This window comes from Heliophilum fasciatum, from assembly GCF_004341395.1.
Lineage (GTDB): Bacteria > Bacillota > Desulfitobacteriia > Heliobacteriales > Heliobacteriaceae > Heliophilum > Heliophilum fasciatum.
This window is the reverse complement of sequence record NZ_SLXT01000010.1, coordinates 1-57,671: the sequence shown is the minus strand read 5'-3', so window position 1 is coordinate 57,671 and position 57,671 is coordinate 1. Positions and strand designations below refer to the sequence as shown.

General features: G+C 52.6%; 57 protein-coding genes, 1 tRNA gene and 1 rRNA gene (1 of these 59 running past the window's edge). 5 read left to right on the top strand and 54 right to left on the bottom strand.

The annotated features are described in order from the left end of the window. The 4 genes from hisD to EDD73_RS07100 all read right to left on the bottom strand — a co-directional run. A protein-coding gene (gene hisD / locus EDD73_RS07115) for a histidinol dehydrogenase (protein ID WP_131919096.1) crosses the window boundary here: on the bottom strand, positions 1 to 1,165 show its 5' portion. Its footprint begins 167 nt before the window's first position; the window shows 1,165 of its 1,332 coding nt (coding positions 1-1,165); its start codon is at positions 1,163 to 1,165; its stop codon lies off the left edge, out of view. A gap of 1 nt (position 1,166) precedes the next feature. Next, entirely contained in the window at positions 1,167 to 1,829 is a 663-nt protein-coding gene (hisG, locus tag EDD73_RS07110) for an ATP phosphoribosyltransferase (protein WP_131919145.1), read from the bottom strand. 2 nt (positions 1,830 to 1,831) lie between these two features. Next, complete coding sequence (gene hisZ / locus EDD73_RS07105) at positions 1,832 to 3,016, bottom strand: ATP phosphoribosyltransferase regulatory subunit (protein ID WP_131919095.1); 1,185 nt, start codon at positions 3,014 to 3,016, stop codon at positions 1,832 to 1,834. A 92-nt stretch (positions 3,017 to 3,108) separates the two neighbouring features. Further along, positions 3,109 to 3,441: a YerC/YecD family TrpR-related protein gene (locus tag EDD73_RS07100; RefSeq protein WP_131919094.1), complete on the bottom strand. Its 333-nt coding sequence runs from the start codon at positions 3,439 to 3,441 to the stop codon at positions 3,109 to 3,111. 119 nt (positions 3,442 to 3,560) lie between these two features. Here EDD73_RS07100 and EDD73_RS07095 point away from each other — a divergent pair, with 119 nt between their 5' ends. Further along, entirely contained in the window at positions 3,561 to 3,779 is a 219-nt protein-coding gene (locus EDD73_RS07095) for a twin-arginine translocase TatA/TatE family subunit (protein ID WP_207668831.1), read from the top strand. 56 nt (positions 3,780 to 3,835) lie between these two features. Here EDD73_RS07095 and EDD73_RS07090 read toward each other — a convergent pair whose 3' ends face one another. From EDD73_RS07090 to EDD73_RS07070, 5 genes are read right to left on the bottom strand one after another with little or no spacing between them, the layout of a single operon-like run. Beyond that, a complete protein-coding gene (locus tag EDD73_RS07090; RefSeq protein WP_131919093.1) occupies positions 3,836 to 5,671 on the bottom strand; it encodes a coiled-coil domain-containing protein in 1,836 nt (611 codons plus the stop codon). 24 nt (positions 5,672 to 5,695) lie between these two features. Continuing rightward, complete coding sequence (locus EDD73_RS07085; RefSeq protein ID WP_243116828.1) at positions 5,696 to 6,478, bottom strand: NYN domain-containing protein; 783 nt, start codon at positions 6,476 to 6,478, stop codon at positions 5,696 to 5,698. Then, positions 6,475 to 6,654, bottom strand: coding sequence for a hypothetical protein (locus EDD73_RS07080; RefSeq protein ID WP_131919092.1), 180 nt, complete (start codon positions 6,652 to 6,654; stop codon positions 6,475 to 6,477). Before EDD73_RS07080 ends, EDD73_RS07085 begins: the two co-directional genes overlap by 4 nt. Then, the gene (locus EDD73_RS07075) at positions 6,651 to 9,497 is read right to left on the bottom strand and encodes a DEAD/DEAH box helicase (protein ID WP_165876369.1); all 2,847 of its coding nucleotides are present in this window, start codon (positions 9,495 to 9,497) and stop codon (positions 6,651 to 6,653) included. The genes EDD73_RS07080 and EDD73_RS07075 overlap by 4 nt, the downstream gene beginning before the upstream one ends. Next, complete coding sequence (locus EDD73_RS07070; RefSeq protein ID WP_131919090.1) at positions 9,497 to 10,726, bottom strand: hypothetical protein; 1,230 nt, start codon at positions 10,724 to 10,726, stop codon at positions 9,497 to 9,499. Before EDD73_RS07070 ends, EDD73_RS07075 begins: the two co-directional genes overlap by 1 nt. Positions 10,727 to 10,923: 197 nt before the next feature. On the opposite strand from EDD73_RS07070, the gene EDD73_RS15445 reads away from it, so the two are divergent. Next, on the top strand, positions 10,924 to 11,778 hold the full coding sequence (locus EDD73_RS15445; protein ID WP_279222097.1) for a methyl-accepting chemotaxis protein: 855 nt from the start codon (positions 10,924 to 10,926) through the stop codon (positions 11,776 to 11,778). A gap of 27 nt (positions 11,779 to 11,805) precedes the next feature. Beyond that, positions 11,806 to 12,339, top strand: a complete 534-nt coding sequence (locus EDD73_RS07060; protein WP_131919088.1) for a nitroreductase family protein — start codon at positions 11,806 to 11,808, stop codon at positions 12,337 to 12,339. A 97-nt stretch (positions 12,340 to 12,436) separates the two neighbouring features. On the opposite strand, the gene EDD73_RS07055 is transcribed toward EDD73_RS07060, so the two are convergent. Beyond that, positions 12,437 to 12,865, bottom strand: a complete 429-nt coding sequence (locus tag EDD73_RS07055) for a CBS domain-containing protein (RefSeq protein ID WP_131919087.1) — start codon at positions 12,863 to 12,865, stop codon at positions 12,437 to 12,439. Between the two features lie 165 nt (positions 12,866 to 13,030). Further along, entirely contained in the window at positions 13,031 to 13,279 is a 249-nt protein-coding gene (locus EDD73_RS07050; protein ID WP_131919086.1) for an AbrB/MazE/SpoVT family DNA-binding domain-containing protein, read from the bottom strand. Positions 13,280 to 13,497: 218 nt separating this feature from the next. Between EDD73_RS07050 and EDD73_RS14855 the strand changes: the two genes are divergently transcribed. Continuing rightward, complete coding sequence (locus EDD73_RS14855) at positions 13,498 to 13,638, top strand: hypothetical protein (protein ID WP_165876362.1); 141 nt, start codon at positions 13,498 to 13,500, stop codon at positions 13,636 to 13,638. Between the two features lie 58 nt (positions 13,639 to 13,696). Here the strand turns inward: EDD73_RS14855 and EDD73_RS07045 are convergent, their stop codons facing one another. The 39 genes from EDD73_RS07045 to EDD73_RS06860 all read right to left on the bottom strand — a co-directional run bounded on the left by EDD73_RS07045 (position 13,697) and on the right by EDD73_RS06860 (position 55,212). Beyond that, positions 13,697 to 15,139 (bottom strand): U32 family peptidase C-terminal domain-containing protein, encoded by a 1,443-nt coding sequence (locus tag EDD73_RS07045; protein ID WP_131919085.1) that lies wholly within the window; start codon positions 15,137 to 15,139, stop codon positions 13,697 to 13,699. Next, positions 15,129 to 16,190, bottom strand: coding sequence for an endolytic transglycosylase MltG (mltG, locus tag EDD73_RS07040; RefSeq protein WP_165876368.1), 1,062 nt, complete (start codon positions 16,188 to 16,190; stop codon positions 15,129 to 15,131). Before mltG ends, EDD73_RS07045 begins: the two co-directional genes overlap by 11 nt. 75 nt (positions 16,191 to 16,265) lie before the next feature. Next, on the bottom strand, positions 16,266 to 16,544 hold the full coding sequence (locus EDD73_RS07035) for a DUF1292 domain-containing protein (RefSeq protein ID WP_131919083.1): 279 nt from the start codon (positions 16,542 to 16,544) through the stop codon (positions 16,266 to 16,268). A 107-nt stretch (positions 16,545 to 16,651) separates the two neighbouring features. Beyond that, the gene (gene ruvX, locus EDD73_RS07030; RefSeq protein WP_131919082.1) at positions 16,652 to 17,068 is read right to left on the bottom strand and encodes a Holliday junction resolvase RuvX; all 417 of its coding nucleotides are present in this window, start codon (positions 17,066 to 17,068) and stop codon (positions 16,652 to 16,654) included. Positions 17,069 to 17,141: 73 nt separating this feature from the next. Beyond that, the gene (locus EDD73_RS07025; RefSeq protein ID WP_406567186.1) at positions 17,142 to 17,411 is read right to left on the bottom strand and encodes an IreB family regulatory phosphoprotein; all 270 of its coding nucleotides are present in this window, start codon (positions 17,409 to 17,411) and stop codon (positions 17,142 to 17,144) included. A gap of 94 nt (positions 17,412 to 17,505) precedes the next feature. Continuing rightward, positions 17,506 to 20,130 carry an alanine--tRNA ligase gene (gene alaS, locus EDD73_RS07020; RefSeq protein WP_243116831.1) on the bottom strand — a complete coding sequence of 875 codons (2,625 nt, stop codon included), beginning with the start codon at positions 20,128 to 20,130 and terminating at the stop codon, positions 17,506 to 17,508. Between the two features lie 137 nt (positions 20,131 to 20,267). Beyond that, the gene (locus tag EDD73_RS07015; RefSeq protein ID WP_131919079.1) at positions 20,268 to 21,299 is read right to left on the bottom strand and encodes an AI-2E family transporter; all 1,032 of its coding nucleotides are present in this window, start codon (positions 21,297 to 21,299) and stop codon (positions 20,268 to 20,270) included. Further along, a complete protein-coding gene (locus EDD73_RS14850) occupies positions 21,287 to 21,454 on the bottom strand; it encodes a hypothetical protein (protein ID WP_165876367.1) in 168 nt (55 codons plus the stop codon). The genes EDD73_RS07015 and EDD73_RS14850 overlap by 13 nt, the downstream gene beginning before the upstream one ends. A 20-nt stretch (positions 21,455 to 21,474) precedes the next feature. After that, complete coding sequence (locus EDD73_RS07010) at positions 21,475 to 21,957, bottom strand: PRC-barrel domain-containing protein (protein WP_131919078.1); 483 nt, start codon at positions 21,955 to 21,957, stop codon at positions 21,475 to 21,477. Positions 21,958 to 22,047: 90 nt separating this feature from the next. Then, positions 22,048 to 23,130 carry a tRNA 2-thiouridine(34) synthase MnmA gene (mnmA, locus tag EDD73_RS07005; RefSeq protein ID WP_131919077.1) on the bottom strand — a complete coding sequence of 361 codons (1,083 nt, stop codon included), beginning with the start codon at positions 23,128 to 23,130 and terminating at the stop codon, positions 22,048 to 22,050. A 9-nt stretch (positions 23,131 to 23,139) separates the two neighbouring features. Continuing rightward, on the bottom strand, positions 23,140 to 23,514 hold the full coding sequence (nifU, locus tag EDD73_RS07000) for a Fe-S cluster assembly scaffold protein NifU (protein WP_131919076.1): 375 nt from the start codon (positions 23,512 to 23,514) through the stop codon (positions 23,140 to 23,142). A gap of 82 nt (positions 23,515 to 23,596) precedes the next feature. Further along, complete coding sequence (nifS, locus tag EDD73_RS06995) at positions 23,597 to 24,757, bottom strand: cysteine desulfurase NifS (RefSeq protein ID WP_131919075.1); 1,161 nt, start codon at positions 24,755 to 24,757, stop codon at positions 23,597 to 23,599. 39 nt (positions 24,758 to 24,796) lie between these two features. Continuing rightward, positions 24,797 to 25,249 carry an RrF2 family transcriptional regulator gene (locus tag EDD73_RS06990; protein ID WP_131919074.1) on the bottom strand — a complete coding sequence of 151 codons (453 nt, stop codon included), beginning with the start codon at positions 25,247 to 25,249 and terminating at the stop codon, positions 24,797 to 24,799. Between the two features lie 126 nt (positions 25,250 to 25,375). Next, the gene (locus tag EDD73_RS06985) at positions 25,376 to 26,614 is read right to left on the bottom strand and encodes a putative DNA modification/repair radical SAM protein (protein ID WP_131919073.1); all 1,239 of its coding nucleotides are present in this window, start codon (positions 26,612 to 26,614) and stop codon (positions 25,376 to 25,378) included. After that, positions 26,602 to 29,025, bottom strand: a complete 2,424-nt coding sequence (locus EDD73_RS06980) for a two-component system response regulator (RefSeq protein WP_131919072.1) — start codon at positions 29,023 to 29,025, stop codon at positions 26,602 to 26,604. The genes EDD73_RS06985 and EDD73_RS06980 overlap by 13 nt, the downstream gene beginning before the upstream one ends. A 6-nt stretch (positions 29,026 to 29,031) precedes the next feature. After that, positions 29,032 to 31,893 (bottom strand): PAS domain S-box protein, encoded by a 2,862-nt coding sequence (locus EDD73_RS06975; RefSeq protein ID WP_131919071.1) that lies wholly within the window; start codon positions 31,891 to 31,893, stop codon positions 29,032 to 29,034. 155 nt (positions 31,894 to 32,048) lie between these two features. Beyond that, positions 32,049 to 32,378, bottom strand: a complete 330-nt coding sequence (gene trxA / locus EDD73_RS06970) for a thioredoxin (RefSeq protein ID WP_131919070.1) — start codon at positions 32,376 to 32,378, stop codon at positions 32,049 to 32,051. Between the two features lie 29 nt (positions 32,379 to 32,407). Next, positions 32,408 to 32,677 carry a metal-sensitive transcriptional regulator gene (locus tag EDD73_RS06965; protein WP_131919069.1) on the bottom strand — a complete coding sequence of 90 codons (270 nt, stop codon included), beginning with the start codon at positions 32,675 to 32,677 and terminating at the stop codon, positions 32,408 to 32,410. Positions 32,678 to 32,758: 81 nt separating this feature from the next. After that, positions 32,759 to 33,523 carry a tRNA threonylcarbamoyladenosine dehydratase gene (locus EDD73_RS06960; protein WP_131919068.1) on the bottom strand — a complete coding sequence of 255 codons (765 nt, stop codon included), beginning with the start codon at positions 33,521 to 33,523 and terminating at the stop codon, positions 32,759 to 32,761. A 2-nt stretch (positions 33,524 to 33,525) separates the two neighbouring features. Beyond that, the gene (gene aspS, locus EDD73_RS06955; RefSeq protein WP_131919067.1) at positions 33,526 to 35,331 is read right to left on the bottom strand and encodes an aspartate--tRNA ligase; all 1,806 of its coding nucleotides are present in this window, start codon (positions 35,329 to 35,331) and stop codon (positions 33,526 to 33,528) included. Positions 35,332 to 35,444: 113 nt separating this feature from the next. Next, the gene (hisS, locus tag EDD73_RS06950) at positions 35,445 to 36,725 is read right to left on the bottom strand and encodes a histidine--tRNA ligase (RefSeq protein ID WP_131919066.1); all 1,281 of its coding nucleotides are present in this window, start codon (positions 36,723 to 36,725) and stop codon (positions 35,445 to 35,447) included. After that, positions 36,725 to 38,149 (bottom strand): coproporphyrinogen dehydrogenase HemZ, encoded by a 1,425-nt coding sequence (gene hemZ / locus EDD73_RS06945; protein ID WP_165876366.1) that lies wholly within the window; start codon positions 38,147 to 38,149, stop codon positions 36,725 to 36,727. The genes hisS and hemZ overlap by 1 nt, the downstream gene beginning before the upstream one ends. Before the next feature lie 44 nt (positions 38,150 to 38,193). Beyond that, on the bottom strand, positions 38,194 to 38,820 hold the full coding sequence (locus tag EDD73_RS06940) for an MBL fold metallo-hydrolase (RefSeq protein WP_131919064.1): 627 nt from the start codon (positions 38,818 to 38,820) through the stop codon (positions 38,194 to 38,196). 31 nt (positions 38,821 to 38,851) lie between these two features. Continuing rightward, positions 38,852 to 41,044, bottom strand: coding sequence for a RelA/SpoT family protein (locus tag EDD73_RS06935; RefSeq protein ID WP_131919063.1), 2,193 nt, complete (start codon positions 41,042 to 41,044; stop codon positions 38,852 to 38,854). A 25-nt stretch (positions 41,045 to 41,069) separates the two neighbouring features. Continuing rightward, positions 41,070 to 43,625, bottom strand: coding sequence for a single-stranded-DNA-specific exonuclease RecJ (recJ, locus tag EDD73_RS06930; protein ID WP_131919062.1), 2,556 nt, complete (start codon positions 43,623 to 43,625; stop codon positions 41,070 to 41,072). A 108-nt stretch (positions 43,626 to 43,733) separates the two neighbouring features. After that, positions 43,734 to 44,618, bottom strand: a complete 885-nt coding sequence (gene secF, locus EDD73_RS06925; RefSeq protein WP_131919061.1) for a protein translocase subunit SecF — start codon at positions 44,616 to 44,618, stop codon at positions 43,734 to 43,736. Between the two features lie 14 nt (positions 44,619 to 44,632). Further along, positions 44,633 to 45,844, bottom strand: coding sequence for a protein translocase subunit SecD (gene secD, locus EDD73_RS06920; RefSeq protein WP_243116827.1), 1,212 nt, complete (start codon positions 45,842 to 45,844; stop codon positions 44,633 to 44,635). A 137-nt stretch (positions 45,845 to 45,981) separates the two neighbouring features. Beyond that, positions 45,982 to 46,191, bottom strand: a complete 210-nt coding sequence (locus EDD73_RS06915; RefSeq protein ID WP_131919060.1) for an aspartyl-phosphate phosphatase Spo0E family protein — start codon at positions 46,189 to 46,191, stop codon at positions 45,982 to 45,984. 205 nt (positions 46,192 to 46,396) lie between these two features. Next, a complete protein-coding gene (gene yajC, locus EDD73_RS06910) occupies positions 46,397 to 46,663 on the bottom strand; it encodes a preprotein translocase subunit YajC (RefSeq protein WP_131919059.1) in 267 nt (88 codons plus the stop codon). 82 nt (positions 46,664 to 46,745) lie between these two features. Continuing rightward, a complete protein-coding gene (gene tgt / locus EDD73_RS06905) occupies positions 46,746 to 47,867 on the bottom strand; it encodes a tRNA guanosine(34) transglycosylase Tgt (RefSeq protein WP_131919058.1) in 1,122 nt (373 codons plus the stop codon). Between the two features lie 56 nt (positions 47,868 to 47,923). Continuing rightward, on the bottom strand, positions 47,924 to 48,958 hold the full coding sequence (gene queA, locus EDD73_RS06900; RefSeq protein WP_131919057.1) for a tRNA preQ1(34) S-adenosylmethionine ribosyltransferase-isomerase QueA: 1,035 nt from the start codon (positions 48,956 to 48,958) through the stop codon (positions 47,924 to 47,926). Beyond that, positions 48,949 to 50,409, bottom strand: coding sequence for a SpoIID/LytB domain-containing protein (locus tag EDD73_RS06895; protein WP_165876365.1), 1,461 nt, complete (start codon positions 50,407 to 50,409; stop codon positions 48,949 to 48,951). The genes queA and EDD73_RS06895 overlap by 10 nt, the downstream gene beginning before the upstream one ends. Before the next feature lie 99 nt (positions 50,410 to 50,508). Continuing rightward, a complete protein-coding gene (locus tag EDD73_RS06890) occupies positions 50,509 to 50,700 on the bottom strand; it encodes an anti-sigma factor domain-containing protein (RefSeq protein ID WP_165876364.1) in 192 nt (63 codons plus the stop codon). 24 nt (positions 50,701 to 50,724) lie between these two features. Continuing rightward, positions 50,725 to 51,480 (bottom strand): RNA polymerase sigma factor SigI, encoded by a 756-nt coding sequence (gene sigI, locus EDD73_RS06885; RefSeq protein ID WP_131919054.1) that lies wholly within the window; start codon positions 51,478 to 51,480, stop codon positions 50,725 to 50,727. A 38-nt stretch (positions 51,481 to 51,518) separates the two neighbouring features. After that, positions 51,519 to 52,097 carry an epoxyqueuosine reductase QueH gene (locus EDD73_RS06880; protein ID WP_131919053.1) on the bottom strand — a complete coding sequence of 193 codons (579 nt, stop codon included), beginning with the start codon at positions 52,095 to 52,097 and terminating at the stop codon, positions 51,519 to 51,521. 41 nt (positions 52,098 to 52,138) lie between these two features. Next, the gene (ruvB, locus tag EDD73_RS06875) at positions 52,139 to 53,233 is read right to left on the bottom strand and encodes a Holliday junction branch migration DNA helicase RuvB (RefSeq protein ID WP_131919052.1); all 1,095 of its coding nucleotides are present in this window, start codon (positions 53,231 to 53,233) and stop codon (positions 52,139 to 52,141) included. Between the two features lie 25 nt (positions 53,234 to 53,258). Next, positions 53,259 to 54,068 carry a Holliday junction branch migration protein RuvA gene (gene ruvA, locus EDD73_RS06870; RefSeq protein ID WP_131919051.1) on the bottom strand — a complete coding sequence of 270 codons (810 nt, stop codon included), beginning with the start codon at positions 54,066 to 54,068 and terminating at the stop codon, positions 53,259 to 53,261. Beyond that, positions 54,065 to 54,553, bottom strand: coding sequence for a crossover junction endodeoxyribonuclease RuvC (gene ruvC / locus EDD73_RS06865; RefSeq protein WP_131919050.1), 489 nt, complete (start codon positions 54,551 to 54,553; stop codon positions 54,065 to 54,067). Before ruvC ends, ruvA begins: the two co-directional genes overlap by 4 nt. 23 nt (positions 54,554 to 54,576) lie before the next feature. Then, on the bottom strand, positions 54,577 to 55,212 hold the full coding sequence (locus EDD73_RS06860) for a hypothetical protein (protein ID WP_131919049.1): 636 nt from the start codon (positions 55,210 to 55,212) through the stop codon (positions 54,577 to 54,579). Positions 55,213 to 55,400: 188 nt separating this feature from the next. On the opposite strand from EDD73_RS06860, the gene EDD73_RS06855 reads away from it, so the two are divergent. After that, a complete protein-coding gene (locus EDD73_RS06855; RefSeq protein ID WP_131919048.1) occupies positions 55,401 to 55,877 on the top strand; it encodes an Lrp/AsnC family transcriptional regulator in 477 nt (158 codons plus the stop codon). 104 nt (positions 55,878 to 55,981) lie between these two features. On the opposite strand, the gene EDD73_RS06850 is transcribed toward EDD73_RS06855, so the two are convergent. The 4 genes from EDD73_RS06850 to EDD73_RS06840 all read right to left on the bottom strand — a co-directional run. After that, on the bottom strand, positions 55,982 to 56,749 hold the full coding sequence (locus tag EDD73_RS06850; RefSeq protein ID WP_131919047.1) for a YebC/PmpR family DNA-binding transcriptional regulator: 768 nt from the start codon (positions 56,747 to 56,749) through the stop codon (positions 55,982 to 55,984). A gap of 117 nt (positions 56,750 to 56,866) precedes the next feature. Beyond that, entirely contained in the window at positions 56,867 to 57,031 is a 165-nt protein-coding gene (locus EDD73_RS14845) for a hypothetical protein (protein WP_165876363.1), read from the bottom strand. 306 nt (positions 57,032 to 57,337) lie between these two features. Continuing rightward, positions 57,338 to 57,413: transfer RNA gene (locus EDD73_RS06845), tRNA-Met, on the bottom strand. 162 nt (positions 57,414 to 57,575) lie between these two features. After that, positions 57,576 to 57,671 (bottom strand): 23S ribosomal RNA (locus EDD73_RS06840); the annotation flags it as partial.

Genomic DNA, 57,671 nt, shown 5'->3' with positions numbered 1-57,671 from the left:
TCAGCGGCGAATAAAAGCGCGCTGTGCCACCGGTCGGTAGAACATGGTTAGGGCCAGCGTAATAGTCACCGACTGGTTCCGGCGAATAGGGACCTAAGAAAATCGCACCGGCTTGTTGTAATGAGCCTAACCATTGGAAGGGCTCATCGGTCAGCACTTCCAGGTGTTCCGGTGCAAAACGGTTGGCCACTTCGCAAGCCGTGAGCAAACTGTCCACGATGATGATCGCACCGTTGTCGCGCAGCGCTTGTTCCATGATTTCCCGGCGTGGCAACCGGCTCATCTGCTCCAAGATCGCTTTTTTTACGGCTGTCGCCAAAGCCGCTGACGGTGTGACGAGCACGGCGGCAGCGCGCACATCATGCTCCACTTGGGAAAGAAAATCAGCCGCCACATAATCGGACGATGCGTTCTCATCGGCAATGACGAGGATCTCCGATGGTCCGGCGAGCATATCAATGTCGACGGTGCCATAGACTTGCTTTTTGGCCAAGGTCACATAAATGTTGCCGGGGCCGGTGATTTTATCGACTGCCGGCAAGCCCACACCGTGAGCCAAGGCGGCTACCGCTTGGGCGCCGCCCATGCGATAGATTTCGTCAACGCCGGCTTCGGCTGCTGCCACCAATGTATAGGGGTTAATGGAGCCGTCTTTCCCGGGTGGCGTAGCCATGACGATTTGCGGTACACCGGCCACCTTCGCCGGAATAGCGTTCATCAACACCGAGGAAGGATAGGAAGCGAGGCCGCCGGGCACGTAGATGCCGACCCGTTCCAGCGGGCGAATCAACTGACCGAGGATCGTACCGTCAGCTTCCGGTTCCAGCCAGGACGGGCGCATTTGTTTTTCATGAAAACGGCGGATGTTCTCAGCAGCCCGGCGCAGGGCCGCCAGCACCTCGGGATCAACTTGCTGATAGGCTTCGGCGATCGCTTCTGCAGAAACACGAAAATTCTCTTCGGTAATCCGGGCGCCGTCAAAGCGCTCCGTATAGGCAAAAAGCGCCGGGACACCTTCGGTACGCACACGTTCAATTACTTCCTGCACACGGGCAGCCACGTCCTGGTCGTCAAGACCTTTTTTGGCCAAAAAGGCTTCCGCTTCCGCCGACGGATAGGCGAAGGTGCGTACCAGCCGATCTTCCTGATCGTTGAGATTCCCCATCTCAGTAGCGCACCTCCTTGTCTTTGACAAGTTGGCGCACTTTCTCCACCAGCGGTTGGATACGCTGGTGTTTTAGTCGGTAAGACACGCGGTTGGCCACTAACCGGGCGGTGGCATTAAAGATCTCTTCCACGGCCACGAGATTGTTTTCGCGCAGCGTCCGTCCGGTCGAGACAATATCGACAATCATATCGGCCAAGCCGACCATCGGGGCCAGTTCGATATTGCCATGGAGCTTGATGATTTCCACTTGCATGCCCTTTTCCCGGAAAAAGGCATCGGCCACTTCCGGAAATTTGGTAGCCACACGGCGATGGTTAAATTGGCTCAAGTCGCGACCACGCGCTGCTTCTTCCGGCAAGGCCACGACAAAACGGCAAAAACCGAATTTGAGGTCTACCAGTTCCATAATGTCTTTGTCTTGCTCGACGATCGTATCTTTACCAACAACACCGATGTCGGCCGCGCCGTATTCCACAAAGGTGGGGATATCGGTAGGACGGCAGATGATATATTTGAGCCGCTCCGCTTCATGGTGGAACATGAGCTTGCGGCTGTCTTCTTTAAGCCCGTAGGTGGAAAGGCCGGCTTCGGCCAGCAAATCGATGGCTTCATCATAAAGTTTGCCTTTGGGCAAGGCAATGGTTAAGGTGTCTTTCATCAGGCTCAACCTCCTTGGCGGCAGTATTGCACTTGGGTGATGCCACGCGTTTGGGCATACGCTTGCAACGAAGCTTCATCGCGGCCAAGCACGTCAATCTCGACCGACAGACCCTGCGAGCGCAGTTGGGTTGCTTTATTCAGCATGGCTGCTGTATCATCGCCGCCAATCAAGTAAACGGCAGAAGTGGCCCGTGCCGGCGGATTGGTCCGGGCCAAGGCCAGCAAAATGCGATCAAGGCCCAGGGCAAATCCCGTTGCCGGACAAGGGTAGCCAAGCTGGCCCAACAAGTTGTCATAGCGGCCGCCACCGCAGATGGGGAAACCAAGGCCCACCGTATAGCCTTCAAAGACAATGCCCGTATAGTAGTCAAAGCCGCGCAAGACGCCCAGATCAAGGGCCACAAAGTCAGAAACGCCAAAGGAAGCGAGTGCCTGATAGACTTGCCGGAGGTTTTCCAAGCCTTGTCGCGCCCGGTCATTGACGCCGAGCCAGGCGGCTTGCTCCAGTACTTCGGCGCCGCCATGGAGCGTCGGCAGTTGCAAAATGCGATCGGCCGGAGCGCCGGTAATGCCGTAGCTGTTCAGCAGTTCTTCTAAGCTGACAAAATCTTTTTTGGCGACAAGCGTGCGGACTTTACTTTTTTGTTCTACCGTAAGCGGTAGTTCTTCCATTAAGCCGTTAAAGATCTCGATCTGGCCTAAGGAGATCTGAAAATCTTCCAAGCCCGACTGTTTGATCGCTTCCACGGCCAGGGCGATCACTTCGGCATCGGCCAAGGGGGTGGCCGCACCGATCATCTCCACACCGGCTTGGGCAATTTCCCGCTGCCGTCCTGCTTGCGGTTCTTCGTAACGAAAGACATTGGCAGCATAGCAAAGGCGCAGCGGCAAGGCAGCACCGCGCAGACGCGTGGCGACAACGCGGGCAATGGGCGTGGTCATCTCCGGCCGCAGAGCCAGAATTTTGCCCTGGCGGTCAAAAAGCTGGAAAAGATGATCGCGAATCTCTTCACCGGTGTCGATGGTGATCGCATCAAGGTATTCCAGGGTCGGTGTGATCACTTCTTGATAGCCCCAGGACGTAAACAAACCGGTGCAGCGACTTTCTAATTGGCGCTGATCGCAAGCTACGCCCGGCAGCAGATCGCGCATACCGGCGGGAATCTGCAAGCCATTACCTTCTTTCATGGTTCTCCCATCCTTACTCTTCTGTGCCTTCACACAGATTCTTTGCTTCGTTCTTCGTTCTTCGTTCAAAGGCCAAGCACTTCATTGCTTCATCATAGTGAAGCGTCAGCTTGCCTTAGGTTATCACGATCTTCAGGGACTGTCAATCGATGCAGGATCAGTTTATAGCCGTCTGCGCCATAGTGCAAAGCGCGCTTGACCCGGGAAATCGTCGCCGGACTGGCACCGGTCCGTTCGGCGATATGGGTATACGTACAATCGGCTTCGAGCATGCGCGCCACTTCCAGTCGCTGCCCCAGCGCTTTGAGTTCCGGTACGGTGCAAAGATCTTCAAAAAAACGGTAGCACTCTTCTTCGGTTTGCAAGAGCAAGATGGCTTGAAACAAGCGATCAAGCAGGGGATCTTTAAGCCGTGAAGGAGTCACCTGTTTATCACCTCGCGCTTGCTTTTATGGATGCAGAGTTGAGACTGCCCGGTATCAATGCTATAATTACGGCATACTTGGGGTTTGTCCACGGTTTAGGCAAATAAGGAGGAATCGGCTTGTATACGTTTGGGTTTATTACGAGCCCGTTGCAGTGGTTGTTGATTCTGGCGATCGTTTTGGTCATCTTTGGCGCCAAACGTCTGCCCGAGATTGGCCGCGGCCTCGGTCAAAGTATCCGTGAATTCAAAGAGGAAGTCAGTCCGGAGAAAACGCCCGGTGACAAGGCCAAGCAAGTGGAGGCCACCGTCATTAACGATGACAATCAAAAATCCTAGCCCTGCCCATGGTATCAAACGATCAGAAGCGGCTTCTTGGCAACAAGAGGCCGCTTTTATTTTTTCAAGCCTCGACCAAAACCTTGACGCAGAAACTGCATGGTTTTGTCCAGCAGCCCTTCACGATCGGCAGCGGCCATCGCTTCATCGTTAGCTTCTTCCTCGGCCAAGGCTTCTTTCGCCTCTTCGCCGGTAAGCAATTCGGCAGAGCGAATCTCACCGGAGAATCGTTGTTGTCGCTGCAGGAGGCGCAATTCTTCCCGCAAGCGTTTGATTTGTTCCGCATGATTCCGAGCTTGAATACGCCCTTGCTCTTGTGACGCCGCCAATTCTCGCTGCAAGGCCAATACGGTGGCTGCTGATTGTTTTTCCAGTCGATCTTTTAACCCTTTGATTTCACGGCGTAAGCGATCCATTTCTTCCTGGATCAGCAGATCATGGATCTCATCTAATAATCGCGCTTTTCCTACTACGATCTGGGCTTGGGCTTGATCGCCCGTAGGGAAGGTTACTTCTTCATCGCGCAACTGCAAGCGCCCGCGCAGTTCGAGATTTTCTTGTTCCAGCAAAAAAAGTACTTCCCCCAGATGCTCCCGCCGCTCATCGGCATGAGCCAGCGCTTCCGTAAGCTGCTTTTTTTCCGCTACCAGTTCGACTACGTTCAGTGCATTCAACTCATTGATGCGCGCCTGTAGCCGTTTGTTTTCGGCGGTCAATTTATCCCGTTCTTCTTCGAGCACCAGGTGGCGGAAGTCTTCCTTGCGGCGCGCTGCTCCCTGGCTGTTCTTCGCTTCGACCGGGTCGGAACTAAGCAGCGTTTGCTTGCGCGCTTCTTCCGCTTGCGCTTTTTCCAGCAGGAACAACTGTTCCGCCAAGGCTTTACGTCGTTCTTCACCGCGCGCCACCTGAGCTTGCAGTTCGGCGATCTGATCTTCCATATCGGCGAGACGCCGCGGATCGGCGGAAAGTTGTACCTTTTCCAGCGTTTTCGTAAGACGGCTGTTTTCGCGACGTAAGCGGCTTAACTCGGTAGCAAAGCGGGTGCGATCTTGTTGCGCTTGCTGAACGGCGACGGCTTTGGCCCGCTGGTGATCACGAGGGCCTTTCCAGGTACGCCAGCAGGTGGTAACAATGTGGCGCAAACTCGTTTCGAGATTTTCACTGACTTCATCAACCCACCAGTAGGCAAAAGGCCGGATCTCCGCACCGGGCTGAATTAAGATGCTATAGCTCTTGATCTGACGCAGCGCCGTCAAGACGGCGGGATCATCAAAGGCGAAGTAGGCATCATCGGCTTGTCCGATCATCAACAAAAAATCACCACCGGCACTTTGGGTTGCCTGCAGAGCACCGGCGATAGCGGCGGGGTCATTCATGTTGATTTTATGCCACTGGCAGGAAAAACGCCGGACTTTGGCTACGTAGTCGCTAATGGCAGCGATCGCCGGATGCTGCGGATCAATGAGCATCTGCAGGCGAACAGAAGCTTGTTCGGCAAGATTGGGCCAAGAGCGGCGCGGCCGCGGCCCGATCAGGCCCTGCTGGGCCAATTGCCGCGCCCGCTGCTGCCGTGACGGTATCTCCAACGGTTTCAAGGCGGTTACTTGCAGCCATTCGATGCGCTTACCGGCTTTGTGTGACGACCAGATCACGGGATAACCCGTAGCGATAAAGGAACGGCCGCGCTCCAAGGAGGCTAGATTTTCCGGGATCATCCAAAGCATGGTGCGCCCTTCGCGGTCAAGTACCGTCCAGAGTACCGCCTGCCCGACTGTATGGCGCTCAGTCCAAAGTTCGGCAAGAACTTGGCATTCCAATTCCCGCAACAAATCTTTGGTCGCTTTTTGTTCTGCACGGTTAACAGTGTCGAAAAAAGCGCGAACTGTTCGCATCATGCTCACCTACCATGGCTGCCTTTATTTTAACTTGATATAAAGGATCTTGCTGCCGGGATCTTTGGTCGTCGTGGCTTTGATTTCAAAGAGATCAACGGCACGAATCAATTCTCCGAGCTTTTTATAACCAAAGTTGCGCGAGTCAAACGATGGATACAGTTTGGTTAATTGATTGCCTAAGTTGGACAACCGTGCCCAACTGTCTTCGGAAGCGACGGCTTCATAGGCATCTTTCAAGAGCCGTACCAGTTCTTCATTATCCCGCGGATCATCATTGCCATTGAACAAGCGCGGTTTGGGCTTGGCAAAGTCGCTGTCACCGCTGTCGCTTGATTCCAGAATCTCCGTGTAGATAAATTTATCACATGCTTTTACGAACGCTTCCGGTGTTTTTTGCTCGCCAAAGCCAATCACAAACAATCCCGATTCACGGATGCGCGATGCCAGGCGTGTAAAATCGCTGTCACTGGAAACAATGCAAAAACCATCGATACTGCGGGTATAAAGCAAATCCATGGCATCGATGATCAACGCACTGTCGGTGGCATTTTTACCGGTCGTATAGGCAAATTGCTGGACCGGATGAATGGCGTGTTTGTGCAATTTGTCTTTCCAACTGGACATTTTGGAACTTGTCCAGTCACCATAGATCCGTTTGACATGGGCCGTGCCGTACTTGGTGATCTCTTTGATCATCGGTTCAATCAGCTTGGCACGTGAATTATCGCCGTCGATCAGTACAGCGAGGCGATCAGTTTTTCCTTGGTACTCTTTTTCCATGGGGCTCTCCTCTCGAATCATCATGACGGTTTTCGCGCCTCTCGATCATCCTTATCGGTTGCCCAACGCTGCTCTAACCGGTTAAGAATTTCTCGGTAATATTCACGCCAAGGCGTGTCCAGATGGGCCACCTTCGCTTCGAGCGGATCGGGCGCAGTTTTACGCTTCCGCGATCCTTTGGCCTGCGGGGACGAGGTCAATCGGCTCCCTCCTCTTGAATCCACTGGCGACGAAGAGCAAGCAGATCACGCAATTCCGAACCGGAAAGCTCCGTCAGCCATGCTTCACTGGCACCGACGATCTGATCGTTAAGCCCCTGCTTGCGTTCGATCATCTCATCGATGCGCTCTTCCAAGGTGCCAAGGGTAATCAATTTATGAACTTGTACAGGCCGGCTTTGGCCGATACGATAGGCTCGGTCGGTTGCTTGGTTCTCCACAGCGGGATTCCACCAGCGATCAAAATGAAAAACATGATTCGCTGCCGTCAAGTTGAGGCCGACGCCGCCGGCTTTCAGCGATAAGACCAGGACGCCGCTAACCAATTCTGTTTCATTTTGAAAGGCGGCAATTAATTGCTCGCGCTGTGCTCGCGGCGTGCCGCCATGCAGGAAAAAAACTTCTTCCTGTAGCTCTTCCGCCAAGGTCTGCCGAATGAGTTCACCGACTTCGACGAATTGCGTAAAGATCAAGCAGCGATCGCCTTCTTGGCGAAGTTCCACAACCATCTCCACTAAGCGGCTCAATTTGCCCGATCGCTCTGCCGCTGAACGGGAACCGCCGTCTTTCAAGAGAATCTGCGGATGATCACAAACTTGCTTTAGCCGGGTCAAGGTGCCCAAGATCAAACCGCGCCGGGCAATACCGCGGGTTTCTTCCAGTCGTTCGTTCAGATCGGCCAGGACCGTCTCGTAGAGCGATGCTTGTTCCGAAGTCAAATGCACATACTCCGGCATTTCTTGTTTGTTGGGCAGATCGAGTTCAATGGCCGGGTCCTGCTTGACCCGACGCAAGATAAAGGGGCGAACCCACTTCTGCACTTGCGCGATCGCTTCACTTTCACGGCGCCGCTCTACGGCTTGTGCAAAACGCCGCTGAAAACGGCTAAGGCTGCCCAAGTAGCCGGGATTAAGAAAATCCATGATCGACCAAAGTTCGGTCAGGCGGTTTTCCATAGGTGTGCCTGTCAAGGCGATGCGATGGCGTCCCGCTAAACGACGGGCGGCGGCAGCATGTTTGGTGTAGGTATTTTTGATGTTTTGGGCTTCATCTAAACATATGCTTGTCCAGGGCACTTTTACCCACTCCTCCTGATCCAGGTGGAGTAGCGTATAGGAGGTCAGCACGAGATCATAGTTGCTGACGGTAGCGGCAAAGGACTCTCCGCGGCAGCGCTGCGGGCCATAGTGCAAAAGCACCTTCAATTCCGGTGCAAAACGTTCCAGTTCTTTTTGCCAGTTACCCAGCACCGAAGTGGGGCAAACCAGCAGGGCCGGATGGTCTGGCTTTTCCTGTTCCTGAATGTAGAGAAGATAGGCAATCCACTGAATCGTTTTACCAAGTCCCATATCATCAGCCAGACAGCCGCCCAAGCCAAACTGGCGTAAAAAGAGCAGCCATGAGTAGCCGCGCTGTTGGTACGGACGTAATTCACCTTGAAAACCGGCCGGAACCGGCAAGAGCGGGATGCCTTCCTCACCGGTCAAGCGCCGTGTTAATGCTTCGAGCGGCTTGTCAAAGTCAAACTCGACCGGCAAAAGCTGCGCTTCATCGCCTGCCGATTCTTGTCCCTTCGGCTGCAAGTGCATCTGCAAAAGTTCGCCCAGACTCATACCGGCAGGTCGTTGCTGTGCCAGTGCCATAATTTGACGCATCCACGCCGGATCCAATTGGACCCACTTGCCGCGGATACGATAAAGGTGCCTTTTTTGTTGGGTTAGGCGGTTAAATTCTTCTTCACTGATCTCCACATCGCCGATGGCCAAGCGCCAGTCAAAGCGGATGATTTGATCAAGACCGAACAAACTTTCACCGCCGCCGGTACGAGTAGTTCGCGTGCTTACGCGCAGGGTCGGCGAAAGCCGGCGGATTTCTTCCCACCATTTCGGCAAAAACACCGTATAACCTGCTTGCAGGAGCCGGAGACTGCCCTCATTAAGAAATTCCCAGGCAGCAGCTTCATCAATCTGCCGGGGAAGATGACCGTAGGGCGCGGTGCTGTTGGGTAAGGCCAGGGTCGGAACCAAATGGCACCATCGTTCCGTATCGCGCCGGATGCGCTCTTCATCAGGAGCCCAAGCCAGCATCCACGGGTCACCAGGTGTCGGCGGCCAAGCCTGAATCTGCCCGGGATCGGTGCGATCTTGCAGGAGCACTTGCATCCCCCAGGGACCGTCGGTCTGTTCCGGCTCCAGCAGTTGCAAACAAGTGCGCAGCGGTGCAAGGTCGCGCAACCAGCCCATCGCCTCCAACCAGGTAGACTCATCGCCAAAAAGATCCTCTTCCTGGTCTCCCCGAGTCGAGAAAAGCGCCTCCACCGGCTGCCCGATGGATTCCGGCAATGGCTCACCGCGACGGAGTTCATCGAGACAACCGGTGAGCCAGCGGTTGAGCCCGGATGGATCAACGGGGCACGGTTCGTCTTCCGGCCAAGCTACCGTCCACCCTATTTTTCCCTTTTTCCAGGCCAGGTAATCGGGCTTCCACCACGCTTCCCGTAAGGCTCGGCGCAAGGCTTGGGCTTGTTCACGCCATAGTACCGGCTCAGGCTGCCATAGCCAGGTGATTGTGCCGATGCTCGTACGATCCAGCAGAAATTCCAGCGCAGTCAACGGTGAAAGCTCGATTCGCAGGCGATCACCTTCACGATGACCGGTGAGCGCAGTTCCATAGAAGCTCGGTGCATGCCAGGCAAAAAGCTGTTCAATCAAAAGGGGGATGGTTTCATCATGCCAGGAAAGCCCCTGCCCAGCGGCGATACGTACTTCCAAGGTAAATCCGGCATCGTGCTCTTGGAGGGTAAGGATGAGTTGCCGATCGCTCATCAGTTGATCAACTGTCCTTTCCGCATCTCTTCCTGTAACGCACGCAAGCGGGCAAAGCGCGTTGTCAAATGAACCAAGTACCGTTGCCATTGATCTTGCTTTTTTTGTTTGCGATAAAGGGTGCGTAATTTTTTCATCAGTTTGGTCGCTTCTTGATAAGCTTTGCGCTGTTTGAGACGAATCAAGCCGGCGATGGCTTGATGATAAATCGGTAGCAACAAATGAGGAGCGGCTTTTTCAACCATCTTCCACTGCCGGCGCTCCACATCGGCGGGATAGCAGCGTTTATGCAATTGCCATTCCACCCACTGCTCATACTGGCCCATGTGAAGGAGTTGTTCTTGATAATAATCGTCGCTCCAAGGCAGCCATTGCCGCAAGTATGCGAGATATTCATCATGCAAATCGTACTTATCAGCAAAGGTCTGCCAATACTGGCACAAGGTTACCGTTTCACCGACAAGCAGTGCTACAGGAAAAGCGCTTAACTGGCGCAGCCAGGTCAATGCCCGTACCCACTGCTCCCGTTGCATAAAGTCAGCTACATAAACAAGATAATCGGCGAGGTGCACTTGCTTGCCGGCTTCTACAGCCCTGCGTAACATAGCCCAGATCGCTTCATCTTTGTCTTCCTTGAGATAAAAATAAGTGATCGCCACCATGGCCCGCTGCTCAAAAACCGGTGCCCGATCAGCTCGCCGTAATTGTTCTTCCAGGAAGGCTACTTCGGCGGCTTCATCAAATACACCTGGCTCAAGGTTATCCCAAAGCAATCGGTAGATCAATGCCCAATCAAAAATGAACGGGTGTGCATCACTCCACAGGCGCTCATGAATCAACTGGCGGCTGCCTTGGGCTTGGGGATCATGGACGATGGCGGAATGTTCTTCGCATAACGCGGCGAATTCGCGAAACCAAGCATCTTCTAAGTAATGCATGGTCCAAGTTTGACTGCTACCGGCCCAAGCCGATTTTAATAACTCTTCCACTTTTTTCATCGCATAGAGCAGTCCTTGAAACTGGAACCATCGACGCGGTGCCGCTTCCCAATGGGCTGATTGCTGCGCAAGGGTATGTTGGTACCGCTGGATCAGTTCCATCATGGAACTGTAATGAAAATAAGCGCTGACCTGGGAGCTTGCTTGTTGGAAAGCTCGTACGATCATCGGCTGCCATGCTTCTACACTGTGCTGAAACGACTTGTGCTTTGCTTCGACTGTACTGCTCATGAACATATCATCGAGATTTCTCGCTCCTTTTTGTTGCGTTCCTATTGTACCATTTACTTGTAATTGAATCCAGCAGGAGCTGGATTCAATGCGAATTAATGCCCATTAAAAGCAGGAGACCATCTACCGAAAAGCGAATAGATTCCACAATATTTTGCATCCATTACACCCAAATCAAAGTTTATGGAGGAACGACGATGATACTGGATACACAAATGGCCGATGAGATTGTGAGACTCATCTATGACATGACGGGGTATCACGCCATCTTTTGTGACCCCAAAGCCACCATTATCAGTGATTCGGCTCGCCAACGGATTGGCCTTAAACATTTGGCTGCCCAAAAATTAATGTCGTCCACCATAGATATCCAGCGTATCTCCGCAGCGGAGGCCGCTGCATCGGGCGGCACGATGAAGGAAGGGATTTGCTTCGTCCTTAAGGATAAGGGGCAAAAGCTTGGTTGCCTGGGCATCGCCGGCTCGATTGATATCGTCGAACCGATGGCCAAGGTCGTTTCCGGTCTTTGTTTAAAGATGTTGCGCGAAAAAGAGATGCAGCAATCCCTCTATGATCTGGTCAACAAGATGAACGATTCTCTGTTACGGACCGTTTCATCCATGCAAGCATTGGCAGTCGGCTCCAAAGAACTGACAGCCAACAGTGAAGCCGTGACCACCGTAAGTAGAGATGCAGCCAAGCATGTTCAATCCAGTGCCAAGATCTTGGCCTTTATTCAACGTGTCGCCAATCAAACGAAACTCTTGGGGCTCAATGCATCAATTGAAGCTGCTCGTGCCGGTGAAGCCGGGCGCGGCTTCAGCGTGGTTGCCAATGAAGTCGGTAAGCTCGCCGAAGAAAGCAGTCGCTCCGCCCGCGATATCGGTGAAGTACTTAGCCAGTTCCAAGTGTCCATCGATCATGTTACCCGTGAAGTGATGCAAATAGGCAAAGTCATGGAAGAGCAAGCCCAGATCATTCTGGAGATTACCAAGATGATTGAGGAATTGCGTCAATATGTACAGCAAATGATGCAATGGTCCCATCACTAACTCCATCAAGGAGGTATTGTACGATTCATGCTTGATGTCATCAAGGACCGCGCCAGTTTACGGGCCTATCGTCCCGATCCGGTTCCGTCGTCCGTCATCACTGAGCTACTGGAAGCCATGGGCTGGGCACCGTCGGCCCGCAATCGTCAGCCCTGGCAAGCATTGGTTGTTCAACAACCGGAAGCGCTGGCCCGTCTTCATCAGACGCTAGCCGCCGGCAATGAGTGGGCGGTCAAAGCGCCGCTGGCCATTGTGGTTCTCGCCAATCCCGCCGATGATGCTATCGTTGACGGCAAGCCCTACTACCTTTTTGACTGTGGCCTGGCCGTGCAAAACTTGTTGCTCCAGGCAACGGCGGCCCATTTATGTAGCCATCCCACCTTAGGTTGGGATGAGCAGGCCATCAAAACAGCCTTCGCCATCGATGATGCATTACGTGTGCTTTGTGTGGTCTTTCTTGGTTATCCCGGTTCGTCCGATAGCTTGGATGAAGCCACCCGTGCCAAAGACGCTCTGCCTCGCCAGCGTAAACCGCTGGAATCATGGGTTCGTTACCTGTAAATCCTGTTTTCTTGATCGAATCTGCCAAAAAAAGCCGGGGATCATCCCCCGGCTTTTTCCTATCTTCACTGTTCGCTTGCGGATCGACAATTCCCCATCAGTGCGTATCGGTTTCGGAAATTTGTGAAAGCGCATCGCCCGCTTCGTTTTGATAGATGTTGCGAATGGCTAAATCGCCAAGGGCAACGATACCGACGAGTCGATCGCCTTGCACAACAGGCAAGCGCCGGATCTGCCGATCCGACATGATCCGCGCGGCTTCATGAATATCCATATCAGGACTGGCCGTGACGATGCCGCGGGTCATCGTGTCATTCACCGGCGAACTGCTGACGTCATGACCTTCTGCAACAGCACGGATGATGATATCGCGATCGGTAATAATACCGACACAACGACCGTCATCGACAACCGGTATGGAGCCAATATCCAGATCGCGCATGATGCGGGCCGCTGTTTCTAAGGTATCCCGTGACTTGACGGTCATGACATCGCCAGTCATGATCTGCCCTACTGTTTGATGCATGTTATTCCTCCTCCCTAGTGGTTCACTAGGTAGGATACCTGTTTCCCATAAAGGTCATGCAAAGATTCGGCAACGAATTTCCCCACCATTATCCACCACGAATGGTTTTCCAAAGGGAAAAGCAGGACTAAGCCTGCTTTTTTTCTTTGCCGATGCAGTTGTTCGTTAGCTGACTTGATGAGCCATCTCGAGAGCGCATTCTTTACAAACGACTTTACCGCGGTAGTTTTGGACGCCGTCAGCGCTGCCGCAGAAAACACAAGCCGGTTCGTATTTTTTTAGAATGATCTTTTCTTCATCCACGTAAATTTCCAGACCGTCTTTTTCCGCAATGCCCATCACACGACGCAACTCCATCGGAATCACTACGCGTCCTAACTCGTCAATTTTACGCACAATACCGGTTGATTTCATAAGTAAACGCCTCCCCCTTTATTATTCTTCGACAAGTTTCTTGCTTGTCTTTACTATAACGCCCATAGTATGTACTGTCAACCTGTTATTTCCATAATGTCTCGTTTTTTGTTAGCTTTTTCGCACAAAAATTGACGAAATTATTATCCTTATGGGAATGCATAGATATTCCATTTCGTGGAATACTAGAGGCAAAACCAATAAAGGAGTGTTAGTCAGTGGATAACGAGACCATGGAGACCAAATCCAACCCTGTACGCGGTACCTCCTTTGAATTCTTAGGTATCGGCTGGTGGGTGTGGCATATCTTCGCGATCGCCGTTACCTTTTATCTCGGCCACTTGTTTTACCCGCGATAAACCATCTCCATATTTTCCATGAAAAAAAACCTGGCCATTGAGCCAGGTTTTTTCATGTTTATTCCACTGTTTCGCCGATCGTTACGTTGTCACCAAAAATCTGTACCGGCCATGGTAAGGTGCGCAGAATCCGCAAGACTTCTTCCCGCGTGTCCGGGGTGGTACGGATCAACAGGAGTCCCGCTTCTTTATCGACGGTTGTCGGCACACCGAGATGACCGAAACCTTCCAGGAATATATCTAAATAAAAGATATGGGCTCGATCGACGGCCACTTGGATAAAGGACTCTTCCCCGCCGGCTTTCGGGCGACGAACCAGGTCAAAGGGTTGGACGGGGCGACGAACTTTCAGTTGGATCCGTTGGTGGGGCCGCGGCGCTTTTTCAATCACTTCGCCCGTTTCTTGATCGACCATCTCATGAGCGATCAAGAGAAAGGGCGGATTGCTTGGCCCGACGATTTCCAGGAGATCACCGCTGACGATGCGGTTGCGCACTTCAATCGTCGCTTGCTTGGTAACCGGGTTATAATCTTGGACGAGACCAACAAAGTCGTATTCGCGCTGCTCCGTCTTCTCCGTATCTTGGCCGGGCCGGCCATAGAGAAAACCGGTAGTGTATTGCCGGTGGCTGATCTTGGTCAGTTCATCCCACCACTCCGGTGAGATGCGCTTGGAGCCCTTTTGCAGATACCGATCCAGTGCTTGCCGGTAAACGCGGGCAACCGTCGCTACATAGTGAACGCTTTTCATGCGGCCTTCAATTTTCATGCTGTTGACGCCAGCTTCACAAAGCTCCGGAATGGCTTCCAGCAGGCAAAGGTCACTAGCATTGAAGATATAGGAGCCTCGTTCGTCTTCTTCGATGGGAAAAACCATGTCAGGACGCTTTTCTTCCACTAAGCCATAACGCCAACGGCAGGCTTGCGCACACTCGCCCTTGTTGGCCTGGCGGCCTGTCAGATAATCGCTGATCAAGCAGCGCCCGGAGTAGGACATGCACATGGCACCGTGAATAAAAACTTCCAGTTCAATGTCAACTGCTTGGCGAATTTGGCGAATCTCTTCGATGGAAAGTTCCCGTGCCAGAACAATACGCTTCACGCCTTGCTCGGCCCAAAAGCGAGCAGCCGCAGCGTTGGTTACGTTAGCTTGAGTGGAAAGGTGAATCGGCAGATCGGGCACGGTGCGCTTGGCGATGGCCACCACACCGGGATCAGCCACAATGATTCCGTCGGCTTGGGCTGCCGCCAGTTGCTCCAGATACTCCGGCAGCCCGTCCAGATCACGGTTGTGGGCAAAAATATTAACCGTTACATAGGCTTTTTTGCCTTGTTGGTGCGTATATTGAATCGCTTCGATCAGTGATTCACCGGCAAAATTACCGGCATAGGCCCGTAGGCCATAGGCTTGGCCCCCCAGATACACAGCGTCGGCGCCATAGTGAAGCGCCATTTGTAGTTTTTCCCGGTTGCCGGCCGGTGCCAGAAGTTCAACGGACATATTGTTTCACAGCCTTTTCATGTTCAGCAAGGGTGCGGCTAAATTGATGGTACCCGTCGCCTTTGGCTACAAAAAAGAGGTAGTCTACATTAGCCGGGGCGAGCACGGCTTGTAAACTTTCACGGCCAGGGTTGGCGATCGGTCCCGGCGGTAAGCCGCTGTATTTATAGGTGTTATAGGGTGACTCAATCTCCAGGTCTTTATAGTACAACTTGGCTTTCGGCTGATCCAGGAGGTACTGGACCGTGGAACAAGCCTCCAAACGCATATTCTTTCCCAGGCGGTTTAAAAAAACTTTGGCAATCACCGGGCGCTCTTCAGCCTTTTGGGCTTCCCGTTCCACCAGCGACGCTAAGGTTACTGTCTCAGCCACGGTCAAGCGACTTTGCTTGATCTGTTCACGTACCTGCGGCGTCATCTCCTGATCAAACCGATCGACCATCATGCGCACGATGTCGGTTTCCGTCGCCGTCCGGGCAATGCGATAGGTAGCCGGAAACAAAAACCCTTCCAAGCGTTTTGGGTTGTTTGACGGCTTCGGCAGGTAGGCTGCTTCAAACTCCGTTTTCATGAGTGCTTCGCTCCACTCGGCCGGGTCAACGATGTTGCGTTCCACTAAGAGACGGGTAATCTGGCTGAGGGTATATCCTTCGGGAATCGTCACCGTATCGACGCGCGTCTTGCCTTCTTTCAAGATATCCACGATTTCCGGAATCGAAAGGGCCGCCCGTAAATTATATTCGCCGGCTTTGAGCAGATTGGTGTCTTGATTGCGTGTGTATAGTCGAAAAGCCAAGGCGCTGCGAATCAGCTTTTTTTCGGCGAGCATTTCACCCACATCGGCAGCACTGGTATTCGGGGGGATGACCACGGCGATTTCCTCCGCACCATCGGCCCCGAGAGGACTTAGCTGCCATTGATATGCACCATAGCCAACGCCCATGATCAAATGCAATATAACGAAAAGGGCGACAAGAAAGCGGAGCGGCCGCTTTACGGTGCGACGACGCTGGGAAGTGGTTATGTTCGGTTTTCCTTTGGGAAAAGGCACCACCATGAGCCTCCTTTCTGCGGGAGAGGCATTGAAAAAGCCACCATAATGCGGTGGCTTCGTGCGTGACACTTATTATTTGTCTTCTTCATCGTCTTCTTCGTCATCACTGATTTCTTGCCAATGATCAGCGACTTTTTCCCACTCTTCATCGTCTTCAATATGACTGAAAACTTCTTCACCGTTTTCTTCATATTCAACACGCAAGATAATCGCTTCGTCTTCTTCATCTTCGAGGGGGAGAAGAATGACGTACTCTTTTCCTTCGACCTCGATGCGATCCAACTCTTCGAATTCCATTTCTTTGCCTTCTTCATCGGTTAGGACAAGGATGTTTTCTTGATCTTGTTCCATCCGCTTATCACCTCGATTCGATTCCTATTGCCATTTTATATCAGACGGATCCCATTGTCAACGCGATCCCTCTTCAGTATTGCCGTTTATGCATATTCATAAACGGACTAAGGCCGGCGATGACCGTCAAGATAGTTTTGCAGTATCAAAACAGCGGCCAGTTTATCGACGACTTGCTTGCGCTTGGCCCGGGAGACATCACCTTGCAACAGGGTCTTTTGCGCCGCCACCGTCGTTAAGCGCTCATCCCAATAATGAATCGGCCGTTGCACCTTATCAGCCAACTGTTGTCCGAAGGCACGGATGATCTCCGATTTGGGACCATAGGTGCCGTTCATGTTGCGCGGCATACCGATGACGATCGCTTCCACTTCCCACTTGTCCACTAGCTCACGCAACTGTTCCAGATCGGTTTCCAGACGGGAGCGGCGCATCGTTTCGATGCCCTGGGCCGTCCAACCGAGCGGATCGGAAATGGCTACGCCGATGGTCTTGGTGCCTACATCAAGGCCGAGGATACGCATAGGATCGCTCCTTAAGCAAAAAGGATCGCCATCGCTCCGCCTGCAGGCAGCGATGAACGATCCTTGCGTTACATTATTTCAGTTCCGATTGGCTTGGGTGTCCTTCTAGGTAAAAGCGCACCAATTCTTCCAGCAGATCGTCTCGTTCCAAACGGCGAATCAAGCTGCGAGCATTACGGTGACTGGTGATATAAGCGGGATCGCCGGACAGTAAGTATCCCACCACTTGGTTGATCGGATTGTAGCCTTTTTCTTTTAAGGCGCCATAAACAGTGTGCAAGATGTCGCTCGCGGCCACGATGTCGTCCTGTTTGGCTCGAAACATCATCGTTTGATCATGCATATCATTCCCCATAGGCTCACCCCCTACGAATCGACTGTGACTTGCTGTTTGTTTTTCTGCACCCAACGTCGATTTCCTTTTTTTTAGCGCACAATTATGCACCGAGTTGGTTTTTGATCACCTGCTTGGCCGCTGCCAACGCATCCATGACTTTTTCCGGCTGTTTTCCGCCGGCTTGGGCCATATCGGGGCGACCGCCACCGCCGCCGCCGGCTACGCGGGCCGCTTCTTTAACGATGTTGCCGGCATGGACCCCTTGACGCACTGCATCGGCCGTTGCTGCGGCAACGAGATTGACTTTGTTATCTACAACAGCCGCCAGGATCAGCACGCCTGTACCAATTTTCGCTTTGAGCAGATCGGCCATCTGGCGCAACGCATCCATATCCGGCGCTTGTACCTGCGCCGCCAACACGGTCACTCCCGCTACGGTCTCGCCGGTGGCGAGGAGATCGTCGACTTGATAGCGGGCCAACCGGGTCAGCAGTTGTTCGATTTCACGGTCTTTGTCACGGAGAACTTGCTGCAACGCATCGACGCGCCGGTTCACATCGTTCATGGGCACTTTTAATTTTTCCGCCAGCGTACGAACCGTTTCCTCTTGGCTGTTCATGTACGCCAGGGCGGCAGAGCCGGTGACGGCTTCTAAGCGGCGCAAGCCGGCACCGATACCGCCTTCAGCGACCAGTTTGAACAAACCAATTTGGCTGGTATGGCCCACATGGGTACCACCGCAAAGCTCCATCGAGTATTCGCCCATGGAAACCACGCGGACTTGGTCACCGTATTTTTCACCAAAAAGGGCCGTTGCACCGGCGGCCCGGGCTTGTTCCAATGACGTTTCTTCGGTGTTCACCGGCAAGTCGGCCAGCAATTGAGCGTTCACACGGTCTTCCACGGCTTGCCATTCTTCGCGGGTTAAGGGCGAAAAATGAGCGAAGTCAAAGCGCAGGCGGTTTTCTTCGACAAGCGAACCGGCTTGGTTCACATGTTCGCCGAGCGTTTCTTTGAGCGCTTTGTGCAAGAGATGGGTGGCACTGTGGTGCCGGGCGATGGCTTCACGACGGGCACCGTTCACTTGTGCCGTCACCGCATCGCCGGTCTGCAGCGTTCCCTTTTCGATAATACCGATGTGCACATGGAGCGCACCGGCCATTTTTTTCGTATCGACAATGCGTACCACCGTGTCTCCGGCGGTGATGATGCCTTGATCGCCCGTTTGCCCACCTGATTCCGCATAGAAAGGTGTTTCGTTCAGGACGATTTGCACTTCTTCCCCGGCCTGCGCCTCCGTAACTACTTCCGTGCCACGAACGATAGCCTGGACGGTGCTTGTTGCTTCCAACGCTTGATACCCGCTAAAACGGGTAGCCCCTTGCTGGCTGTAGAGTTCACTCCAGAATTCCATGCCGGCACCGTAAACCGTATCTTGCCGGGCCGCACGGGCACGCTCCCGCTGCTCATTCATGGCTGCCTGGAAGCCTTCTTTGTCGACAGTCAAGTCGTTTTCTTCGGCAATATCTTCGGCCAGATCGAGAGGGAAGCCGTACGTATCGTACAAGGCAAAGGCCTGACGACCGGGCAACACCGTGCTGCCTTCGGCCTTGACTTTATTGACCATTTCGCTGGCGATGCGCATGCCTTCATGGAGCGTTTCATGGAAGCGTTCTTCTTCGATTTTGATCACTTTTTGGACAAAATCGTTTTTTTCACGAATTTCCGGGTAAGCATCTCCCATCAGTTGCACCACCACAGGTACGATGGTGTACATGAAGGGGCGATCGATACCGAGGACTTTACCAAAGCGAACCGCACGGCGCAAAATCCGGCGTAAGACATAGCCGCGGCCTTCGTTGCCCGGCAACACACCGTCGGTGATTAGGAAGGTACAAGACCGCACATGGTCGGCGATCACCCGAAAGGGAAATCCGCGATCATCGCGGTGATAAGCTTGTCCCGACAGTTCTTCCACAAAAGCGATCATGGGGCGAATCAAATCGGTGTCATAGTTGGAGCCTACGTTCTGCAAGACCGACGTGATGCGCTCTAAGCCCATCCCGGTATCAATGGATGGTTTGGGCAGCGGCGTCATCGTACCGGTTTCATCACGGTTATATTGCATAAAAACGAGGTTCCAGATCTCTAACCAGCGATCACAGTCACACTTACCGATCGCGCATTCTTCGGCATCGCAACGCAGGTGTTCGCCGCGGTCGATGAGGATCTCCGAGCAAGGACCACAAGGACCGGTGTCCCCCATGGACCAGAAGTTGTCTTTTTCGCCAAGACGCAAAATGCGTTCAACGGGCACCCCGATCTCATCGCGCCAGATGGTGAAGGCTTCTTCGTCATCAAGATAAATGGTAGCGTACAGTTTTTCTTTGGGCAGCTTGAATACATCGGTCAGCAATTCCCATGCAAAGCAAATCGCATCGTTCTTGAAGTAGTCGCCAAAAGAAAAGTTGCCGAGCATTTCAAAAAAGGTATGGTGCCGGGCCGTGCGTCCCACGGTGTCCAAATCGTTATGTTTTCCCCCAGCGCGCACACACTTCTGCGCCGTTGTGGCACGCACATAGGGGCGCTTTTCAAAACCTAAGAATACGTCTTTAAACTGGTTCATGCCGGCGTTGGTAAAAAGCAACGTCGGATCGTCATGGGGAACCAGCGATGAACTTGCCACAGCCGTATGGCCATTTTGGGCAAAATAATCTAAAAACATCTGCCGTACCTGGGAACCTGTGTAGGACAAGAGTCACGCCTCCTCGCCAATATCAGCCAAGCCTACTATCGATTTCGACAGCAATCCAAAATGTACTATACCCTTCCCCATTCCCGGTGTCAAGGGATGACAAAGGCTTAGACAATGGCCCGTAAGAAGACGTACCGGACGATTACCCTACCTACGGCCACAACCGGTACCGCCAGGAGCAGGCCGACGATACCAAAGAGATGCCCACCTGCCAATAATGAAAAAATGACCACCAGCGGGTGCATACCCACTGCGTCGGCCAAGATTTTCGGTGAAATAAAGTTGTTTTCCAGTTGCTGTACGATCACGATGACACCCAGTGCCGAGAGGGCCATCTTCGGCGAATCCAGCAACGCAACGATGATCACCGGCGTCAAACCGATTAAAGGGCCGAAGTAGGGGATCAAGTCGGCAATGGCCGCGATCACGCCGATAAGTAAGCTGTAATTCATGCCGATCAAGTACAATCCCAGCGATGTCAAGGCACCAACGATCAAGGATACGAGCAGATAACCTCGCAACAGCCCTCGCAGCACCCGATCGATCTCGGCGGCCACGGCGACCACATGGGGCCGCAGCTGATGGGGCGCCAGACGAGCTGTTCCTTCCGCCAGCGCTTCGGCATCACGAAGCAAGTAAAAAGCCATGACAGGAATCAACACAATATCGAGCGCATTGGCTCCAAGTATCACGACACCGTCCAAGATCCGCCGCACCGCCGTCAGTACCGCCGTTTCACCACGGGCAACGGTCTCACTCCACACTTGCTGCAACCCCGGCGGGAGGCCGGCCATGACCATCTGGTGTTGCACCGCTTGGATCCACCGTTCCACTTCCGCCGTATATTGAGGCAATTGCTGGGCCAAATAGTTGAGTTCGGCCACCATCGGCGGCAAGCCGTAGGTAATCGTGCCGCCGATGATCGCCGCGAGCACTGCGTAAATCACCAGGATGCTTGCATTGCGCGACAAACCGCGCCGCTTCTCCAACCAACAAACGGGGGGATAAAGCAAGTAGGCCGCAAAGCCGGCAATGAAAAAAGGTGTAAACACAGGCCTTACGGCCACGGCAAAGGCCATCACGATCAGCACAGCGGCGATCAACAAGCCAATGCGCCCGCCTCGGCTTAGCCCTGCCAAAGCGCGTCGGCCTCCTCAAAAGCGATCAAAGCGCCATCTTCAGCGACTTGAAAAATCTGATTCCGGTCATTAAATTCAACAAAGCAATTCCAGCAGTAAAATTGGTTAACGCCGACTTTGCCGATTTGCTTGCTGCCGCAGACAGGACAGTCCACGGTCCTTCCCCCATTCCTACCTAGGAACCAAGCTGCCACGCATCTTGCCAACGATCGGGGATCTCCATTCGCCCCGACTGCCAACCACGCACATCGGACCACGGCACATGCAACCGTCCCGTCAGCATGTCCTGGGTCCAACCATCGGTCACTTCCACGCCGAGCAATTGACCCGTCGCCGGATCAATGAGCACGTCGCCCACTTTGCCCATTGCATGACCGGTCGCGGTGACCACGGGCGTGCCCGTCAGTTCTTTGACAGGTACCGTTGGCCGAACATGAACCGTTGTTTGCGGGCAAGGGTCGCCTTGCATGTGAACGGCATCGCGATCGATCTGTACTTGCGGCCACCGGAGGCAATCGCCGCCTCCTTGCGCCGGCTGGAGAACCACAGCCGTTACGCGGGCTTCCGCTAAGTCTACAAGCAGATCTTGCACATGAGCGATGGTTTGTTGAGTTGCATTGCACACGGGTAACTGTACGATGTCTCGACCTTTACACATGTCGCCACTCTCCCGTGTTATCCAAGATTGGCGCAGCGCACGATCCTGGTGACAGGATCTAGTCTTGACAAATTACACAAAAAATATCGCTTAGCAACTCTTATCAATCGTTCCGCCACCGAGCACCCAGTCGTCATGATAAAAAACAACGGCTTGTCCCGGCGTAATCGCCCGCTGGGGACTGGCAAATTCCACACGCACCCGATCTGGCCCCAAAGGATGAACGACGGCCGCCGCTGGTTTTGCGGCGTAGCGGATCTTGGCCAGCACTTCCCGAGGCCCCTGCAGCGGCTTTTCATCGATCCAAGTAAGTTCCGTCGCTTCCAGCGCTGGTGCATAGACATCGCGATCGGTGCCGATGATCACCGCATTGCGCTCCGGGTCGAGGGCAACTACGTAGGCCGGAAAACCTAAGGCAATGCCGAGACCTTTACGCTGACCGACCGTGTAAAAGGGTAAGCCTTGATGCATCCCCAGTACTTGCCCGCCGGTGCTGAGAAAGGGCCCCGGCGCAAATTGCTCCTCCGGAAAACGACGGCGCAAAAATTGGCGGTAATCGTTGTCAGGAACAAAACAAATTTCCTGGCTGTCCGGTTTTTCGGCAATCTGAAAGCCCAGTTGCGCCGCCCGGGCGCGAATCTCGGGCTTCGTAAAGGAGGCCACAGGAAACAAGGTATGGGCCAATTGGTGCTGGTTCATCATGTAAAGAAAATAAGATTGATCTTTGCGCTGATCCTCGGCGCGGCCTAGGCGATAGCGCCCCGTCTCCGGATCGACATCAATGCGCGCATAGTGGCCCGTAGCCAGCTTTTGTGCACCGAGCCCCAATGCTTTGGTCAGCAATTGCTCAAACTTGATCACACGATTACAGACAATGCAGGGGTTCGGCGTGCGCCCCGCCAAGTATTCGCGGCTAAAGCTGCCGATCACCGCTTCTTCAAAGCGATCACGAAAATTGACCACATAGTGGGGAATGCCGAGTTGATCGGCAACGCGCCGGGCATCTTGAATCGTCGCCAGTGAACAACAGCCGCCCGATTCATCGGCCGGCATATCGCTGGGCCAGATCTGCATGGTCACACCGATCACGTTATATCCTTGTTCAAGCAAAAGAGCGGCGGTTACGGAAGAATCCACACCGCCGCTCATGGCTACGACTACCGTCTCTTGCACAAGCTCACCTTAACCTTGCTCGCTTTTATTCTTGTAGTCCTTAATCGCTTCATGCAACGCATCAGCAGCTAAGTTGCTGCAGTGCATCTTGTTGGCCGGCAGTCCGCCCAACGCTGATGCGACATCTTTGTTGGTCAACTCCAGCGCTTCTTCGATCGTTTTGCCGATCACCATTTCCGTACAGATCGACGAAGTGGCAATGGCGGCGCCGCAGCCGAAAGTTTTGAATTTGATGTCTTGAATCACGTTGTCTTTGACATCGATATAAATTCTCATGATATCGCCGCAAGTAGGATTGCCCACTTCACCGACACCACTGGGATTTTCCAACTGGCCGACGTTGCGAGGATTGGTGAAATGGTCCATCACTTTTTCCGTATACATAATTAGTCCTCCTCATTTGCTCCCCCGGTTGCATCCTACCTGGAGGCTGTTTTTTATTTTGCCAACCGATTGTCCGGTCCGATTATTTTTGATTGTACAGCGGCGACATAGAACGCAGGCGCTCGACCACAACAGGCACTTCGCGCAGTACATAATCCACATCGTCTTCGGTATTGATTCTACCCAATGTTAAGCGCAGTGAACCGTGGGCGATTTCATGGGAAAGGCCGATCGCCAAAAGCACATGAGACGGGTCCAGCGAACCGGACGTGCAAGCCGAACCGGAAGATGCCGCAATCCCTTTGAGATCCAAGGAAAGCAGCAACGACTCCCCTTCAATATAGCGGAAGGATACATTGACATTGGTAGGAATCCGCTCGGTCCGGTGACCGTTAAGCCGGACTTCCGGGATGGCCGTCAAACCGTCGATCAAACGATCACGAAGTTTCGTCAAGCGGTCTGCTTCGGCAGTTAAGTCGCGCTGCGCGATCTCTGCCGCCTTACCAAAAGCCACAATGCCCGGCAGGTTTTCCGTTCCCGGCCGCCGCCGCCGTTCTTGTCCACCGCCATGGGTAAGCGGTAGGATGCGACTACCCCGCCGGATATAAAGAGCACCGACACCTTTTGGTCCATAAATCTTATGGGCCGAAAAGGAAAGCAGATCAACACCCAATTCATTGACATTGACCGGTATTTTGCCGACCGATTGTACCGCATCGGTATGGAAAAGTACGCCTCGTTCTTTGGCGATGCGCGCCAATTCCGCAATCGGTTGCAACGTGCCAATTTCATTGTTGGCATGCATGATCGAAACGAGAACGGTGTCTTCCCGCAACGCTAGAGCCAAGTCTTCCGGACGGACCCGACCTTGATCATCAACCGGCAAGATCGTCAAATCATAGCCCGCTTTTTTCAGCACTTCGCAAGGGTATAACACGGCATGATGCTCAATGGCCGAGGTGATAATATGTTTGCCCTTTTTTTCTAACCCTTTGGCCACGCCAAGGATGGCCATATTGTCCGCTTCGGTGCCGCCGCTCGTAAAAAAGATCTCTTCTGGTTGCGCACCGATCAGCTTGGCGACCGATGTTCGGGCTTCTTCCAGCCTTTTCTTGGCATCACGTCCCCATGCATGAACGCTGGAAGGGTTACCATAATGGTTGGTCAAAACATCCGTCATCACAGCAATGACCTCGGGATGCAACGGTGTGGTTGCCCCGTGATCCATATATACCTGTTGCATGGTTAATCGCTCCTTCGATATTAGCTTTGATCATCAATTTTAGATGTGATACATAAAGGAACCTTCTACATATTTTGCCTTTTCCGCTTCTTCACACATATCGGCTAAGGTGATCGAGTCAATGACCTGTTCGATAGCATCACGCACTTTAGCCCAAACTAAACGGGTGACACATTCCGGTGAACGACTGCATTTATCTTGCACATCATCATTGACGCAATCCACCGGAGCGACCGGTCCTTCCAACACGCGGATGATATCACCGACGGTGATTTCCTCGGGAGAGCGTGCCAGCAAGTACCCGCCTTGAGGCCCGCGCAGGCTGTTGACCAGTCCGGCTTTACGCAAGACAGCCATGATTTGCTCCAAATAGTGCTCGGAAATGTCCTGTCGGTCTGCTACGAGCTTCAGCGAAATGGGGCCTGGTCCATGATGTTGCGCAAGATCAAACATTGCTCGCAGACCATATTGCCCTTTCGTTGAAAGTTTCATCATCTTACACCTCTATATCGCTACAGTATTCCTATATCTACACTTGGTTTTATTGATAGTAGTCTAGCATAGCACTCGGGATTTGTCAAAGCAAAAAATAAATCCTTCGGCAGCACACCGAAAGATTTAAAAGAGACTCAATTGTTCCCCTGCCGCCGCTGGGGTTGACGTACCAACAAGCTTGCGGCGGATGGCCATGGCATCAAAAGCGGCTTGCCCATAGTACCGACCTTGACAGGTGATGAAATAGCGTGCCCGCCGTAACACCACACCGATACGTTGGAGATGCTCAAAGTGGATCGTGCCCATGCGTCGAGCCGCTACGATCCGGCGGGCCGATTGCACGCCAATACCGGGAACGCGCAGCAATTGCGCATAGTCCGCTTGATTGATTTCCAACGGGAAAAAGTGCAGATTGCGCAGTGCCCAGCCGGTCTTGGGATCAACATCCAGATCCAAATAGGGCTGCGCCGGGTCAAGCAACTCATCGGCACCAAAACCATAAAACCGCAACAACCAGTCAGCTTGATAAAGACGATGCTCCCGCTTCAAGGGCGGTGCCGTGAGCGCCGGCAATTTGGGATTATCAACAACCGGAACGTAGGCCGAATAGTACACACGCTTGAGCTGAAAGCGGCGATACAGCCCTTCCGCCAGTTGACATATACGCCGGTCATCTTCAGTCGTTGCACCGACGATTAACTGGGTGCTTTGTCCGGCCGGGACAAAACGCGGCGCCCGCCGAAAGGTGCGTCGTTCTTCCCGGTTGGCCGTGATTCCGTGATTGATCTGGGCCATCGGCTGCAAGATGTGCTCACGCTGTTTTTGCGGTGCCAGCAGTTGTAAGCTTTCCGCCGAAGGCAGCTCAATATTGACGCTCATCCGGTCAACAAACTGTCCCGCCGCTTGGATCAAGCGCTCATCGGCCCCGGGAATCGCTTTGAGGTGAATATAGCCGTTGTAACGATGCACCTGCCGCAACTGGCGCACAGTGGCCAGCAACTTTTCCATCGTATAGTCAGGACTGGTATGAACAGCGGAGCTAAGAAACAGTCCCTCGATATAGTTGCGCCGGTAAAAACCAATCGTCAACTCCGCAATTTCTTCCGGCGTAAAGGTCGCTCGGGGCACATCATTGGAGCGTCGATTCACACAAAAGGCGCAATCATAGCTGCACACATTAGTCATGAGAATTTTAAGCAGTGAGATGCACCGCCCATCTTCCGACCAGGAGTGACAGATCCCGGACAGCGTCGCATTACCCACCATACCTTTACGTTTTCCCCGGTCCGAGCCGCTTGATGAACAAGAAACATCATATTTGGCCGCTGCCGATAATATGGCCAATTTTTTTAACGTGTCCATAATTGTTTTTCCCACATCGTTGTGATGATCTGAGAGCTTGCCGAAGAACCAAAATAAGCCCCTTGCGCCTCCTGGCAGTTTTCTTGGATTAACCATTGCGCAGTCGCTTGATCCAGCACCCCGGCAGCGATGACGCGCCGTCCTAAGCGCTGCATACCGTAGATCAAGGTCACCAGGAGATGGCCCTTTTCCGGAGAGTGCAGGCAAGTTTGAATCAAATTTTCATCCAAGCGAATCGCATCAAAACGCTGCTGAAACAAAGAGGCCAAGCTGTGCTGCCCAGCAACCCGTGTCAAACAAGTCGTAAAGCCGGCTTTGCGATACTGCTCAACAGCACAAAGGGCTGCTTCTTTGTGGTCTACAACGGTGCTGGGTACGGCAATCTCGATCTGCGCCGGGTCCAGCCCGCTTTCCCAGACAATGCGCCGGAATTGCTCCGGTAACCGTAAATTGAGAAATTGCGCCGGTGCCAATTCCACCAAACCACGCAGCGGTACCGGACCATCAGACGACCATTGCTTGATTTGCTCACTGACCTTCGCCACAATGCGTCCTGCTTCTTGGGTTAACCATTCCTCGGTGTAATAATGAGTTAACAGATCAGCAGTCAGCGACCAGCCGCCTTCGGACTGCGGATAAAGCGCCTGCCCCTCAAAGGCCAGCAGTTTCCCGCTGGCTAATGCGATGATCGGCGCGTATTCCATCACAAAATCCATGGCACCAGTACGCAAGATGGCACTCTTCTCATCAATCCCATCAGCCATTTTTTCGGCGAAAAACTGGTATTTGTTGCGTCCGCTTTGCTTGGCCCGATACATGGCCGTGTCGGCATGGTTGATCAATTCAGCTACAGTTTTTCCGTCCTGCGGATACATGGCAATACCAATGCTGGCTGTTGTCTGGATAATATGGCCTGAAAGCTGCCAAGGTACGCATAGCGCTTCTAACACTTTCTTGGCTACGACAGCAGCATCGTCGGACTCGGAGATATCGGGCAAGATGACCGTAAATTCATCACCGCCCAATCGTGCCACCGTATCGCTTTCACGCAAGCATGAGCGCAACCGCCGCGCTACCCCTTGCAAGAGTTCATCGCCGATCATATGTCCATAGATGTCGTTGATTTGCTTAAAGCGATCCAAGTCGAGAAAAAAAACAGCGAGCTTGCGTTTGTTACGCAATGCCAGCGCTACGGCTTGATGCAAGCGATCCAGAAATAAACTGCGGTTCGGCAAATCAGTCAATGCGTCATGATAAGCTTGATACTGGATACGCTCGTGGGCTTGCTTTTGTTCGGTAATGTCATGAAATACGGCCGCATACTGTATCGTTCGGTCATAATCGTCTTTAATCGCACTGATCGTCAACCAAACGGCGTAAGCGGCACCATCTTTGCGCCGGTTCCAGATCTCGCCTTCCCAATAGCCGCTATTTATCAGAGTATCCCAAAATTCCCGGTAAAACTCACGATCATAACGACCGGATTGCAAGATCCGTGGCGTTTGACCGACGACTTCATCTTCCGTATAGCCGGTGGTATTGCAAAAACCGCGATTCACCGATTGGATCCGACCTTTTGAATCGGTAACCATAATGCCTTCTGCCGTATGTTCAAATACTTTCGCGATCATGCGCAACCGGTGTTCTGCTTGCTTGCGTAAACTGATGTCATGAAAAATGGCTACCGTTCCGGAGATGACACCGGCCGTATAGTACGGTGAGGAAACAAGCGCAACCGGAAAAACAGTACCATCGCGGTGCCGGAAGTTGGTCTCCTCCACGTGCGGCACCGGCATCGCTTCATCGGCATAGAGATGCTTCTTCTCCTCTTTCTGCTCTGCCTCTGCGGGCACACGGAAAAGATCATTCACCGGTTTACCCAGCAGTTCTCCTTCGCGCCATCCCAGCAACCGTTCCGCTTCCGGGTTCATGAATACCAGAATTCCCTCTTGGTCAACGACATAAACGCCGGCCCCCAGGGCACTGGTGATTCCCCGCATCTGAATTTCACTGGCAATCAAACTTTCCTCGACAGCACGGGCATGGAACAGGCGTTGGACTTTATGTCGCAACACTTCGAGATGAATCGGTTTTTTTAAATAATCATCAGCACCGGCAGAAAAAGCACGCTGCACCGAATTTTTATCATCGAGCGCAGTAACCATCAAGATGGGAACACGGTCGCCACCAGGCAATTTGCGTAGCTGTTCCAATGTCTCGAACCCATCAAGAATGGGCATCATTACGTCCAGCAAGATCAAATCCGGCATTTGTTCCTGCGCTGTCTGCAATGCTTCTTTGCCGTTTTCCGCTTCAATCACCCGAAAGCCTGCGTGCTCCACCGTACGTCGCAGCATCAACCGAACCACTGGATCATCATCAACAATCAAGATTGTCTGGTTTTGCTTCATCGATTCCTACTCACCTCGCTGCTTCCGAGACAATGAAATCTGCTCTAATTCAACCATGACTTGCCGATATTCTATGTTGGATTGCGCCAGCCATGATTCCAAGTTTCCCCCTCTTTGGTTTTTGGCTTCGATTTCGATTTCGCGATAAATCTCCGACAAGGCAACGGCACCGATATTCAGGCATTCGGCTTTCATCGCATGGGCTTGCGAGATAATCAGGGGCAGATCTTTTCGCGATACAGCTTCCGCCAAAGCCGCCATCCGCTCCTTCATATCCAAGGAAAAAAGCTGAATCAGTTGGATGATCACATCCGGTTGGCCATCCAGTTGCAGCTCTGAAAGTTCATCCAGTACACGGCGATCGATCGTTCCGGATATCGTTTTGGAATAATCCGACAGACTAAACGGGTCGGTCGTAGTGGTGTTATGCATCAGATCAAAGGGAACAATAAACCAAAAAATGGTGCCCTCTCCCTCGGTACTGCTAAAGCCAATCTTTCCGCCCATCGATTCGACCAAACGCTTCGCAAAAACTAAGCCTAATCCCGTCCCACCAAAGCGGCGTGTAGTCGAACCATCCACTTGGGTAAACGGCTGAAACAGTTTTTCCTGGTCCTTCTGAGCGATGCCGATTCCCGTATCCTCGACTTGAAAGCGAACTTCCATTTTTCCATCCACTTCGGCGATGGGCTCAACCAAAAGCCGTACCGAACCGACCGCGGTAAACTTAAGCGCATTCCCCAGCAAATTCAATAAGATCTGCCGGATACGCCAAGGGTCACCAATCACCCGTTTCGGTAAATGGGTAGCAAGAGCCAATTCCATCTGCAAACCTTTACGTGTGGCCTGAGCAGAAAGCGAATCTTTCACTTCCTGGATCGTTTCGGTCAGCGAAAAGGGTGTATGATCGATCTGCAGTTGACCGGCTTCGAGCTTGGAAAAATCCAAGATATCATTCACCAAGTTCATCAAGTTTTCGCCGGCCCGGTACACTGTTTTCGCCATTTCCCGCTGTTCCTTGTCCAAAGTCCCCTCTAGCAGCAACTCGGTCATTCCTAAAATCGCATTCATCGGTGTGCGGATTTCATGACTCATATTGGCCAAGAACTCGTTTTTTACTTGGTTGGCCGCTTCGGCCATTTGCTTAGCAGCGTAAAGTTCATTCTCTGCCTGCTTGCGCAAACTCACATCACGGGCCAAGAAAATCGCATCGACGGCTTGCCCTTGCTGATCAAAAAGAAAAGTGATGTTGATTTCCAACCAAAAATAGGTGCCGTCGGCATGGCGATAGCGAAACTCACATTGCTGCCGGCTCATGGACTGTTTCGCCATACGTACACATTCGGTAACAGCCGGCGCATCTTGGGGGTGAATACGCGCCAGAAAGTCCTGGTCTTTTAAGTCATCCGGTTCTAAACCGAGCACATTACGGGCAGCCGGATTGACATAACGGACATTCATCTCTCCATCGGTCTGCACAATCAGATCGGAGGCATTATCGGTAATCCGTCGCAATCGTTCTTCACTGTCGTGAAGTGCTTTTTCGGTTTGCCGGCGTTCCGTGATATCGGATTTAACGGCAATATAGCGAATGATCGCGCCTTGATCATCGATAACCGGCGTAATCGTCATTTCTTCAACATAATAGGACCCGTCTTTGCGCCGGTTGATCAGTTCACCGCGCCACACATGGCCGGCACTGATCGTCTGCCACAGTTGTTGATACATCGCCTGCTCATGACGTCCGGACTTGAGGACACGAGGCGTTCCGCCGATGGCCTCCATTTCGGTATAACCGGTTAATGCGGTAAAAGCAGGGTTGATCCATTCAATTACGCCTTGGCGATCAGTAATGACGATCGCATTCGCCGCCGCCGAAAGGGCTGCCGCCTGCCATTTACTTTGCCATTGCCGAAAGGATGCCGTCAACGACAAGGAAGCACGCTGTGCAAACTGCTCCAGTTCCCGGATAATCTCCCCGTTAAAATGCCCTTGATTTTTGGCACAAATATTTAAGGCACCGATCGTTTCTCCACCGGCCGTTAATGGCAAGGTTACGGAATAACGAAATCCAAGGCCAAGCATGCGTTCACAATTGGTGCAATAATCAGCTACGCCGGCATCGTGAACGCGCAAGGCAATGCCATTACGTAAAACGGCTACCGTTGGACCGGCACATTCCGTATCTTCATCCCAGCAAAGGCGTACCTCTTCAAGCAGTTGCACATTAACACCGGCATGGGCACGAACACTGAGGGTGCCATCAACATTGCGGATACTGATCCAGGCTACCGGAAAATCATAAACAGCAGTGATATGCTCGCAAATCGCCGTCAGCACTTGATCGATCGATTCTTCTTCCAATACGCGGCGGTCGATATCGCGCAAGACTGCTTGGGCTTCTTCCGTTCGTTTTGCTTCGGTAACATCATGAAAGAATACAACCCAACAGGCTTCTTCACGAAACTGCTTTTTTTTCGCAATAAACTCAGCGATTAAAACTGTCTGATCTTTTTTGCGCAACCGCAATTCGCCGCGCTGCTCATCACTGTTTGACGGTAGAAAAAAAGCGCATCTTTCCGAAATATCCAGGGCATCCCATTTCATCCGTTGTAATTCTTCTTCGCGATACCCTAACCACTGCTCGGCCAGCCCATTCGATGCCCGGATGGTGTATGTATTTACGTTGAAAATCACGCAAGCTTCCGGGCACAACCGAAACAAGGCCTCAAACGTAGCTTCTGAAGCCGCACTGGCACCGTCTTGGGAACGTGCCTGACATATTGCATAATAGCAACCTATGCCCAGCCCAATGCCGATCACGAGCATCATTAAGCCAAAATAAAGCGTCTTGTCTGTTATCATCATATCGGTATCCCCCAACTGGATTACAGAACGATATCGCTACATTAAAGTTTCGACTAAATTATACATCTCTCCTGCTCTAGTTAAATAGTGATATTTTTTTATTTAAAATTAAAAACCGAGACACCATGTGCCTCGGTTTAAAGGTATTTTTAGGATTACAGCGCTTTCTCGATCATTGCAGCCAGTTCTTGCTTCGACTTATAACCAACCGCCTTGTCGACGATTTGGCCGCCTTTGATCAGCACCAATGTCGGGATCGACATGACATTGTACTCGGAAGGAATCTGACGGTTCTCGTCAACATTCAGCTTGCCAACGACAACTTTACCGGCAAACTCATTGGCAATCTCATCAATCACCGGAGCGATCATCCGGCAAGGACCGCACCAAGAAGCCCAGAAATCCACCAATACAGGTTTATCGGCTTCCGATACAACCGATTTAAAATTCGCATCCGTTAATACTGCTACATTTTCACTTGCCATTGAAACATCCTCCTTATCTTCTTAGCCACTCACTCCGAAAACTTGGATAGTTCGCCCAGTAACTTTTCCATAACCTGTTCTTGCTCAGTAGTCATAGGAACGTCACCCAAGCATTTACGCGTCTGATTCATGACAATGATCGTCCCTACTCGATTGATGGCCGCACGCACAGCAGTAACTTGCACGAGGATGTCGATACAGCTTTGCTCCTCATCAATCATGCGTTGGATACCCTTGACTTGACCTTCAATCTTTTTCAGGCGGCGGAGCACTGCTTCTTTTGAGTGGGTACAATTCACAACGCCACCTCCGGATAGCTCCAGATTATACCCTTGCAGGGTATCCAATTTTATTATAGCGTTGCCTTTTTTTGCTGTCAACTAGCGCGTGGCTAAAAGTTGGCGTACCACTTCAGCTGCGAGCAACATTCCCGCCACCGGCGGCACAAAGGAAATACTCCCGGGAATTTGCCGTTTGCGCGCGCAGGCTGCACCAAAAGGATGACTGGCCGGCGGACAAACGCAACCGGTGCCGCAAGCGGCCTGGCCTTGGATTTTTACCGGCGGTTCGGTGGAGCAAACGACAGGCAACTTGTCGATACCGCGCTTACGCAATTCCTTGCGCATCACCCTGGCTAGGGGATCGATGGTTGTGGCGTAAATATCGGTCACTTGCAAGCGCGTAGGATCCAGTTTATTCCCAGTTCCGAGCGCCGAGATCACCGGTACACCAACGGCTTTGGCCCGCTCGATGATCGCCAGTTTTCCCCGTACTGTGTCGATGGCATCGACGACATAATCCAGATCGGCTTCGATGATCGCCGGTCCTTCTTCCACGCCGTAAAACTGCTGCCAAAGCGTCAGTTCGATGGCGGGGTTGATGTCGCGCACGCGGGCGGCCATGGCATGAATTTTTTCTTGCCCTACGGTGGAGTGTAGCGCATGGATCTGGCGGTTAATGTTGGTCAAGCAGATCTGATCGTGGTCAACCAGTACCAGATGACCAACACCGCTGCGGGCCAGCGCTTCGACCGTATACGAGCCGACACCGCCGAGACCAAAGACGGCCACTTTCGCCCCGGCTAAGCGCGCCAATCCGTCTTGACCGATCAACAAGGCTGTTCGTGAATAGATATGCTCGCTCATCCCTAGGCCTTGCTCATCGGTTTTTTGGCGGGAATGTCCACTTTGATCGACAGTTCACGCAGTTGTCGCGGTGCTACCACGGAAGGAGCATCGACCATCATATCGGCCGCCGACTGCGTTTTCGGGAAGGCAATGACGTCGCGGATCGTTTCCCGGCCGGTCATCAGCATGATCAGGCGATCGAGACCAAAGGCGATGCCGCCGTGGGGAGGGGTGCCGAATTCGAAGGCGTCAAGCAAGTAACCGAATTTGTCCCGGGACTCTTCCGGGCTGAGGCCGAGGAGAGCGAACATTTTTTCTTGAATATCGCGGCGATAAATGCGCAGGGAGCCTCCGCCTAGTTCTACCCCGTTGAGCACCAGGTCATACGCTTTGGCCCGCACCTGACCAGGATTGCTTTCCAGCAAGTGCAGATCTTCATCTTTGGGTGCCGTGAAGGGGTGGTGAATGGCGACATAGCGCCCTTCTTCGGCATCGTATTCGAGCAGCGGGAAGTCGACGACCCAAGCGAATTCCAGTTGCTCCGCGTCAATCAAGTTCAAGCGGCGCGCCAACTCCAAGCGCAATGCACCAAGAGCCGCAGCGACCACTTCGGGCCGGTCAGCCACAAACAGCAACAAGTCACCGGTCTGGGCATCTAACTGCGTCAGCAGCGCCTGCAGTTGTGCTTCGGTGAAGAACTTAGCGATAGGCGATTTGGGGCCTTCCGCCGTCATTTGAATATACGCCAGGCCTTTGGCGCCGTAGATAGCGGCAACCTTGGTCAATTCGTCAATCTCTTTGCGGGAAAAATGAGCGCACCCTTTGGCATTGATCGCTTTGACCTGACCGCCGGCTTTGACCACGCTGGCAAAAACTTTGAACTCTACGTCTTGGACTTGCTCGGCCACATCAACCAGGGGCAGATCAAAACGCAGATCGGGCTTGTCCGAGCCATAGCGGTTCATCGCTTCGGCGTAGGTGATGCGGCGGAAAGGCCGTTCGAGCTTCTTGCCCAGCACTTCTTCGAAGATCTGAGCGACCATTGCTTCCATCATGGGCAGGAGCTCTTCCATCTCCACAAAGGACATCTCGATATCAAGCTGAGTAAACTCGGGCTGCCGGTCGGCGCGCAGGTCTTCATCACGGAAGCAGCGGACGATCTGGAAGTACCGTTCCATACCAGCCACCATCGTCAGTTGTTTGTACAACTGCGGCGACTGGGGCAGGGCAAAAAATTCACCGGGATGAACGCGGCTCGGCACGAGATAATCACGGGCACCTTCCGGCGAAGATTTGGTCAGCATCGGTGTTTCGATCTCGATGAACCCTTGCCGATCAAGATAATCGCGCATCACCTTGGCCGTTTTATGACGAATGATCAAGTTCTTTTGCATTTCCGGACGGCGCAAATCAAGATAGCGGTACTTTAAGCGCACCATTTCATCGACATCGACACCATCTTCGATGTAAAAAGGCGGTGTCTTGGCGGCGTTGAGAATCCGCAATTCACGGACGGCGATTTCGATCTCGCCGGTCGGCAAGTTGGCATTGACCGTTCCTTCCGGCCGTGAGCGCACAGAGCCCGTTACAGCCAGTACATACTCATTGCGTGCGGCTTCCGCTTTACGGAAGGCATCGGCGTCCAGGTCTTCGCTAAAAACGATCTGAACCAGGCCGGAGCGGTCCCGCAAGTCAATAAAGATCAGGCCGCCATGGTCACGACGGCGCTGTACCCAGCCCATGACGGTTACGGTTTCGCCGATATGTTGGGCGCGCAAGCTAGCGCAAGCATGGGTTCGTTTCATCCCGGTCATCATTTCAACCATGATTTGGATTCTCCTCGTTTCTTGTTTTCCTGTTGCTTATTGTACCACAATTTGCCCAATTATCACGCATCACCTGGGAGGTGCTGCCGACCTTGACAAAATCCACGGTTAAACTACACCGACATCGGTGGCTCCGCCGTTCCGCAGAGGTGCGCGATCACGCTGTCCAGGGGCACTGTTTGCTGTTCACTGGTGCTCATCGTGCGCAGGACAACTACGCCTTGGGCCAGTTCGCTTTCGCCGATGATCATGACGCGCGGCACGTGAAAACGATCGGCTGTTTTCATCTGCGCTTTCAGCGAACGCCCTTGATAGTCCATCTCTACGGTCATGCCCCGTTGGCGAAGTTCTTGCATCAGGCGAAAAGCCACGGCCGCTGTGCCGGCCCCTGCCGTAGCGATAAACAAATCGCGTTGCTCTTGATCATCGTCAGCCAGCAAGCCCTGGTTTTCCATCGTCAACAGCACACGCTCCAAGCCCAAGCCAAAACCGATGCCCGGCGTCGTTGGGCCGCCTAAGGTCTCAACCAGTTGATCATAGCGTCCGCCGCCACCGATCGACGACTGGGCACCGATCTGACGGGAAACGATTTCAAAGGCCGTCTTGGTGTAGTAATCGAGACCGCGTACCAACCGATCATCCAGGGTGTAGGTCACGCCGGCGCTATCGAGCAAGGTTTTGACTTCGTTGAAGTGATCGGCACAATCAGTGCAAAGATACTCCACCGTCGTCGGCGCCCCTTGCGACAGCTCCTGGCAGCGCTCGTTCTTACAGTCCAAAATACGCATGGGATTTTTCTCAAAGCGCTTTTGGCAATCGGAGCAAAGCTCACCCACTTTGGGGGCCAGGAACTGCTGCAGGGCTTCACGATGGCCGGGCCGGCAAGTTGGGCAGCCGATCGAGTTTAACAACAGTTCCAGATCCGTCAAGCCCAGACGCCCGTAAAAGTCCATGGCCATGGCCATCACTTCAGCATCGACGCGCGCGCTGGCAGAACCAAATACTTCGATGCCAAACTGATGGAATTGGCGAAGGCGCCCGGCTTGCGGCCGGCCAAAGCGAAACATGGGGCCCACATAATACAGCTTGACCGGCAGCGGCCCGGCGTATAGTTTGTGTTCCAACAGTGCCCGCACCGTGGGGGCCGTTCCTTCCGGGCGCAAGGTCAATTCCCGCCCGCCTCGATCCGTAAAATCATAAGTTTCTTTTTGTACGATATCGGTCGTTTCACCGACGCCGCGATGAAAAACTTCACTATGCTCAAAAATCGGTGTGCGAATTTCTTCAAAACCATACTCACGCGTGATCTGGCGAATGACGGCCTCTACTTTGTGCCACTGTTTGGTCTGTTTCGGCAGCAGGTCTTTGACACCACGCGGTGCTCCTGTAATCATCAGGCTTCCTCCATTTGTGCGACTTTGCGTTGAATCATTTCATCGAGCCGCTTGATATATTCCAGGGGATCTTTCGGGTTATAACGATTTTCGGTCAACTCACCGGAAGAAGGATCAATCCATTTGGACGCGGCACCGACGCCAAGGCCCCAAATGGTCTGACGCTCTTCCATCATCATGACGTTATATAAACACTCTTGACCGGGCAAGGCATAACCGACGTTTTCCAAGTTACCGAGCATACGCTTTTGCCGGTAAAGATAGTACGGCTCCAGTTGCATCGACGCAACCGCATCTTGGCATACCCGGGCCATCGCCGTCACTTCATCGGCTTCCGGAAAGTGCCACTCCGCTTTTTCCATGGTTAAGCGCGACGCACGCTTGATCGCCAGGGTGTGGACGGTGATATTTTCCGGCCGCAACTTGGCAATCTCCGCCATAGTGAATGCAACTGTCGCTGCTGTTTCTCCCGGCAAACCAAGGATCACGTCCATGTTCAGCACGGGAATCCCGGCCTGGCGCACCATTGCTACGGCTTGCTTGATTTGTTCTGCCGTATGGTGGCGGCCAATGCGCTGTAGCGTCGTTTCTTCCATCGTCTGCGGATTAATGCTGACACGGGTTACTTGATGAGCCTGCATCACCGCCATTTTGGCTTCATCGAGGGTATCGGGCCGACCGGCTTCCACGGTCACTTCAACAGTTGCCTCACTCCGCAGCGCCTCGTTAACCTGGCCGAGCAACCGCGCCAGTTGTTCACTTGTCAATACGGTCGGTGTGCCCCCACCGATGTAAATATGCTGCACCGTACGGCCCGTTCGTGCCAGCGCCGCACCAACGGCAGCGATTTCCCGTTCCAGTCCCGCCAAGACCGGCTCTACCCAGCGGTGATGTTTACTTAGATCATAGCCGGGAAAAGAGCAGTACAAACAGCGGGTCGGACAAAAAGGAATGGCGATATAGATGCCGACGGCTTGCGGTTGCGCCGTACTCTTAGCAAAAAGCAGGCGCTGCCGCTGGGCGACCTGCAGCAATAAGTCGGCCTTAGCCGGTGCCACTGCATAGGCTTCTTGCAGCAAACGATCGATCGTCTCTACCGATTGCCCTTGATCAAGGGCGCGATGAACGATCTTGGTCGGTCGTACTCCCGTCAAGATGCCCCACTCGCCGGGCACGGCGCCGTAGCACTGGACCAAAGCGCGCAAAAAGGCCAGCTTGATCAGCCGGCGTCGGTGATTGTCTTTTTGCTCATCGTGAACCTGGCCCGGTTCGGCCGAACCGGTACCGATGTGGGTCCCATCGGCAACGGTCACCATGATGGTTTCACCCGGGTTTTCTTCCTGTACGGTCACCACCACCTGCGCCGGTTGCTCCGGCGATACAAAACGGCCGTCAGGGAGAAACAGCCACAAAATCTCTTGCAATACCAATCCTTGATCGAGTGGCAGCCCATGAAGGTGAACGTTACTCATCGACTTGCGAGAAAGGGATTGGCAACAGCTTCATGGCCGATCGTAGTGGACGGCCCATGACCGGGGTAAACAACCGTCTCGGCCGGTAAGGTCAGTAACTTTTGCCGGATGGAATTGATCAACGTGGGATAAGAACCGCCCGGCAGATCGGTGCGCCCAACCGATTCTTCAAATAAGGTATCACCGGCGAAAAGCACAGCCGGTGCATATAAGCAGATGCCACCCCGCGTATGTCCCGGTGTGTGAAGAACCGTAAATTGCAGTGTTCCGGCCGTAATCGTGTCCCCATCGGCCAGTTCCCGGGCAGCAGCAGGACTTTCCAAAGGCGGTCCCATATAAACCGATAAGTTCTTCGCCGGTGTGGTCAACATCGGCGCATCGTCGCTGTGACAAAGTAACGGTGCCCCTGTCGCCGCTTGAACCGCTTTGTTAGCGCCGATATGGTCGGCGTGGCCATGGGTATTGACAATCGCGACCACCTTCGCTTTTTGCTCCTCAATCCATGCGACGATACGCTGGCCCTCGTCGCCGGGATCGATCAGGATGGCCTCTTTTGTTTCCGGACACATGGCCAGGTAACTGTTAGTTTGCAACGCCCCTACTTCCAAATTACGAATGATCATCGCTTCTTATCGTCTCCTTCTCGCTTCCAACTCACGATTTTTCCGGTTTGGTGCTGGGCGTCAAGCGCCGCACTTCAAAGACATCGCGCACTCGGCTGATCTTATCCATGATGTAGTTGAGATGATTTTGATCACGAATCTCGATCACCATATTGATCATGGCCATTTTATTGCGCGTCTGCCGGGAGTAGATATTATTGATCGGTGTTTTCGTTTCGGCTATCGCTTGCATCACATCGATGGTCAAGCGGTCCCGATTCAGTGCCGCGATTTCTAATTCCACTTGATAGGTGGCCCGTGCTTGAATATCCCAGACCACTTCGACCATACGCTGTTTTTCTTCTTCGTTCAGGTTCACCAAATTGGTGCAATCCTGGCGGTGAATCGAGACACCGCGGCCCCGTGTAATATAACCAATGATCGGATCGCCCGGCAAGGGTGTACAGCAACGGGAAAAGCGAATCAGCACATTATCAACACCGCGTACGCGCACACCTTGGGCCGGCTTGCCAAAGCCGGAAAAGGTCGTCGTTCCCGGCTCTACCGGTTCCGGTTCTTTAAACTTATGCTCTTTGCGCAGTTCATCGCATAACCGCTGAAAAATTTGCCCCGCTGTTACGGTACCGTCGCCGATCGTAAAAAACACATCGTCACCGCTCTGCAAGTTAAGCCGCTTGGCGATCTCTTGCATGCGATCGTTTTTGATCACTTCATCGGGCTGCATGTTGTTTTTCTTGATTTCTTTTTCCAGCAGTTCCTGGCCACGCTCGACCAGTTCTTCTCGTTTTTCTTTCTTGAACCACGAGCGAATCCGGTTGCGGGCATTGGACGTCTTGACGATGTTGAGCCAGTCCTTGGAGGGACCTGGCACGGTCTTGGTCATGATTTCAATGATTTCGCCGTTAGTCAGACGATAATCGAGGGGTACAATGCGGCTGTTGACCTTGGCACCGACGTAACGATGACCGACGTTAGAGTGAATCCGATAAGCAAAATCGATCGGGGTGGAACCGGCCGGCAGTTCGATCACATCGCCTTTGGGGGTAAAGACAAAGACGGCATCGGAGAAGAACTCCATTTTGAGCAGTTCCATAAAGGTCTGCGTATCTTTTTGATCCGATTGCCATTCCAGCAGCTGGCGCAGCCAAGCTAACTTTTCTTCAAAGTCCTTGCCCTGCACTTTGCCGCCTTCTTTGTATTTCCAGTGAGCGGCAATACCGAAATCGGCCGTCCGGTGCATTTCGTGGGTGCGAATCTGCACTTCAAAAGGTTCCCCACCGGGACCGACTAAGGTGGTATGCAGCGACTGGTACATATTGCTCTTGGGTGTAGCGATATAGTCTTTGAAGCGCATCGGAATCGGTTTCCACAGCGTGTGGATGATACCCAGCGCCCCATAGCAGTCGCGTACGGAGTCAACAATGACGCGCACGGCAATCAAATCATAGATCTCGGAAAGATCCTTTTTCTGCGCTACCATCTTGCGGTAAATGGAATAAAAGTGTTTAGGGCGCCCGGAGATCTCCGCTTTGACCCCCACGTCGGTCAGTTTTTCCCGTAAGTACGCAATAATTTCGTTAATGCGGGACTCCCGTTCCTGCCGTTTGGTGTCAATGCGCCGCACCAGATCATAATACATTTCCGGCTCCAAGTAGCGCAGCGACAGATCTTCCAGTTCCCACTTGACGCGGGAAATCCCCAGGCGGTTCGCCAGCGGCGCATAAAGCTCAATGGTTTCCTCAGCGATTTTGCGCTGCTTTTCCGGGGTTTGATGTTTTAAGGTGCGCATATTGTGCAAGCGGTCAGCCAGTTTGATCAAAATGACCCGGATATCTTTGGCCATGGCCAAAAACATCTTACGCAGGCTTTCCACTTGTTGCTCTTGTTTTGAACTGAACTGCAAACGGCTTAACTTGGTCACGCCATCAACAAGCAACGCCACTTCCGGGGAAAACACTCGTTCAATCTCTTCGATGGTCACTGATGTATCTTCAACGACATCATGCAACAAGCCGGCGGCGATGGTCGCTACATCCAATTCCAATTCAGCCAGAATAAAAGCGCAAGCCATCGGATGAAAGATGTAGGGCTCTCCGGATTTACGCATTTGCCCGCTATGGGCTTCTTCAGCGTATTGATAGGCTCGGCGCACAAATTCTAAATCGTCAGCACTATGATCATAACTTTGTATGCGCTTTAATAATTGTCCCAGTGTAGCCTGCATCTGCTCACCCCATATTCGAATGATTTTATGCTCCTACTTTTGCCTGCATTGCGGCCCAGCAAACCTTTTCGGCTTGCAGTGCGCAAAATGTCGGCGAAAGGGTTAAGTCTCGCTTGCTTTGCCCGTCCCAACGAACCGACGGAGGCTGCCGGAAATCACCGTTCCAATCGATCAGTTCAATCTCCTGAAAAATCTGCAGCGCATTGCACAAATCGTTGATTTCTCGGATCGCAAAATCACACATCAATCGTTGTTGACACTTGGGCCAGTTGCCCTGATCAGTTTCACGGATCGTCTTCCATAAAGACAATAAGGTTGTCCGCTCCCAATAGATCGGCGGTGCAAAAGGCCAGGTATGTTTGCCTTGCCGTTGCTGCGCAAGCCGATCCTGCTCCCGATAGTAAATCAAACCGCTTTGCTGTAAACCTGCAGGAATGATCGCATTGACCCTTCCCAGTTCCAATGGATAGGCCGCGATGATCAAGTTTTTTTCGGGTACTGTGCCCCCCATGCTGTTCCACCTATCGTATTCATGGGCAGCCACGATGGTGATCGCCGGTCCCGATGTAGCCGATTCGATGGTGCTTTGCACAACCCAACCGGGCATATAGGCTTGCAAGTACCGCTGCAACCAGTAGGTACGTGAAGGAAAGGGGTTAAGCACCCAAATGTGCCCGACATTCTGCGGCAGCCAATCCGCCCAGGTCGCACGAAAAAAATCAGGCGCCGCTTGTCCGGTTTGAATTCGCTCGCCTCGGGCAAGCTGACTACGAAAAGTTACATCGGTTGCTCGCGGCAGCAGCGCCGGTGCCGAGGGACGTACATCGCGCAGCACACACTGAATTTCCCGGCGCCCGCGATACTCGTTAATTTCCAGGGTAAAGCATGTATCGACCCTGCTCCCCGGCATCAACTGTTCATTGCCTTGCCAGCGAAAGCCGATCGCCGTAACCGGAGCGGCTAAGCCATCGCCGCCCAGATGCAACCGTAAATGCTGTTTGTCGGCGCCTAGCCGCTGCTGCTGAAGCAAGGCAGCCTGGCGCAACGCAAAGATCGGCGCCGGGTTGCCAATGCCAAAGGGCGCCAACCGGTTAATTTCCTGGGCTAGTTCCAGCGTCATATCCGGCAAATCCAGCATCGCATCAATGGCGATCTTTTTGCGCAGTAATTCCGGCGTCATTGCCGCCTGTGCAAAGGCCTCAATAAGGAAACGGAACTGAGCCAGTTGCTCTCGTCGCAAGGAGAATCCACCGGCCATCGGGTGTCCCCCGTATTTCTCCAGGGCCGCAGCGGCGGCGGCCAAGGATTGATAGACATCATATCCGGCAATGCCGCGGGCCGATCCTTTGATCCCGCCATCGCTATCGATCGACAGTACATAAGCAGGACGATGATATTTCTCGACCAGTCGGGAAGCGACGATGCCGATCACACCGGAATGCCATCCTTCCCCGTCGACAATTAAACAAAGGGGCAATTCGCCGGCTTGTTCGATCTTGGCACAGGCTTGATCAAAGATTTCTTTTTCTATCTGCTGGCGTTGACTGTTTTCGTGCTGTAAGACTTCGGCGATACGCATCGCTTGCTGCGGATCGGCCGTGGTCATTAATTCCACCGCCACGCGCGCATCGCCAATTCGACCGGCCGCATTGATCCGCGGGGCCAACAAGAACCCCACTTGTCCCGTGCTGACGCCCCGCGCCGGCTCAAGGCCTACGACCGTCATTAATGCCTGCAGTCCGGAGCGTTGGGTCTGCGCCAACCGCTTAAGACCATGGCAGGTCAGAATGCGATTATCACCTTCTAAAGGCACAATATCGGCTACCGTACCCAGGGCGACCAGATCTAATGTGGCAAAAGCCACTTGATCGCCGTCATTGCGACCTAGCTGTTCCCGTGCCACGGCTTGGCCGAGCTTAAAGGCAATACCGACACCGGACAGGTACAAGGACTCTGCCGGCCCGCCGCCACATTTGGGATTGATCACCGCATCGGCCGGCGGCAGTTGCTCTCCCGGTTGATGATGATCGGTGATGATCACCTGCCAGCCTGCTGCTTTGGCTTCCGTCACTTCAACCATATTGGATATACCACAGTCCACGGTGATCAATAACCGACATCCTTGCTCCCAGGCCTTTTGCAGGGGATCACGGTGAAGTCCGTACCCTTCCTCCATCCGCCGCGGCACCACATAGGACACCTGCTCGAAGCCAAGATCGCTGAGGATATGGTACAAAACCGCACAAGCCGTTGTGCCGTCCACGTCGTAGTCACCGTAAATAAGAATCCCTTCACCCCGTTGCCGGGCAGCCAGGATCAACGTTACCGCTTCCTCCATGCCCGGCAGCAAGGCAGGATCGCTTAAGCTGTCTAAGGGACTGTCTAAGAACCGTCTTGCGTCTTCAACGGTGCACCGACGGCGGCGCACCAGTAAAAGGGCAAGTACCGGTGACAGTCCCAACTGCTCCGCTAACTCTTGGGCAGTTTGTTGTTCCTTCGTTTCATCCAGCAAAAATTCATCACAGCGCCAGTGCCATAGTGGATCGGATGGTGGGGAGTTACTTCTTGTTACATTATTCAAGTATTACACACTCCGCTATCGGCTGTCCCAATTTTTAGCCTTATTGTACCATATCCGATGCAAACAAAAAGCACTCCAGCAAGCTGGAATGCTTTTTTCATGTCAAAATCAGACGGCGTTCGTTTTTGCTTTGACCCGTTGTGCTTTTTCCCAAAGCTTAAAGTCCAACCAAAGCTGGCTGGCGTTGAAGATGGAAGAGCAACCACCGAGCACCACGCCGATCAACATGGCCAGGGTAAAAACGCGAATCGTCTCACCGCCAAAGACCAGCAGTGCGCCAAGGACGAAGACAACCGTCAACACCGTATTGATCGAGCGGGTCATCGTTTCCAGAACGGAGCGGTTGACCAGATCTTCTAAGGCTTCGTCGCGTTTTTTCCGCTGCAAGTTCTCGCGGATCCGGTCGAAAATGACGATCGTGTCGTGAATGCAATAACCGATAACCGTCAGAATGGCCGCCACAAAGGAACCGTCAATTTCAATTTGAAAGATGGAATAGATTCCGGTGGTGATCAACACAACCGAAAACAACGACAGAATCCCGGCAATAGCAAACTTAAATTCAAAGCGATAGGTCATGTAGCCGACAATGGCCAGCATGGCCATACCCAAGGCGAGTAAAGCGTTCGTAGCCAACTCTTTACCGATGACCGGACCTACGTTTTCATCGCGCAGGAGTTCGATTTTGCCAAACTGACCGCGCATCGACTCCATGATTTGATTCAACTTATCCTGTTCCAAGCTGACCGTTCGGATCAGCACGTTGTTATTCTCGGAAAGTTGAATATAGGATGAAGCGCCCAATTGATACTGATCGAGAACGGTGCGGATTTTGGCCACATCCGGTTGCTGCTCCATTTGGATCTGCAGCAGTGACCCGCCTCGGAAGTCAATCCCCATGTTTAACCCTTGCAGCATTAAGGAAATCAAGCCGGGGATCAGCAACAAGAGCACGATGCCGTACCAGATCTTACGTCGTCCAACGATGTTCATCTGCTCTTCCTCCTTTATGCCCCGTAAAGTTTCGAATTGTTAAAAAGACCGCTGGAATGGGTCAGGCGCAGCAGATAGTGGGTAAATGTGATCGCGGTAAATAAGCTGGCCAACACACCGATCCCCAAGGTGACCGCAAAACCTTTGATTGTGCCGTGGCCCAGGAAGAACAACACAGCTACGGCAATCAAGCTGGTTACGTTAGAATCGACAACGGGATGCATGGCCCGGTTGAAACCGTCTTCAATGGCCACACGCAAGGTTTTGCCGCGGCGCAATTCTTCCTTGAGCCGTTCGTAAATGATGACGTTCGCATCGACGGCCATCCCGATGGACAAGAGAAAACCGGCGATCCCCGGCAAGGTCAGCGTCGCCTTGAGCAGCGTCAAAGCTCCGAGCACAATCACAGAATAAAGCACCAGCGAAATGACGGCGACCACACCGGGCAGTCGATAATAGGCAACCATAAAAGCGAAAATCAAGCCAATACCGATCATCCCGGCAATTTTGCTTTTTTCCAAACTGTCAGCACCCAAGGTCGGCCCAACGGTGCGTTTTTCTACAATCTCCATTTTGACGGGCAACGCACCGGAGTTCAGCAACATGGCAATGTTACGTGCTTCTTCTAAATTACTGTAGCCGGTAATGCTGGCTTGTCCGGTGAGAATCGGTTCATTGACCCGGGGATTTTGCAACAAGTCGTTATCAAGAAAGATACCGATTTGTTTGCCCACATTAGCTTGCGTTGCATCAGCAAACTTTTTGGTCCCTTCCGCCGTCATCTCCAAGAGAACTTCCGGCTGGTTGTTCCGTGGGCTAAGGGCTTCCTTAGCTTTTTTCAGGTCTTTGCCTTCGACAACAACCGTACCGTCGGCGGTGCGGAACGTCAGCAAGGCTGTCCGGCCGATCAGATTGATCGCTTCTTCAGGGTTTTGTACACCCGGCAGTTCAATCACTAAGCGGTTATTGCCTTGGGGTTGAATGATCGGCTCAGTTACACCCAGACCATTGACCCGTTGTTCCATAACCGACTGGACTTGGAGAATCTGCTCCCGCGTAACTTCCGGTCCTCCAGGCGTTTCGACAGCCTGCAATACGACGTGCAAACCGCCTTGCAAATCCAACCCGAGTTTAATGGACTTGCTAATCGGGTTGTAACTGAGAGCCGCCGCAACGACCACGAGAAGAATCATGGCCACTAATTGAAGCGTTTTTTTTGTGTTCAATCTACTGCCTCCTCGTGTTTTTCCCACATTATTTATCTATATTCTATCTATTTTTACAAACAGACAGCCAATCATGATTATACTGTCCCTATTTAAATCTTGTCAAACTAAAGAAAATGGCAACAAAAAACCGCTGGCTATCTGCACAGCGGCCACGGTTGATAGTCGGGAAAATCTAACTCAAGTTGCTGATTCAAGCGCATGTACGTAACGATCAAGCGATCAAGTTCACAGGACTTGCGATAAATTGCCCCGGTAGTCAACCCTGTTTCGCTACTGGAGCGAAACATTTGATCTAATTCTTTGCGTTTGCGTTCAATCCTCCGCTTGAGTGTTTGGCAGTTCACGCCCTGACCCTCCTGATCTCATAAGTTCTACAGAATTATGGTTTTGGATTTCTACGAAATCCCTATAGGTCCATTATTCGACTCTAATTCCCATTCTCCTGCTTATAATGTAATCTTTTTGGAAAATCAGTGAAAAAATCTGGCGATTATCTTTGTTATTGCCAAAATATGTCACGCGGAGTAGTTTTACCGTTGCACGCTTGATTTATTCGTCGTCTTCAATTTTACGGACAACCGCTGTCCGTGACATTTCAATGATTACGCCTTCGGCAAATTTCACCAGCATGCGATCTTCACCGATAAAAGTGATTTCACCAAACATGCCGGCTGCCGAAAGAATTTTGTCCCCAACGCGAAGGTTGTCGATCATTTCTTTGTGCTTTTTACCAGCTTGTTGTTGCGGCCGGATGGCCAGAAAATAAAAACCGACGGTAATGACGACCATGTAGAGAATCAACCAACCAGAACCCATGCTTTCTTTTCCTCCTTAATTTCTTCGGGATCACGGGAGTGGATAGCGTCTTTTATGACGTACCTCCTCTCTCATTTCGACTCTATTCCTGGGATTCCTGCCCATAACGCGCCAGAAAGCTCTTTTTGAAAGCCACAAATGACCCATCAATGATCGCCTGGCGCATATCGCGCATCAGTTGCAGCAACATGTGCAGGTTATGCATCGTCAACAAGCGGTACGCCAAGATCTCCTCCGCTTTATAAAGATGACGCAGATAGGCACGGCTGTAATTCCGGCAAGTAGAGCAACTGCAATTGGGATCAAGCGGTTCAAAATCCCGGGCATACTGGGCGTTGCGAATCACGACCTTACCGGTGGAAGTCATGGCCAGGCCGTTGCGGGCAACCCTTGTCGGCAGCACGCAATCAAACATATCTACACCACGGGCAACGCCTTCCAAAAGACAGTCGGGGCTGCCGACGCCCATCAAATACCGTGGCTTGTTGGCAGGGAGTTCCGGGACGGTCACATCGAGCATTTCATACATTAACGGTTTCGGTTCCCCCACGCTTAACCCGCCGATACCATAGCCGGGAAAGTCCATTTCGACAAAACGTTGGGCGCTTTCACGGCGCAAGTCCGCATACATACCGCCTTGGGTGATACCGAATAAAGCTTGGCCCTCGCGGTGATGGGCTTGCTGGCAGCGACGGGCCCAGCGCAGCGTCACATCGAGCGAATTGCGGGCATACTCCCAGGTGCTGGGGTGCGGCGGGCATTCATCAAAAGCCATGATGATATCAGCGCCAAGATCCATTTGAATCTGCATGACTTTTTCCGGTGAGAAAAAGTGCTGCGATCCGTCTATATGGCTTTTAAACGAAACGCCCTCTTCCGTAATCTTACGTAACGGCCCTAAGCTAAATACTTGAAAACCGCCGGAATCGGTCAAAATCCCACGGGGCCAGTTCATGAACCGATGGAGCCCGCCGGCTTCTTTGACCAGCGCTTCCCCAGGGCGCATGTAGAGATGGTACGTGTTGGATAAGATGATTTCCGCACCAAGATCCTGCAATTCTTCCGGCGTCATCGTCTTGACCGTCGCTTGTGTGCCTACAGGCATAAAGATCGGGGTCTTAAAGGTACCCCGCGGCGTATGCAACAACCCGGCCCGTGCCCCCGTTTCCGGACATTGGGCAATTAATTCATATCGTACTGACACTTGTGCTTCTCCTCAACTCTCTTTAACGGCTCCATCAACAGCTAGATCACGTAAACTTACCGTATGAACATGGCATCACCGAAGCTGAAAAAGCGGTAGTCTGCAGCAATCGCTTGCTGATAGGCATTCAGCACCGCTTCCCTTCCGGCTAATGCGGAAATTAACATCAGCAAGGTTGATTTCGGCAGATGAAAATTTGTAATCAGCCCGTCGATCGCCTGGAATGTGTATCCCGGATAGATAAAAATATCGGTCCATCCGGAAGCGGCAATGATCTTGCCTGAATGTTGACTGGCGACCGTTTCTAAGGTCCGCGTTACTGTCGTCCCAACGGCGATGACCCGGCGCCCCTCTTGCCGGGCACGATTGATCCGCTCAGCAGCGTCCGCTTCGATCTGATAAAATTCCGCATGCATGACATGTTCGTCGATCCTCTCCGCCTGTACCGGTCGGAACGTCCCTAGCCCGACATGCAACAGGACCGAGGTGATCTCCACGCCGCGGGCCGCTAACGCTTCCAGCAATTCCGGTGTAAAATGCAATCCCGCCGTTGGCGCCGCCGCCGAACCGCGTTCCCGGGCATAGACCGTTTGATAGCGCTCAGCCTGTTCCGGCGGTAAGGCTTGCACGATATAAGGCGGCAGGGGCATCTGACCGATCTCATCGAGCAGCGGCGCCAAGTCACCTGCATAGCGCAGCTTGACACGGCGCCCGCCAAAGGCGGTCGTGCCGATCACGTCTGCATGCAAACGCCCATCAGCAAAAATAATCGTACTGCCCGGTTTTAGACGCCGTCCCGGACGCACCAGCACATCCCAGCAATCGTTGCCTTGGGGCGTCAGCAAAACCATTTCCACCGCTACATCAGTACCGGCTTTTTGGCCGTAAAGCCGTGCCGGGAGCACACGGCTACGGTTGAGCACCAGCACATCACCGCGCTGTAATTCCTCCAGCAAATCACGAAATTGCTTGTGCTCTACCGTTCCGTCCCGGCGATCCAGGATCATTAACTTGGAGGCATCACGGGGTTCGATCGGATATTGGGCAATTGCTTCCGGCGGTAAGTGGTAATCAAAAAGTGCTACTTCCATGGGTTACTCGCTGCTCCTGTTATGCGCAACCGCCCTTGCAGACTGTTGCCATTGTAATAATGGTGAAGAATATCTATGTAGGTTTTTCCGTTCTTGGCCATGCCCATGGCCCCCCACTGGCTCATCCCTACGCCATGACCATACCCGTTGCCGGTAATCGTCAAATTGCCGGCGGCGGCATGAATCGTCGCGTTCAGCGGCGAACCGGTCGGGTGGCTAGTTGAGTTGCCGGCTGGGTTGCCGTTCAGTGCCGCCATACCGCCACTATGGATCACTGCGCCGGTTGCACCGACCGTCACCGGACCACCGGCACCTAGCACCGTCACCGGTACCGCGATAGGTACGGCCACCCCGGTACTGTTGATGGCGCTCCAAGTTGCGCTGCTTGTTGCGCTTTGGTTCCCCGTCGGATTCGCCGGCAGACCCCAATAAAGGGACGGTGTATTAAAGATCGCGCCGATCTGGCTGCGCCCAATCGTCAAGGTACTTTTCGTTCCCACCAGTTCCGCACGCATGACTCGTCCGGCCGGACTGACACTGGTCACTTTCACCGCCGTCACCGTACCGAGATCACTGCCGGTTACAGCCCGCGCTTTTTGGCTCAATTGATCAACGGAAAGAGTTTTGTTCCAACGATAGGCCAGGGCGGTTTGCGCGCTCAGCACCTCCGCATAGCTGTCCGTTGGTGACTCCACACTGCGCAAGTAGGGAACATCATTGGTCCAGACATTGACGGCGGACTCGGTTCGCCCACCGGCATTCGAGTGAAACAATGCTTCAATCACTTGCCCATCCATGGTGAGCACTTGTCCTCGGGTCTGTTGAACCGCCGCAATAATTTGCGGTTGTTCCGCTTCTACGCCCCGGTAGACTTGGCTTAAGGTCGTATTGGATACGTCATAGCGATAGGACGTACGCCGTGCACACTGGTAGAGGACGTAACTGCGGGAAGCCACCGCCTGCGCTTTCAACGCTTCCGGTGGTGCGCTGTAGCCCATCTCCATACCGACCACACCGGCAAGATATTGCTCAACATCGACAACGTTGATCATTGCCATCGTCGGCGTACTTTTGTCGAGCAGCGGCACAAGGCGAAGGTCTCCCCGGTATTTTTTACCGTTAACCTCAAAAATATGCTCACCGGTACCAACAGCTTCCAACGTCAATGTACCGGTCGCAGCCGGAACGGTTTGCGGTCCCGTGACGGTAATGGTTTTACCGCGCAAGATGCCCTTCCAGATCGTCCCGTCACCAGCATTCGTCGTGACCCGCGCTTCATCGCTCCAGCGATAAGTGCCGCTGACGACGCGCACTTCCACTTGATTTGCTTCATCCAAAAGCACACGGACACTGGTGCTTAATGCTTCTGCCGTACTCAGCCGAAACAGAAAAAATAGGCCGAGCACAGTGGCGATCACTGCACCCCACCTGCGATCCTCTCGTCTGATCATTATTCCATTGCCCACCTCCATGCTCAAATTTCGACATGAACCGTCCCATTCCTTTTCTTACATAAAAAACAGGAGAAGCGAGCGCTTCTCCTGCTGCGATCATCCAAGCGGTTCTCCATCCTGTTCTGCTTTCTTTGTCAGGGTCAAGGTAGGTGGTTCTTCTGTTACCTGCATCAAGTCACCCACTTCTGGCACCTCGCCGTCAATGGGCTGCCGCCGGAATTCACCGTCCGGCATTAATACTACGGCTTCATTGGCATGAACCTCCATCACCAATCCGTATCGCCCCACTAGACCGCCCCTGCCTTTCATAGCTTAGGCCTTGTCTATATATGCTTTTAAGAAATCGAGCTTCTCCATGAAGAGCACCGCAACGGCGATAATGTATTTGCGTTGTCGTTCCATGGTTTTGCGGCTTACTCCCACTTCGCGCTCCAAAGCCTTAAGCGGTAACGTCCCTTTGAGCTTTAAATAATCCCGATGTCTTGGTGTTTCAGCTACCAAGCGTGCAACCTGAATCGCCCGCCGCCGTGCATCTTCGTGCTTCGGCGAACAGCGAACCAGTTCTTGAAAGCTGATCCCGTACTCTTGAAGCAAGCGATTGTATTCCACGATCTCCGCCCGCCGATCGGACGCTTCTTTTTCGGCATAGAAGAACTGCGTCGCTTGCTGATTCTCTAAGTGATTGACCGCTTCGTCGCTGCCATCTTCATCATAATGATCAAAAGCGGAAAGGGGAATCATTTTTTGCGCTTTAGATTCCTTACGAAAATAATCAATCAAGCGGCGCCGGATCACCGTTTCCGCAAACGATAAAAAGGAAATCCCTTTTTCTTCACGATAATTGGTAATTGCCTCGTTAAAAGCAATTAAGGCGATGCTCGCTTCATCATCACTGCCTAAGCGCACAAAGCGCTTGCTGATCGATGATGACACACGCAGAATAAAAGGTGTGTACTTCTTGATTAACAGGTTACGTGTAGCGTCATCTCCCCCCTGAGCCCGACTAAGAAGGAGTCCTGATTCTTGGAACCGCGATGATGTCACCGTCGTGCGAGTTGAGTGTTCCAAAAAATTCACCTTCTTAATTAAATATGGTTCGGTTTGATTCACACCTTTATAGGGGTGCGTCGTTCTGCCGGTGCTCCTTTGCCTCCCGGTGGACGATAGTACCGTTCTTGCTCACTGTAGATGCATCCACAGTAGGGCTGCCGGTACAAACCCAGTTCCCGGGCCGCTTGTTGCCCTTGGCGAAAAGACGGACGAAAGTCACGCGCAATGAATGGAATCCCATAGGCTTGGGCAACTTGATTACCGATCACAACGATCTGATCCTGATTTTGATAAGGACTGACCAACAACGTCGTGGAAAAGCCATCAAGCCCCATCGACCGGGCTTGGGCAGCCGTGCGTTCCAAACGTACCTGATAACAAAAAGCACAGCGCTCTTCCGGTCGTTCGGCTACGTTGCGCAAAAACATGGCCAGTTCATATTCTTCTTCCACAATTAACGGTAGATCAATCGTCGGCGCATAAGCTTCCAGCGTTTCTTTGCGTCGACGAAATTCCATGTACGGATGAATATTCGGGTTATAGTAATAAGCAGTTACCGTCATACCTTCTTGGCGTAAACCATCAACAACGGCTATACTACAGGGTGCACAGCAAGTATGCAATAGGATATGCATGGAATCAACCTCGCTTTCCGGCTCCCGCTACCTACGAATTGTTACGATTCGTCCACAAATAAGCGCGGCTGTTTGCCATCAGGTAACTCATCTTCCCCGCCCCGTGGCAGTGCCGTAGGCAGCAGTGCCGCCGGTACCGACAAGTCCATGTGCTGACAAGCAGCAATCGTCGCCATGCGTCCGCGCGGTGTGCGATTAACAAATCCTAATTGCATCAGATAGGGTTCAACCACATCTTCGACCGTATCGACAGACTCGCTGATCGCCGCCGCTAAGGTTTCCACACCGACCGGGCCACCGGCAAACTTATGAATTAAGGCATGCAAAAAACGCCGGTCCGTATGATCCAGCCCCAGGGGATCGACCTCTAAGCGCTGCAGCGACTGGTGCGCCACTTTGGCCGTGATCACACCATCAGCGAGAATCTGGGCATAATCGCGGACGCGTTTGAGCAAGCGGTTGGCAATCCGCGGCGTTCCACGAGCTCGTAGCGCAATCTCATAAGCACCTTCCCGTTCGATGGGCACCTGAAGGATCGACGCGGCCCGCACCACAATCACTTCCAGTTCCTCCGGTCGATAATATTCCAGGCGATGAATCACGCCAAAACGATCGCGCAACGGCGATGTGAGCATCCCGGCGCGGGTTGTTGCTCCCACCAAGGTAAAGCGCGGTAGGTCGATGCGAATGGAGCGAGCTGACGGCCCTTTGCCGATAACGATATCCAAACAGAAATCTTCCATCGCCGGATAAAGCACTTCTTCGACAGCGCGGTTTAAGCGATGTATTTCATCGATAAACAGCACATCTTGTGGCTGCAAGTTCGTCAAAATGGCAGCCAGATCACCGGCTCGTTCAATGGCCGGTCCCGACGTCACCCGCAATTGTACACCTAATTCATTGGCGATGATCTGGGCCAGCGTCGTTTTTCCTAACCCCGGCGGGCCATAGAGCAACACGTGGTCAAGTGACTCTTTGCGTTTCAGCGCCGCCTGGATAAACACGGTCAGATTCTCTTTTAATTTGTCTTGCCCGATATACTCCCGCAGCGCCCGAGGGCGTAAACTAAGTTCACTTTCTTGGTCTTCGCGCATCGATGTTGCTGCAAGCAGGCGTTCGGCTTGTTCATCGCTCATGTCGTTGTTCCCTCACCTTTTCGCATCACAATCGCGCCAAACCCTTCAAGGCCACGCGCACCCATTCACCGACGTCGGCATCGCGCTCCACGTGATGAGATGCTTCTACGACGGCATCACGGGCTTCGTTGAGGGAATAGCCTAACGCTTGCAAGGCAGCCATCGCTTCTTCCCGTTGATCGCGCTTGCGTTTGATCGGGATATTTTCTTCGGCAAGCTTTTTGGTGCGACCGGACATCCGCTTGGACGACGGCGCTTCGGACGGTTGGCCCTTCTCCGCTTCGGTCGCTTGGCCGGCTGCTACTTGTCCAGTAGTTGCTTGTCCGGTTGCCGTTTGTCCGGTTATCACTTCTGACTGCGGCTCTGCGGCTTGATTCAAAAGCACCGGTGTTGCCGTCCGGTACGTCTCTACCCAAACAGGCCGAACGCCTTGCTTGAGCAACCGGTCACGCAATTCAATGACCAGACGCTGCGCTGTTCGTTTGCCAATACCGGGCACACGGGTCAAACTTAAATAATCTTCCGCGATGATCACTCGCTGCAAGTCTTGCGCCGAAAAGGTCGACATTAACGCCAGTCCCACTTTCGGGCCAACACCGCTCACTTCCAGCAGCCAGCGGAACAACGCCAGATCTTCTTCATTAAGAAAACCAAAAAGCTGCGCTTGATCTTCCCGTACATAGTAATGAGTATGAAGCAAAATCTCTTGCCCTTGCCGTGGTAATTGTCGTAACAATGTGTTGGGTATATACACATGGTACCCGATCCCGCCTACTTCAAGCAAGAGACAATCTTCTCCACTTCCGACCCAGCGCCCGCGCAAAAACGCGATCATCGCCACACCGCCTCTCCGGCCAAGCTGTGGGCACAGCAAATCGCTACCGCCAAGGCATCGGCTACATCGTCCGGCTTCGGAACCGCCGGTAATGCTAACAACATGCGCACCATCTCCTGCACTTGTTTTTTATCGGCTCGTCCATAACCGGTAACGGCTTGTTTGACTTGTCCCGGTGTGTATTCCCGCACAGGGATGTTACAGCGCGCTGCTGATAAGATGGCCACACCGCGGGCTTGCCCAACCGTTAAGGCTGTCGTCACGTTCCGGTTAAAAAAAAGCTCTTCTATCGCTACACGCTCCGGTTGATACATAGCAATAATCTGGTCCAATCCGTTGGCGATCGTCACCAAACGCTCCGGCATCGGCGTGCCTGCTTCGGTAGTAACGGCACCAAAGGCAACCGCTGATAAGCGATTGCCTTCGCACCGGATCACACCGTACCCGCAAATGGCCGTACCGGGATCAATCCCTAAAATAATCAGCGTGCCTCCCCCTTTTATTGTGCTTAATCTTCCTGGGAAAACGCCCTTTGATCGGCTACGTGCGGCCTTCCCACAGTGGCACCCATCTGGATTAATTCTTCTTCGCTGGCAATCTCTAATGTTCCCGCTTCCACACGTTGCCGCAAACCCGGTGGCAACTGGTGTAGTTCGATCTTCGTCAGCCGATCAATACCACCGTTGATCCCGGGCGGACCGATGATGATCGCCACCACTCCGTTAGCCACACCGGCATGGCGCCGCAAGGCATCCTGCGGCGAAAGCCCGTCTACCGTGCGCACAAGTACCAGGCGTCCCGGTAGCATGGTACATTGCCAACTTCCTTGCTCGGGAAAGCGCTGCAATAATTGTCGAACCGTATAGCCTGTCCATTTTTCCGGTTGCGGTAATCGTTCCACTTGGACATGTTGACTCATCCGATACTCCGTACGCAGTTCAATCACCGTACCGGGCGTAATTCGTTCATTATAGATATCACGAGGGTCACTGGTAGTCTCTTTTACGGCAACCCATTTATCGTAGGCGATAACCCCTAAATAGGTCAAGGTAAAAGAAGATAAAAACAGGAATACCAATAAGATAAGGATCGACGCCCACCCCATATCCGACACCATGGCTCCTTGACGCATCGACTTCCCCATGAACTCACCTGCTCAAAAATTAAGTAACAAAGACAAAGATATTTACTTCTATAGGCTTGCCATCACATGCATTTTTGAGACAAATCCAGAATTTTTATTGTCGAATTACAGTTATCCTTGACTTTTTCAAAAAATTTTTATATATTCGAATCAGTTATGGAGAGGATGGGCAAGGAGGCCAGAATCGTATGTATGATTCCATCGATTCAAAAATTCTACAACTGCTGCAGCGTAACGGTAGGGTTACGCAAACCGAATTGGCAGCAATGGTGGGACTGTCATCCCCTGCCGTTGCCGAACGGATCAAGAAGTTGGAGGAAAGAGGGGTCATTCAAGGCTTTCAAGCGCGGCTTAATCCATCCGCTTTGAACCTGGGCCTAACGGCCTTTGTCTCACTCCGTGTCGACCAACTCAGTTCCATTCCCGCATTTCTTGAATTCATCAATCGCATTCCCAATGTTCTTGAATGTCATCGTGTTACCGGCGAAGATGGCTTTTTGCTCAAGATTCGAGTGAAAGACATGCATGAGCTCGAATCCGTACTTATTCAGCGCATTCTTACGCTGCCCGGTGTCAGTCACAGCCGCACGTCGATCGCCTTGTCGACAGCCAAAGAGGAAACCGTTTTGCCGCTTCCGCAAGTTGCCGCATACGAAGCAGTTTAATCGATACAGCAAAATACAGCCTAGATCAAAGTAAAAAAAGCAGGTGCTCATTTAATGAGCCCTGCTTTTTTTATCGATGAGTTTTTTATCGATGAGCTAAATTTCTAGAGGTCAAGTTGTTCCAGTAAGGCCTCATCAATATCGAAATTTGAATAAGCGGCCTGTACATCATCATGCTCTTCGAGAATCTCCATCAGGCGCAGCAATTTAGTGGCCTGATCCTGATCAGTGATCATGATGGTATTTTGCGGGACTAAGGTAACTTCCGCCGAAGCAATGGGCATACCGGCTTCGGCCAGTGCAGCACGCACCGTCTCCAGTTCTTCCGGTGCCGTGAGCACTTCCACTGCATCCGGTGACGAAGTCACATCAAGCGCACCGGCTTCCAAGGCAACCAGCAATACTTCTTCTTCATCAACAGACTTCCCAGTTTCCTCGTCTGCTTCCATGGTGATTACGCCTTTTGTCTCGAACATCCATCCGACACAGCCCGTCTCGCCAAGATTGCCACCATACTTGGAGAAGAGATGGCGGATCTCACCGGCCGTGCGATTGCGATTATCGGTCATCGCATGAATCATTACAGCGGCGCCACCGGCACCATAGCCTTCGTAAGTCAGTTCTTCGTATTGAGCGCCGTCACCACCGCCACTGCCTCGCTGGATGGCCCGTTGAATATTTTCATTGGGCAAATTGCCTTCCTTGGCTTTTTGGATAGCTATTTTTAAGCGAAAATTGGCATTGGGATCAGGTCCCCCTTGCCGCACCGCACACAGGATTTCACGACTTAACTTTGTATATGCTTTGCCTTTTTGCGCGTCAACTTTTGCTTTCTTATGCTTGATATTCGCCCACTTGGAATGTCCTGCCATGATGGTCCCCCTTTGGTCTGACTTTTTCGGTTCTAGTATTTTAACATAATCACAACGTTAATACTACTCAGATTCCAGTGGAGATAAACGGGCAGAAAAAAACCCCCTTAAAGGGGGTTAGGAAAAGCAATATTGACGAATATCGTCGATCAATTGGCCACTGGCGAGTTCAACAATCGCGTATTGACGATCAGGTTCTAGCCGGAAATCTCGCAAACTCCCAAAGTCAGCAAACTGGTATTGCACCTCTTCTCCTTCAACCCATGTCAATAAAACATCCATTGTTGATTCTCCCCTCAAATACTCTCTCGCGTTTGTTTTCGTTTTCGTTTTTGTTATTCTGTATACAGTACACTATGTTATGCACATTATAACGGGGGTATTACCGGCGGGCAAGGGGGATCCAGGGAATTAACAATCTTGTGTGGGTTCGGAACAAAGTGATAACAACATAGAGATAACCAATCGTCGGAAACATCAAACAAAGTGCTAAGATAAAGTTTTTTCTCAAGTACCTGGCATTTTGATACTCTCTTTTATCAATAATAAAAAAAGAGAAGGACTTATGCCTTCTCTTTGTCTGCTTTTTGGTTGCGGGGACAGGACTCGAACCTGTGACCTTCGGGTTATGAGCCCGACGAGCTACCAACTGCTCCACCCCGCGACAATGGCCTGATATTCAATTTGTCAAGCCCGGAACATTCCTGCGACCCTCTGCTCCCTGAAAACTGCACAGTCATTTTAGTGAGTGATGAATTATCCTGCGGATGTAAGGAAGTTCGTCGCCCTCGCCATCCGGGCGGTGACGAACGACCTCACGTCCTGTGAGGTCAAGACCTCGACTGATTCGTACCCGTCCACTAAACACCTCGCGGTGCGTACATGCCGGGCCGATCGACCAGATCGTCTTTCTGGAGTCTTA

Excerpts from the sequence above, each read along its gene's own strand:
- EDD73_RS07090 (WP_131919093.1), bottom strand. The coding sequence starts at position 5,671 with ATGCGAACAGTTCGCGCTTTTTTCGACACTGTTAACCGTGCAGAACAA.
- ruvX (WP_131919082.1), bottom strand. The coding sequence starts at position 17,068 with ATGCGTATCCTCGGCCTTGATGTAGGCACCAAGACCATCGGCGTAGCC.
- EDD73_RS06960 (WP_131919068.1), bottom strand. The coding sequence starts at position 33,523 with ATGAGCGAGCATATCTATTCACGAACAGCCTTGTTGATCGGTCAAGAC.
- hisZ (WP_131919095.1), bottom strand. The coding sequence starts at position 3,016 with ATGAAAGAAGGTAATGGCTTGCAGATTCCCGCCGGTATGCGCGATCTG.
- EDD73_RS15445 (WP_279222097.1), top strand. The coding sequence starts at position 10,924 with ATGATACTGGATACACAAATGGCCGATGAGATTGTGAGACTCATCTAT.
- trxA (WP_131919070.1), bottom strand. The coding sequence starts at position 32,378 with ATGGCAAGTGAAAATGTAGCAGTATTAACGGATGCGAATTTTAAATCG.
- EDD73_RS07070 (WP_131919090.1), bottom strand. The coding sequence starts at position 10,726 with ATGAGCAGTACAGTCGAAGCAAAGCACAAGTCGTTTCAGCACAGTGTA.
- EDD73_RS06880 (WP_131919053.1), bottom strand. The coding sequence starts at position 52,097 with ATGCATATCCTATTGCATACTTGCTGTGCACCCTGTAGTATAGCCGTT.
- EDD73_RS14845 (WP_165876363.1), bottom strand. The coding sequence starts at position 57,031 with ATGGATGTTTTATTGACATGGGTTGAAGGAGAAGAGGTGCAATACCAG.
- EDD73_RS07035 (WP_131919083.1), bottom strand. The coding sequence starts at position 16,544 with ATGGAACAAGATCAAGAAAACATCCTTGTCCTAACCGATGAAGAAGGC.
- nifU (WP_131919076.1), bottom strand. The coding sequence starts at position 23,514 with ATGTATACGGAAAAAGTGATGGACCATTTCACCAATCCTCGCAACGTC.
- EDD73_RS07010 (WP_131919078.1), bottom strand. The coding sequence starts at position 21,957 with ATGTGTAAAGGTCGAGACATCGTACAGTTACCCGTGTGCAATGCAACT.
- secF (WP_131919061.1), bottom strand. The coding sequence starts at position 44,618 with ATGAACATCGTTGGACGACGTAAGATCTGGTACGGCATCGTGCTCTTG.
- EDD73_RS07045 (WP_131919085.1), bottom strand. The coding sequence starts at position 15,139 with ATGTCCGTTGAACTTCTGGCACCGGCCGGCAACCGGGAAAAACTACAA.
- EDD73_RS06975 (WP_131919071.1), bottom strand. The coding sequence starts at position 31,893 with ATGATGATAACAGACAAGACGCTTTATTTTGGCTTAATGATGCTCGTG.
- EDD73_RS06940 (WP_131919064.1), bottom strand. The coding sequence starts at position 38,820 with ATGATCATTCGTAATTTGGAAGTAGGGGCGTTGCAAACTAACAGTTAC.
- EDD73_RS07060 (WP_131919088.1), top strand. The coding sequence starts at position 11,806 with ATGCTTGATGTCATCAAGGACCGCGCCAGTTTACGGGCCTATCGTCCC.
- alaS (WP_243116831.1), bottom strand. The coding sequence starts at position 20,130 with ATGTTTTTAGATTATTTTGCCCAAAATGGCCATACGGCTGTGGCAAGT.
- EDD73_RS06895 (WP_165876365.1), bottom strand. The coding sequence starts at position 50,409 with ATGATCAGACGAGAGGATCGCAGGTGGGGTGCAGTGATCGCCACTGTG.
- EDD73_RS06850 (WP_131919047.1), bottom strand. The coding sequence starts at position 56,749 with ATGGCAGGACATTCCAAGTGGGCGAATATCAAGCATAAGAAAGCAAAA.
- EDD73_RS07055 (WP_131919087.1), bottom strand. The coding sequence starts at position 12,865 with ATGCATCAAACAGTAGGGCAGATCATGACTGGCGATGTCATGACCGTC.
- EDD73_RS06935 (WP_131919063.1), bottom strand. The coding sequence starts at position 41,044 with ATGCAGGCTACACTGGGACAATTATTAAAGCGCATACAAAGTTATGAT.
- EDD73_RS06855 (WP_131919048.1), top strand. The coding sequence starts at position 55,401 with ATGTATGATTCCATCGATTCAAAAATTCTACAACTGCTGCAGCGTAAC.
- EDD73_RS06860 (WP_131919049.1), bottom strand. The coding sequence starts at position 55,212 with ATGGGGAAGTCGATGCGTCAAGGAGCCATGGTGTCGGATATGGGGTGG.
- EDD73_RS06990 (WP_131919074.1), bottom strand. The coding sequence starts at position 25,249 with ATGAAACTTTCAACGAAAGGGCAATATGGTCTGCGAGCAATGTTTGAT.
- EDD73_RS07085 (WP_243116828.1), bottom strand. The coding sequence starts at position 6,478 with ATGATGATTCGAGAGGAGAGCCCCATGGAAAAAGAGTACCAAGGAAAA.
- queA (WP_131919057.1), bottom strand. The coding sequence starts at position 48,958 with ATGGAAGTAGCACTTTTTGATTACCACTTACCGCCGGAAGCAATTGCC.
- yajC (WP_131919059.1), bottom strand. The coding sequence starts at position 46,663 with ATGGGTTCTGGTTGGTTGATTCTCTACATGGTCGTCATTACCGTCGGT.
- ruvB (WP_131919052.1), bottom strand. The coding sequence starts at position 53,233 with ATGAGCGATGAACAAGCCGAACGCCTGCTTGCAGCAACATCGATGCGC.
- EDD73_RS06980 (WP_131919072.1), bottom strand. The coding sequence starts at position 29,025 with ATGAAGCAAAACCAGACAATCTTGATTGTTGATGATGATCCAGTGGTT.
- EDD73_RS07050 (WP_131919086.1), bottom strand. The coding sequence starts at position 13,279 with ATGAAATCAACCGGTATTGTGCGTAAAATTGACGAGTTAGGACGCGTA.
- aspS (WP_131919067.1), bottom strand. The coding sequence starts at position 35,331 with ATGGTTGAAATGATGACCGGGATGAAACGAACCCATGCTTGCGCTAGC.
- hisS (WP_131919066.1), bottom strand. The coding sequence starts at position 36,725 with ATGATTACAGGAGCACCGCGTGGTGTCAAAGACCTGCTGCCGAAACAG.
- EDD73_RS07025 (WP_406567186.1), bottom strand. The coding sequence starts at position 17,411 with ATGCATGATCAAACGATGATGTTTCGAGCCAAACAGGACGACATCGTG.
- EDD73_RS06985 (WP_131919073.1), bottom strand. The coding sequence starts at position 26,614 with ATGGACACGTTAAAAAAATTGGCCATATTATCGGCAGCGGCCAAATAT.
- EDD73_RS07075 (WP_165876369.1), bottom strand. The coding sequence starts at position 9,497 with ATGAGCGATCGGCAACTCATCCTTACCCTCCAAGAGCACGATGCCGGA.
- nifS (WP_131919075.1), bottom strand. The coding sequence starts at position 24,757 with ATGCAACAGGTATATATGGATCACGGGGCAACCACACCGTTGCATCCC.
- ruvA (WP_131919051.1), bottom strand. The coding sequence starts at position 54,068 with ATGATCGCGTTTTTGCGCGGGCGCTGGGTCGGAAGTGGAGAAGATTGT.